Annotated in this window: 56 protein-coding genes (1 of these 56 cut by a window edge); 30 read left to right on the top strand and 26 right to left on the bottom strand. The window is 46.2% G+C overall.

The window, feature by feature from the left end; translation table 11 throughout:
* On the top strand, positions 1–1,307 hold the 3' portion of the coding sequence (locus tag ACQY2W_RS02205; RefSeq protein WP_428048951.1) for a hypothetical protein. Its footprint begins 121 nt before the window's first position; the window shows 1,307 of its 1,428 coding nt (coding positions 122–1,428); its start codon lies off the left edge, out of view; it ends in the stop codon at positions 1,305–1,307.
* Positions 1,308–1,319: 12 nt separating this feature from the next.
* Here the strand turns inward: ACQY2W_RS02205 and ACQY2W_RS02200 are convergent, their stop codons facing one another.
* On the bottom strand, positions 1,320–2,048 hold the full coding sequence (locus tag ACQY2W_RS02200) for an SIR2 family NAD-dependent protein deacylase (protein WP_428048950.1): 729 nt from the start codon (positions 2,046–2,048) through the stop codon (positions 1,320–1,322).
* A 167-nt stretch (positions 2,049–2,215) separates the two neighbouring features.
* Here ACQY2W_RS02200 and ACQY2W_RS02195 point away from each other — a divergent pair, with 167 nt between their 5' ends.
* Positions 2,216–2,725 carry a type IV pilin protein gene (locus tag ACQY2W_RS02195; protein ID WP_428048949.1) on the top strand — a complete coding sequence of 170 codons (510 nt, stop codon included), beginning with the start codon at positions 2,216–2,218 and terminating at the stop codon, positions 2,723–2,725.
* A gap of 57 nt (positions 2,726–2,782) precedes the next feature.
* Here ACQY2W_RS02195 and ACQY2W_RS02190 read toward each other — a convergent pair whose 3' ends face one another.
* From ACQY2W_RS02190 to ACQY2W_RS02180, 3 genes are read right to left on the bottom strand one after another with little or no spacing between them, the layout of a single operon-like run.
* Positions 2,783–4,237: an amino acid permease gene (locus tag ACQY2W_RS02190; protein WP_428048948.1), complete on the bottom strand. Its 1,455-nt coding sequence runs from the start codon at positions 4,235–4,237 to the stop codon at positions 2,783–2,785.
* A gap of 18 nt (positions 4,238–4,255) precedes the next feature.
* The gene (locus ACQY2W_RS02185; RefSeq protein WP_428048947.1) at positions 4,256–4,855 is read right to left on the bottom strand and encodes a pyruvoyl-dependent arginine decarboxylase; all 600 of its coding nucleotides are present in this window, start codon (positions 4,853–4,855) and stop codon (positions 4,256–4,258) included.
* Between the two features lie 18 nt (positions 4,856–4,873).
* Complete coding sequence (locus ACQY2W_RS02180) at positions 4,874–6,121, bottom strand: carbohydrate porin (RefSeq protein ID WP_428048946.1); 1,248 nt, start codon at positions 6,119–6,121, stop codon at positions 4,874–4,876.
* A 156-nt stretch (positions 6,122–6,277) separates the two neighbouring features.
* Here ACQY2W_RS02180 and ACQY2W_RS02175 point away from each other — a divergent pair, with 156 nt between their 5' ends.
* A complete protein-coding gene (locus tag ACQY2W_RS02175; protein WP_428048945.1) occupies positions 6,278–6,916 on the top strand; it encodes a hypothetical protein in 639 nt (212 codons plus the stop codon).
* Positions 6,917–6,918: 2 nt separating this feature from the next.
* Here the strand turns inward: ACQY2W_RS02175 and ACQY2W_RS02170 are convergent, their stop codons facing one another.
* Positions 6,919–7,473, bottom strand: coding sequence for a type IV pilin protein (locus tag ACQY2W_RS02170; protein WP_428048944.1), 555 nt, complete (start codon positions 7,471–7,473; stop codon positions 6,919–6,921).
* Positions 7,474–7,692: 219 nt separating this feature from the next.
* Positions 7,693–8,940, bottom strand: coding sequence for a DNA recombination protein RmuC (gene rmuC / locus ACQY2W_RS02165; protein WP_428048943.1), 1,248 nt, complete (start codon positions 8,938–8,940; stop codon positions 7,693–7,695).
* Positions 8,941–9,049: 109 nt separating this feature from the next.
* Between rmuC and ACQY2W_RS02160 the strand changes: the two genes are divergently transcribed.
* Together ACQY2W_RS02160 and ACQY2W_RS02155 are read left to right on the top strand one after the other, a co-directional pair.
* Positions 9,050–9,373, top strand: coding sequence for a hypothetical protein (locus ACQY2W_RS02160; protein WP_428048942.1), 324 nt, complete (start codon positions 9,050–9,052; stop codon positions 9,371–9,373).
* A 181-nt stretch (positions 9,374–9,554) separates the two neighbouring features.
* Positions 9,555–10,085: a type II secretion system protein gene (locus tag ACQY2W_RS02155; RefSeq protein WP_428048941.1), complete on the top strand. Its 531-nt coding sequence runs from the start codon at positions 9,555–9,557 to the stop codon at positions 10,083–10,085.
* Positions 10,086–10,149: 64 nt separating this feature from the next.
* Here the strand turns inward: ACQY2W_RS02155 and ACQY2W_RS02150 are convergent, their stop codons facing one another.
* The 4 genes from ACQY2W_RS02150 to ACQY2W_RS02135 form a co-directional block, all read right to left on the bottom strand.
* Positions 10,150–10,734 carry a hypothetical protein gene (locus ACQY2W_RS02150; RefSeq protein WP_428048940.1) on the bottom strand — a complete coding sequence of 195 codons (585 nt, stop codon included), beginning with the start codon at positions 10,732–10,734 and terminating at the stop codon, positions 10,150–10,152.
* 9 nt (positions 10,735–10,743) lie between these two features.
* Positions 10,744–11,139, bottom strand: a complete 396-nt coding sequence (locus ACQY2W_RS02145) for an anti-sigma factor family protein (RefSeq protein WP_428048939.1) — start codon at positions 11,137–11,139, stop codon at positions 10,744–10,746.
* Positions 11,136–11,726 (bottom strand): RNA polymerase sigma factor, encoded by a 591-nt coding sequence (locus ACQY2W_RS02140; RefSeq protein WP_428048938.1) that lies wholly within the window; start codon positions 11,724–11,726, stop codon positions 11,136–11,138. The genes ACQY2W_RS02145 and ACQY2W_RS02140 overlap by 4 nt, the downstream gene beginning before the upstream one ends.
* A 97-nt stretch (positions 11,727–11,823) precedes the next feature.
* The gene (locus ACQY2W_RS02135) at positions 11,824–12,363 is read right to left on the bottom strand and encodes a type IV pilin protein (RefSeq protein WP_428048937.1); all 540 of its coding nucleotides are present in this window, start codon (positions 12,361–12,363) and stop codon (positions 11,824–11,826) included.
* A 102-nt stretch (positions 12,364–12,465) separates the two neighbouring features.
* Here ACQY2W_RS02135 and ACQY2W_RS02130 point away from each other — a divergent pair, with 102 nt between their 5' ends.
* Complete coding sequence (locus ACQY2W_RS02130; RefSeq protein WP_428048936.1) at positions 12,466–13,188, top strand: type IV pilin protein; 723 nt, start codon at positions 12,466–12,468, stop codon at positions 13,186–13,188.
* A 66-nt stretch (positions 13,189–13,254) separates the two neighbouring features.
* Here the strand turns inward: ACQY2W_RS02130 and ACQY2W_RS02125 are convergent, their stop codons facing one another.
* From ACQY2W_RS02125 to ACQY2W_RS02110, 4 genes are read right to left on the bottom strand one after another with little or no spacing between them, the layout of a single operon-like run.
* Positions 13,255–14,487, bottom strand: coding sequence for an ABC transporter permease (locus ACQY2W_RS02125; protein ID WP_428048935.1), 1,233 nt, complete (start codon positions 14,485–14,487; stop codon positions 13,255–13,257).
* 2 nt (positions 14,488–14,489) lie between these two features.
* Positions 14,490–15,173: an ABC transporter ATP-binding protein gene (locus ACQY2W_RS02120; protein WP_428048934.1), complete on the bottom strand. Its 684-nt coding sequence runs from the start codon at positions 15,171–15,173 to the stop codon at positions 14,490–14,492.
* Positions 15,174–15,186: 13 nt separating this feature from the next.
* On the bottom strand, positions 15,187–16,443 hold the full coding sequence (locus ACQY2W_RS02115; RefSeq protein ID WP_428048933.1) for an efflux RND transporter periplasmic adaptor subunit: 1,257 nt from the start codon (positions 16,441–16,443) through the stop codon (positions 15,187–15,189).
* 1 nt (position 16,444) lies between these two features.
* Positions 16,445–17,812, bottom strand: coding sequence for a TolC family protein (locus ACQY2W_RS02110; RefSeq protein ID WP_428048932.1), 1,368 nt, complete (start codon positions 17,810–17,812; stop codon positions 16,445–16,447).
* A gap of 166 nt (positions 17,813–17,978) precedes the next feature.
* On the opposite strand from ACQY2W_RS02110, the gene ACQY2W_RS02105 reads away from it, so the two are divergent.
* The 7 genes from ACQY2W_RS02105 to ACQY2W_RS02075 all read left to right on the top strand — a co-directional run bounded on the left by ACQY2W_RS02105 (position 17,979) and on the right by ACQY2W_RS02075 (position 23,841).
* Positions 17,979–19,085 (top strand): hypothetical protein, encoded by a 1,107-nt coding sequence (locus ACQY2W_RS02105; protein WP_428048931.1) that lies wholly within the window; start codon positions 17,979–17,981, stop codon positions 19,083–19,085.
* Positions 19,086–19,249: 164 nt separating this feature from the next.
* A complete protein-coding gene (locus tag ACQY2W_RS02100) occupies positions 19,250–19,804 on the top strand; it encodes a type IV pilin protein (RefSeq protein ID WP_428048930.1) in 555 nt (184 codons plus the stop codon).
* Between the two features lie 27 nt (positions 19,805–19,831).
* The gene (locus tag ACQY2W_RS02095; protein WP_428048929.1) at positions 19,832–20,164 is read left to right on the top strand and encodes a DMT family protein; all 333 of its coding nucleotides are present in this window, start codon (positions 19,832–19,834) and stop codon (positions 20,162–20,164) included.
* A gap of 33 nt (positions 20,165–20,197) precedes the next feature.
* Complete coding sequence (locus ACQY2W_RS02090; RefSeq protein ID WP_428048928.1) at positions 20,198–20,722, top strand: deoxycytidylate deaminase; 525 nt, start codon at positions 20,198–20,200, stop codon at positions 20,720–20,722.
* Positions 20,723–20,740: 18 nt separating this feature from the next.
* Positions 20,741–21,400: a tetratricopeptide repeat protein gene (locus tag ACQY2W_RS02085; RefSeq protein WP_428048927.1), complete on the top strand. Its 660-nt coding sequence runs from the start codon at positions 20,741–20,743 to the stop codon at positions 21,398–21,400.
* Between the two features lie 80 nt (positions 21,401–21,480).
* Positions 21,481–22,734: an OmpP1/FadL family transporter gene (locus ACQY2W_RS02080; protein ID WP_428048926.1), complete on the top strand. Its 1,254-nt coding sequence runs from the start codon at positions 21,481–21,483 to the stop codon at positions 22,732–22,734.
* A gap of 144 nt (positions 22,735–22,878) precedes the next feature.
* Positions 22,879–23,841, top strand: a complete 963-nt coding sequence (locus ACQY2W_RS02075) for an L-lactate dehydrogenase (protein WP_428048925.1) — start codon at positions 22,879–22,881, stop codon at positions 23,839–23,841.
* On the opposite strand, the gene mutY is transcribed toward ACQY2W_RS02075, so the two are convergent.
* Positions 23,838–24,848: an A/G-specific adenine glycosylase gene (gene mutY / locus ACQY2W_RS02070; RefSeq protein WP_428048924.1), complete on the bottom strand. Its 1,011-nt coding sequence runs from the start codon at positions 24,846–24,848 to the stop codon at positions 23,838–23,840. The two genes, ACQY2W_RS02075 and mutY, sit on opposite strands and share 4 nt — an antisense overlap.
* A gap of 198 nt (positions 24,849–25,046) precedes the next feature.
* Between mutY and ACQY2W_RS02065 the strand changes: the two genes are divergently transcribed.
* Together ACQY2W_RS02065 and ACQY2W_RS02060 are read left to right on the top strand one after the other, a co-directional pair.
* Positions 25,047–25,598: a type IV pilin protein gene (locus tag ACQY2W_RS02065; RefSeq protein ID WP_428048923.1), complete on the top strand. Its 552-nt coding sequence runs from the start codon at positions 25,047–25,049 to the stop codon at positions 25,596–25,598.
* 377 nt (positions 25,599–25,975) lie between these two features.
* Positions 25,976–26,623: a hypothetical protein gene (locus tag ACQY2W_RS02060; RefSeq protein ID WP_428048922.1), complete on the top strand. Its 648-nt coding sequence runs from the start codon at positions 25,976–25,978 to the stop codon at positions 26,621–26,623.
* A gap of 1,102 nt (positions 26,624–27,725) precedes the next feature.
* Here the strand turns inward: ACQY2W_RS02060 and ACQY2W_RS02055 are convergent.
* The 6 genes from ACQY2W_RS02055 to ACQY2W_RS02030 form a co-directional block, all read right to left on the bottom strand.
* Complete coding sequence (locus tag ACQY2W_RS02055; protein WP_428048921.1) at positions 27,726–28,250, bottom strand: type IV pilin protein; 525 nt, start codon at positions 28,248–28,250, stop codon at positions 27,726–27,728.
* 305 nt (positions 28,251–28,555) lie between these two features.
* Positions 28,556–29,281 carry a hypothetical protein gene (locus ACQY2W_RS02050; RefSeq protein ID WP_428048920.1) on the bottom strand — a complete coding sequence of 242 codons (726 nt, stop codon included), beginning with the start codon at positions 29,279–29,281 and terminating at the stop codon, positions 28,556–28,558.
* A gap of 123 nt (positions 29,282–29,404) precedes the next feature.
* Complete coding sequence (trxB, locus tag ACQY2W_RS02045) at positions 29,405–30,334, bottom strand: thioredoxin-disulfide reductase (RefSeq protein ID WP_428048919.1); 930 nt, start codon at positions 30,332–30,334, stop codon at positions 29,405–29,407.
* Positions 30,331–30,885, bottom strand: coding sequence for a Maf family protein (locus tag ACQY2W_RS02040; protein WP_428048918.1), 555 nt, complete (start codon positions 30,883–30,885; stop codon positions 30,331–30,333). The genes trxB and ACQY2W_RS02040 overlap by 4 nt, the downstream gene beginning before the upstream one ends.
* A gap of 2 nt (positions 30,886–30,887) precedes the next feature.
* On the bottom strand, positions 30,888–31,106 hold the full coding sequence (locus ACQY2W_RS02035) for a hypothetical protein (RefSeq protein ID WP_428048917.1): 219 nt from the start codon (positions 31,104–31,106) through the stop codon (positions 30,888–30,890).
* 15 nt (positions 31,107–31,121) lie between these two features.
* Entirely contained in the window at positions 31,122–32,378 is a 1,257-nt protein-coding gene (locus ACQY2W_RS02030; RefSeq protein WP_428048916.1) for an MDR family MFS transporter, read from the bottom strand.
* Between the two features lie 98 nt (positions 32,379–32,476).
* Between ACQY2W_RS02030 and ACQY2W_RS02025 the strand changes: the two genes are divergently transcribed.
* Positions 32,477–33,169 (top strand): YggS family pyridoxal phosphate-dependent enzyme, encoded by a 693-nt coding sequence (locus tag ACQY2W_RS02025; protein WP_428048915.1) that lies wholly within the window; start codon positions 32,477–32,479, stop codon positions 33,167–33,169.
* A 10-nt stretch (positions 33,170–33,179) separates the two neighbouring features.
* Positions 33,180–33,446: a DUF167 domain-containing protein gene (locus tag ACQY2W_RS02020; RefSeq protein ID WP_428048914.1), complete on the top strand. Its 267-nt coding sequence runs from the start codon at positions 33,180–33,182 to the stop codon at positions 33,444–33,446.
* An 84-nt stretch (positions 33,447–33,530) separates the two neighbouring features.
* Here ACQY2W_RS02020 and ACQY2W_RS02015 read toward each other — a convergent pair whose 3' ends face one another.
* Both ACQY2W_RS02015 and ACQY2W_RS02010 read right to left on the bottom strand, forming a co-directional pair.
* Positions 33,531–34,160, bottom strand: coding sequence for a type IV pilin protein (locus ACQY2W_RS02015; RefSeq protein ID WP_428048913.1), 630 nt, complete (start codon positions 34,158–34,160; stop codon positions 33,531–33,533).
* Between the two features lie 128 nt (positions 34,161–34,288).
* A complete protein-coding gene (locus ACQY2W_RS02010; RefSeq protein ID WP_428048912.1) occupies positions 34,289–34,912 on the bottom strand; it encodes a type IV pilin protein in 624 nt (207 codons plus the stop codon).
* Between the two features lie 211 nt (positions 34,913–35,123).
* On the opposite strand from ACQY2W_RS02010, the gene ACQY2W_RS02005 reads away from it, so the two are divergent.
* From ACQY2W_RS02005 to ACQY2W_RS01985, 5 genes are read left to right on the top strand one after another with little or no spacing between them, the layout of a single operon-like run.
* On the top strand, positions 35,124–35,834 hold the full coding sequence (locus ACQY2W_RS02005) for a ribonuclease HII (protein WP_428048911.1): 711 nt from the start codon (positions 35,124–35,126) through the stop codon (positions 35,832–35,834).
* Positions 35,831–36,190, top strand: coding sequence for a YraN family protein (locus ACQY2W_RS02000; protein ID WP_428048910.1), 360 nt, complete (start codon positions 35,831–35,833; stop codon positions 36,188–36,190). The genes ACQY2W_RS02005 and ACQY2W_RS02000 overlap by 4 nt, the downstream gene beginning before the upstream one ends.
* A 13-nt stretch (positions 36,191–36,203) precedes the next feature.
* A complete protein-coding gene (locus tag ACQY2W_RS01995) occupies positions 36,204–37,028 on the top strand; it encodes a purine-nucleoside phosphorylase (protein WP_428048909.1) in 825 nt (274 codons plus the stop codon).
* A 44-nt stretch (positions 37,029–37,072) separates the two neighbouring features.
* Complete coding sequence (locus ACQY2W_RS01990; RefSeq protein ID WP_428048908.1) at positions 37,073–38,488, top strand: lipopolysaccharide biosynthesis protein; 1,416 nt, start codon at positions 37,073–37,075, stop codon at positions 38,486–38,488.
* 5 nt (positions 38,489–38,493) lie between these two features.
* Positions 38,494–39,720 carry a hypothetical protein gene (locus ACQY2W_RS01985; RefSeq protein WP_428048907.1) on the top strand — a complete coding sequence of 409 codons (1,227 nt, stop codon included), beginning with the start codon at positions 38,494–38,496 and terminating at the stop codon, positions 39,718–39,720.
* 36 nt (positions 39,721–39,756) lie between these two features.
* Here the strand turns inward: ACQY2W_RS01985 and ACQY2W_RS01980 are convergent, their stop codons facing one another.
* A complete protein-coding gene (locus ACQY2W_RS01980; protein ID WP_428048906.1) occupies positions 39,757–40,386 on the bottom strand; it encodes a hypothetical protein in 630 nt (209 codons plus the stop codon).
* A 32-nt stretch (positions 40,387–40,418) separates the two neighbouring features.
* Here ACQY2W_RS01980 and ACQY2W_RS01975 point away from each other — a divergent pair, with 32 nt between their 5' ends.
* The 7 genes from ACQY2W_RS01975 to ACQY2W_RS01945 all read left to right on the top strand — a co-directional run bounded on the left by ACQY2W_RS01975 (position 40,419) and on the right by ACQY2W_RS01945 (position 47,850).
* Complete coding sequence (locus ACQY2W_RS01975) at positions 40,419–41,453, top strand: MraY family glycosyltransferase (RefSeq protein WP_428048905.1); 1,035 nt, start codon at positions 40,419–40,421, stop codon at positions 41,451–41,453.
* Positions 41,443–42,729: a protoporphyrinogen/coproporphyrinogen oxidase gene (locus tag ACQY2W_RS01970; protein ID WP_428048904.1), complete on the top strand. Its 1,287-nt coding sequence runs from the start codon at positions 41,443–41,445 to the stop codon at positions 42,727–42,729. Before ACQY2W_RS01975 ends, ACQY2W_RS01970 begins: the two co-directional genes overlap by 11 nt.
* Positions 42,726–43,856, top strand: a complete 1,131-nt coding sequence (locus ACQY2W_RS01965) for a nicotinate-nucleotide adenylyltransferase (RefSeq protein WP_428048903.1) — start codon at positions 42,726–42,728, stop codon at positions 43,854–43,856. Before ACQY2W_RS01970 ends, ACQY2W_RS01965 begins: the two co-directional genes overlap by 4 nt.
* Positions 43,826–44,737 (top strand): LytR C-terminal domain-containing protein, encoded by a 912-nt coding sequence (locus tag ACQY2W_RS01960; RefSeq protein ID WP_428048902.1) that lies wholly within the window; start codon positions 43,826–43,828, stop codon positions 44,735–44,737. The genes ACQY2W_RS01965 and ACQY2W_RS01960 overlap by 31 nt, the downstream gene beginning before the upstream one ends.
* A 62-nt stretch (positions 44,738–44,799) precedes the next feature.
* Entirely contained in the window at positions 44,800–45,306 is a 507-nt protein-coding gene (gene rsfS / locus ACQY2W_RS01955; protein WP_428048901.1) for a ribosome silencing factor, read from the top strand.
* A gap of 3 nt (positions 45,307–45,309) precedes the next feature.
* Positions 45,310–46,902, top strand: a complete 1,593-nt coding sequence (gene argS, locus ACQY2W_RS01950) for an arginine--tRNA ligase (RefSeq protein WP_428048900.1) — start codon at positions 45,310–45,312, stop codon at positions 46,900–46,902.
* 12 nt (positions 46,903–46,914) lie between these two features.
* Positions 46,915–47,850 (top strand): phosphatase PAP2 family protein, encoded by a 936-nt coding sequence (locus ACQY2W_RS01945; RefSeq protein ID WP_428048899.1) that lies wholly within the window; start codon positions 46,915–46,917, stop codon positions 47,848–47,850.
* Here ACQY2W_RS01945 and ACQY2W_RS01940 read toward each other — a convergent pair.
* Entirely contained in the window at positions 47,847–49,172 is a 1,326-nt protein-coding gene (locus ACQY2W_RS01940) for a rhamnan synthesis F family protein (RefSeq protein WP_428048898.1), read from the bottom strand. The genes ACQY2W_RS01945 and ACQY2W_RS01940 overlap by 4 nt on opposite strands.
* A 269-nt stretch (positions 49,173–49,441) precedes the next feature.
* On the opposite strand from ACQY2W_RS01940, the gene ACQY2W_RS01935 reads away from it, so the two are divergent.
* Positions 49,442–55,411 carry an MG2 domain-containing protein gene (locus ACQY2W_RS01935; protein ID WP_428048897.1) on the top strand — a complete coding sequence of 1,990 codons (5,970 nt, stop codon included), beginning with the start codon at positions 49,442–49,444 and terminating at the stop codon, positions 55,409–55,411.
* A 59-nt stretch (positions 55,412–55,470) separates the two neighbouring features.
* Here the strand turns inward: ACQY2W_RS01935 and ACQY2W_RS01930 are convergent, their stop codons facing one another.
* Complete coding sequence (locus tag ACQY2W_RS01930) at positions 55,471–55,956, bottom strand: type IV pilin protein (RefSeq protein ID WP_428048896.1); 486 nt, start codon at positions 55,954–55,956, stop codon at positions 55,471–55,473.
* Between the last annotated feature and the right edge of the window lie 118 nt (positions 55,957–56,074).

The raw sequence follows: 56,074 nt of genomic DNA, 5'->3' as shown, positions 1-56,074 counted from the left end.
TATTGGAATTACCAAAAATACAGACCCATACCCATTTCACGCTGTCTAACGGTATAACAACCTCGGTGGTGCCTAATTTATCAAACGTAACAGCAGTCCCTACCGCCGGATTGACCGCCACAACTTTATCAAACCTGCCGGGCGCAGCGGCGGCAAACCCAACCGTTTCCCCGCAAGGGCCCTCTTTCCGCAACCGCCAGATGGAACGCTTTGCGGCACCGATTTCGCCGGAACAATCCGCCCGAATTACCCAAACGCTTATAAGACGCGTCCAAACCTCTAGTGAACTTTTTGAACAAGTGCTCGCTAATTCTCCCACAATTCACCCGCAATTTTCGCCAATTAAGTTACGCAATGGAATAGCTCTTTCTCAAAATTTAACGGAGCCGGCTAAAAATCTCTATCCGCAAGTACCCTATCTGCAAAAACCAGAACAGTTGAGTTTATATTTTTTGGCACGCAACAACCGCGAACAAGCCAAGTGGTATCCTCAACTTGTTACTTGGTACCAAGAAATAGGCCAGCGACTTAATGATTTCAAACAGGATAGAACTCCTATCACTCATACCTCCGATCAAGACCTTCCTTGGATAGCAGCCCAACTTCCAAAAGATCTTTCGTATTTATTATTGGGGGAATGTCATTATCGCATAGATACAAAAGCACAAATCTTGCGGTTTATCCGGTATCTTCACTATTTCGCCCAACCGGAACGCAAAATTATTATACTGACCGAATTTTTACCGGAAGGAATCGTGTGGGAAACTTCTACTCCGTTAACCGGAGATATGATTGCCTACAAACCTTTTTGGGAACACTTCCGACAGCTGGGCATTCCCGTCATTGGACTTGAACCGGATTTTATGTTCAACGATTTTTCCAGCAATATTGCAGAAAAAACAGAACTGGATAAAATTAACCAATTGGACGCTTCACATACGTGGGTAGGTTCACTGGAAGGGGTACGGTTACGTAATGCGCGTTTCCTAAAAACTATTGAACAGGTCCACCAAGACCACCCCGATGCTCTGCTTATCATCTACGCCGGAGGAGCACACGTGGAATATTCACAACCTTATTCTCTGGGAGATGCTCTCGCCGGACCGAAAACCCGCGTCATATCCTTTGTTCCGGGGCTTGAGTGGAAAAATAACAGTTGGAATCTTGAAGGAACGAATTTTGATATTGCCACCTCTCTCCAATTTGTCCGAACTCCTATTATTCAATTTAACGATCCGGAACTCATCAAGTTGTCCGGCGCGGATATCCGGTGGAGAGAACACTCACCGATGAACCTAAGGGACTAACCCCATTTTCTCCTACAACTCTTTTTCCAGTGCGGCAAAAAATTCCGTCGCTTTCTGCGGGAAATAATAATCGGTTATAGAATTGGTAAACGACGACGGTTGCGGGTTTACTTCAATAATTTTCGCACCAAATTCTTTGGCTACCATCGGCATTCCGCACGCGGGCATCACTTGCCCGGCCGTTCCCACCACAAGCATCACGTCGCAATTTTGCGCCATTTCAAGCGAATTTTGGTACGCGGCGGGGGGGATCCCTTCGCCGTAAAACACAAAGTTGGGTTTTAGTACGCCGCCGCAATTGCAACACGGCGGATCTTGCGACAAATCAATATCCGTTAAATTGTATTGCTTGCCGCAACGCACACATGAAAGCGTGTAAATCGTCCCGTGAAATTCCTGCACGTTTTTACTGCCCGCTTTTTGGTGAAGTCCGTCAATATTTTGCGTGATGACGCCTTTGACGTTGCCGCGCTTTTCAAGCTCCGCCACGATTTCGTGCGCTTTGTTGGGCGTAGCGTCGTGCATATCGTTAAAGAAAATCTTCTTCATCTCGCGCCAACTTTCCTGCGGGTTAGTCATAAAGAAATTGATTTCAATATATTTCGGGTCGTACTGATTCCACAGCCCGCCCGCGCCCGTAAACGGCGCGATACCGCTTTCCACACTAATTCCCGCCCCGGTAAAAACAACCCCGTAGGACGCATTTTTGATCAGTTTAACTGTCTCTTGAAAATCGCTCATAGTTATCTCCTTTCTTGCATAGTAACATTTTGACACACGGCAAGCAAATAGTTGTCGCCGTTACTCCGCCCAATAGCGAGCCGTTAAAAAGCGGAGAGGGGGTTGACAGATCAAAAAAAAAAACGATAATAAAGGGACAGTAAAAAAAACAACCAAGGAGCTTTTTCATGAAAAACAAACAAGCATTTACGCTTATTGAACTTTTAGTTGTTGTACTTATTATCGGCATTTTGGCGGCGGTAGCGTTGCCGCAGTATAAAATGGCTGTATATAAAAGTCGGTTTGCTACCTTAAAAAATTTAACAAAAAGCATTGCCGAAGCCGCAGAAGTATATTATATGGCCAACGGAAGTTACACAATGAATTTTGACGAATTAGATGTAGATTTGTCCGGTTGCACCTCACAGGAAAACCGACGCTGTCCGATGCCTAATGTTTCTTGCTATCTTTTACACAATCCTGATGGAAATAAAGGCGTTTACTGCGAAAACACACAAATCAAAATACGCTACCAAAAGATGTTTTCCAACAATCCAGAGGGAGCACGCACCCTGTGCTACGCCATGTATTCGGCTGCCACAGTAACATCATTTTCTTCTCAAATTTGCAGAGCGGAAACAGGCAAAAACTCGCCCGACGTTGTCTCAGAAAATCATTATATTGGTTGGAGATATTAAAAGACAGGCCCGAAGAAAATTCTTCGGGCCTGTTTTTTCTCTACCGTCTAATAACTCTTACACGTGTATATGTCCGCGGCACATCATGCACAATGCGGCAACGGCAAAAATAACCAGTAGCGTTACAACTACTTTTTCGCCGCCGCTAAACACCGGTTTATCCGGGGCTTGTTCACGCCGAGCGCGCATAAACACCGGGATACCCACCGCCAGGAAAATTACCGCCATAAACAGGTATTTTACCCCGGCCGCGTACAAGAGCCACACCGCATACGCCGTGCCCATAATAGACGTAAACAGCGCGGCGGCACGCCCGGTAGAAGTAATTTTGGCATATTCGCCGTCTTCCACCAGTTTCCATAAATAGCCGGTACTCGCCAAATACGCCGGGAGCACCATAACGCCCGTGATAGAAAGCATGGTGTTCCACGCGTTGTTGGAAAAATAGACCATTAAAATTGCCAGTTGCATAATCGCGCTGGTAATCCACAACGAAACGCACGGCGCGCCCGCGTCATTTTGTTTGGCGAAAATTTTAGGGAACGTACCGTTTTCAGCCGCAGCGGCGGGCACTTCGGCGGCAATCATCGTCCACGCCAGCCACGACGAAAGCACCGCAATCAAAAGCCCGCAGTTCATAAACACCGCGCCCCACGGCCCGACGACTTTTGCCAAAACGCCCGCCGTGGACGGGTTGGCTACATTGGCAATTTCCGCTTGCGACAAAAACCCAAACGGAAGCACGGACAGCCCGATATAAATGACTAAACAACCCACAAAACCTAAGAACGTCGCTTTGCTTACCGCCGCTTGGCTTTTGGCGCGGTTGGATAATACCACCGCCCCTTCAATGCCGATAAATGCCCACAGCGTGACGAGCATGGTGCTTTTTAGTTGCGCAGGCAAACTGCCCAGCGATTTGCCGTTTTCCATTAAATGACCCCAAAAGTTGGTGTCAAATTTATCCCAATGGAAAGCCAGTAGCATAATCAAACAAAACGTAAGTAACGGCACCAATTTACCAATCGTACCGATGACGTTTAAAATCGCCGCTTGTTTAACGCCGCGCAATACCACCCAGTTAAAAACCCAGATAAGCACCGAGCCGCACACAATGGACAACAAATTATTTCCGCCCGCGAAATGCGGGGGGAAAAAGTAATTGAGCGCGTCCATGGTAATAACGGCATATCCTACGTTGCCAAAGATTTGGCACAGCCAATACCCCCAACCAATGGTAAAGCCGACGTACGGCCCGAAACCGTCGCGTGCATACATATAAATACCCGACGTCAAATCCGGTTTTACGCGCGAGAGTACGCTAAACGTATTGGCGATAAAATACATCCCCACGCCGGTAATTACCCACGCGAGTAACACCGCTCCCGCGCTGGCCCCGGCCGCCATGTTTTGGGGGAGGGAGAAAACCCCGCCCCCAACCATGGAACTAATCACAATACACGCTAAACCGATTACGCCCAGTTTGGCGGCAGATTGATTTTTTTCTCCCATATTATCCCCCAAAAATGACTATTTCAAATTCACGGGTTCTGCGAATTTGAAGTTTAAGAAACCCATACACGTCAAGCAATACGCAAACGGTTGGGTGATGTTAATATAGTTGTGCCAGATTTGGAAATCGCTGTGTTTTTGTACACCGCGGATTTCCAATTCGTGGTTAAGCGATTTGTTAAGCCACATACGCGCATGACCTTCGGCGATTTCGTCGTTAATGGGCGTATCAAAATACTCCACATATTCGGCCGCCCAACCGCCGATAAGTTTGCCTTGCGCGTCTTTACCCCAACACACGCCCACGCCGGTGGCAATAGCTTTGTGCTCTTCTATGCGCGCGCCGTTGCCGGCAATAATAGTTTCCAACACCGCCCCGTGTTTGAAGTACGGCGTTACTTTGTCAACGGGCACGATATTGCCGTGTAATTCTTTAGGCAACACCGAGGTATAGGGCACAATGTTGAAGTTTTCAATTTTCGCTTGCATGAGTGCCGAGTCGTAGCAGAACGTCTCAAACGGTTGCGGCGGGATGCCGTCCGCGGCCTGTCCGGCACCGCCGGTGATAAAGGCGAGCGTCGGATAGCGAGTACCTAATACGAGTTCATTTTTTTCCATGATTTTTTCTCCTTATTTTTACAGCATAATCGTTGTGCGTAAGCTGACTACCGTGGCCGAATCGTGCGAATTGTCTAAACCGACTTTCGGATAGAATTGCACGTCGGGCGTAATGGTAATCCAATTGCCAATGCCCCAAATCCATTGGAGCTCTAACGCCATTTCGTTATCGCGCATGGTGGGCAAATTGCCGTAAGCACTTTTGCTTAAATCGTTGTAAGCAATACCGGCGATAATCGCGTCTGCGGCGTTACGGTGAAGCGGGTTTAGCATCGCCATACCCAGCGCGTAGGAATATTTGGCCCCGGTAACGCCCTTGTCAGATCCGTTGGCGCGGCCGAACATCGCCCAGTTTTCGCCCATGTTTTGTTGCATATTAAACGACCAACCGTTTACGTCGCCGGGTTGTTTGGAAACCGACGGTTGGTAATAATACAGCACGCTGTATTGGCCTTGGCCCAACTCAAAATTTGGGTTCCACGCGATAGAACCAAACAGCGTATATTTACCGCTAAACGCTTCGTCTAAATGGATGTGTTCGCCGGAAATGTTGGTACCGTCTTGGTATCCGGCGGCTAACGTCCATTTGCCCAGTTGCGCTTGTGCGTACGCACCTAAAGAGGCCGACGGATAGGCACTGGTCGCATTTTGCGAGAGCGCATAGTTCATTAGAGCCGTTTGTTGGTTGTCAATATACTGCGTACCGTCAAAGTTGTAGAGCGGAAATTGACCGAGCGTAATACTCATCCAATCCCAACTTCCCGGCATCGTGTGCGTGTAGGAAAATTGCGAAAAAATTTCCTGATTGGCCGGATAGTCGTTAAACGCCAGCGCGGTATCCACGCGGTTTTGTAACGTAGCCGCCGACGTACCCCAGTAACGCACGAGCGTGTAGTTAATGTTTAACTGGCCGGACCCCATCGCGCGGTCTTTAAACAAGTTCCACGTCAAGTACGGGTAATACACCCCTTGAATAGCCGTGTTTTTGCCGTTAGGCGCGGCGCGTTGGGCGAGGTACGAAATATCCATACCTACTTCTAAACCGATTTTACTTAACTCGTTTTTACCTTGACGGACGAGTTTTTCCATCGGATCCAACACCGGGCCTTGGGCCGTTTTTCGGCGTTCTTGCAAGCGTTGCTCGTGTTTGACAGGTGTGAGCCAAACGGTTTCGCTTACGTCTTCTTCTACATACAGTTGCGCAAACGCTACGGACGGTAAACAAACAACCGCTAAGAGCGCAAAAGCGCGTAAGTTTTTAATCATAATTTCCTCCCAGATAATTTTTACATCTTATCTAAAGTAGCAATCCGGCCGCCCGCGCGAAAGCGGAAAAATAGATTAGAAAAATAATTTCCGACGAAAACCAATCAAAAAACTAACCTTTTTTTGCTCCGGCAAAATTGCTACAATAAAAACGCTATGAGACAGTTATGGGATAATTTTTGGGATATTTTTGACCCGTACCGCAAAGGTCCGCTGTTTTGGAAATACGGGTGGAAAGGGGTTTTATTTATCGGGCTTGTAACGTATTTTACGTACCAATGGTTCGTCGGGCCGCGCCATAATCCGTTTGCGGGCGTGTTGTGGCTGATGACCATTGGCATCCACGAAGCCGGACACCCGATTTTCCGCCTGCTTTTCTTCGGTAATTTTAAAATGACAATATGGGGGGGAACGCTCATGGAATTGGGCGTGCCTTTGTTAGCTTATTTTTCGTTTTTACGGCGGGGAAAAGAAATTCAGGCAGATGTATGTTTGCTGCTTTTGGCAATTGCGTGTTATAGTGTTGGGCATTACGCGGGATGCAGTTTAGACCCGGTTATTTCTTTGTTAAACGCCGGGCCGGAAACGTTGCCCGACTGGGACTATATGCACAAATGGCTCGGCACCGAAGGATACGAGTGGCATTTTAGACATGCGTTTTACGGGCTAAGTGCATTTTTGACGGGGCTGGGCAGTTATTTGTTTATCGCGCATTTTTGGGCATGGAACAACCCCGACGGCCATAACTATAACGACGATGACGACGGACACAATCGTTTTTTTATGAAAGGGTAAAATTAGGGCAATAAATATACACGTACCGATTCGCTTTGCGAATCATACGTAGCCCGCATAATTTTTACACAATAATCGCCCGGCTCTCCCTCAAAAACAATACCTGAAGCGCGTGTTTCCCGGCATTTAATAGCCGCAGACGTTTCTCCGGTCGGAGAAATAACATTCAACATAAACCCGCCCCCTTTGTACGGCCCGTTCAGCCGGACCATAAAAAGCATCGTGCCGGACAAGTCTGATTGAAACAACTGTAAGGACCAATCGCCGTTAGAACGTGTATCTTTCATTAAATTATCAAATTGAACGGCTTGTTCCGTTCCCGTCCAACCCGCGGGGATATCAACAGATAATTCATCAAAACTCTCCGGCGATGTCCCACTGGCTAAGTGATAGGCATTTACCGCTTGCCCCACAGATTTGAGTAATGTTAACGCCTGTGTAGCGCGCGATTTTTCCACTGCTTTTTGATACTGCGGCATGGCTACCGCCGCTAAGATACCAATGATTAACACTACCACTAATAATTCAATAAGCGTAAATGCTTGTTTGTTTTTCATACAACCTCCTTTTTATCATTAAATAAAATGTAGCAAAAAAAAAAACGATGTCAAGCCCCCTTGCCGGGGGCAGGCAAATCAAGAGCCAACTTTCACTTAATTGTAGCAACACTGTTTTTGCATTGTTGCTTTATTATTTACCGACGAGAAAACAAATAAAAACACCCCGCTTTTGGGTAACAAAAGCGGGGGAAAACAAAAAATTTCCAACAAGATAATTTATTCTTTTGGCTCGGTAAGCGCAGGTTTTTCTTTGGCTTTTAAGCCGTTGTAATTATACTCGCCGCGCTTTAAAAGACGCGTGTTGTCTTTGGTAAGCGGCACTTCGTAAATATCCACAATGCGTTGGGCAACGGGCAAGAGTGCGCCTTTGTTGCCGTCAATGTGGCCGCGTGCAATTTTGACGGACTCCGCCGCGTTGGTGATTGCTTGTTCGGCACGCGCGAAATTGACGAGAAAATCGTTAAATTTTTCCATGAGTTTTAAAATATCATCTTTTAAATCTTCCATATACTCATGTTGTTTATCAATATCCCAAAGTTTGGAAACCATTTTCAGCGTGCTCATCAGCGACGTGGCCGACACGAGCGCGATGTTATTTTTCCATGCCTCGCTTAAAATATCCGGGTCGGCCTCTACGGCGGCGAGTAATGCACTTTCGGGGTACACAAACATGAGCGTATAATCGGGCTGAATTTTATCGCCTTGGTCTTGGAACTTTTTGTAATACTTTTTACTGCTTAAATCTTTGATTGTTTTTTTAACATCCTTGACGTGTTCGTTGAGCGCGTCTTTTTTGGCTTTCGGATCCTGTGCGTTGAAGTAGTTAATGTAATGATTAAACAGCGTTTTCGCATCCACCACTATCCAACGATCACCCGGCAAAGCCACTTGCACATCTACGCGTTTTCCCTCGTCGGAAACTTGTTGGTAATAGTCCACGCCTTCTTGCATACCGGCAGCGTCCAAAATGCGTTTTAATGTTTCTTCACCCCAACTGCCGCGTACGATTGATTCGCCTTTAATCGCGTTGGTGAGGTGCACCGCACTTTGGTCAATTTTTTCGGTAGATTTAATCACACCTTCCAATCCTTTTTCCAACCGTGCTTGCGCGGCGGTGTTTTGGCGTTCCATATCGGACACTTTTTTGACAAAGTTTTCCAAATCTTGGCGAAGGGGGGCCAAAATTTCGGCATTTTTCACTTCCAACCCTTTGGTTTTATCGTCTAAGATTTTAGCCGCCAACTCGCTAAATTGCGCTTTGTACGTAGCGGATAATTCTTTAAAATTTTTCTCAATCAGTTCCTTTTCGCGCCGCAAACTGCGGTTTTCTTCTTCTAAGCGGGCCTTTTCCACCGCCAACGCGCCCATATGTGCCGCCAAAATTGTTTTGAGTTGGGCCGCGTGCCACGCATACATCAGCCCCGCGCCAATCGCCATACCGATACATAAAATTAAAATAGTCATAATTGTTTCCTCCCGTTTATTTTATTGTACAAACTTTTTTTAATAGGGAAAAAAGCATAAAATTTTATAGAATAAAAGAGTATTAAGTTATTTTAGTAAGGAGAGTATCATGAAAAAAATCGCATTACTGATCTTGGCACTGGCGACTGTCGGCTGTGCCACTACGGGCACGACGGGCAATACCGCCGCCACCCAAACCGCCGCCCAAACCATTACGTTGGAACAAGCGTTGGAAAAATCGGCTGAAACGCGCCAAAAATTGTTGGAAGCCAAACAACAATATGAACAAGCCAAAACCGCGGCCGAAGTAGCTTCCGGCAAAAAAACAGCCGCACAAGCTGCACAAGAACAAGTGCAAAACCAATTAGACGCGGCCAAAAAGCAACTCAAAAACGAGCGCGATGCTTGGGCTGAATTGTTAAAAAATAATTAGTATTTCAGACGTAACGGCACACCCCCGGTTTTTTACCGGGGGTGTTTTTTTGGCTTTTCTTATCCCGTTTAACAGCCCTCAAACTTGCGTTAATTCCGTCAGACTAAAAATTTTCCTTGACAGATCAAAAAAAAAAAACGATAATAAAGTGTTGCAAATTTTTCAAATAGGAGCAAACAATATGAACAACAAACAAGCATTCACGCTTATAGAGCTTTTGGTAGTCGTGCTTATCATCGGTATTTTGGCCGCCGTGGCCGTGCCGCAGTATCAAGTAGCCGTTGGGAAAGCACGCTTTGCCACGTACCGCACGCTAGCGGATAGTATTGCCAAAGCCATACATACTTATCATTTAGCCAGCGGAGCATGGCCCGATTCGTTAGATGTATTGGATGTGAGTTTACCGTCAGGGATGATAACAACAAGCGATACTACTACCCTTTGCGGATATTCCGATAAAATATACTGTTGCGTAGAACTACCCGTGCAAAATAGTATGTATGGAGTGATACTTTGTGGAGATAAACAATATCGTTTAGCATACACTAATTATTATGCTTACGATACAGGTGAACCATGGGAATTACATACCTGTGTCAGTAACGAACAAAAAATTTGCAAATCTTTTGGAGGGAACGTAAGAAATAGTAATTCAGGTCTTATAACTCCCGAGGGGCGCAAATTAGGATATGTCTCTTATTATGTTCAATAAACAAAAAACGTCTCATAAAACACCCCCGGCGATAAACCGGGGGTGTGTTATTATAGAGTCGTCCTTATTTTTCTTCTACCGGCGGGGGCGGAGGAGGATTAAGACCTACGCGTCCGCCGTCTTTCGGGCCTTTATGGCCTTTGCGGAATTTAAAAAACCCCTTGCCTTTTTTGCCATCCATTTTCGGACCGCGCATCTCGCCTTTGGGGGCAAAAAGCACTTTTAAATCGCCGTCTTTTTCAATAAGGGCAGTGGTTTTTTCGTCCACCCACTTTTTTTGACCGTCGGCCGATTTTTCTTCGTCCAAATGCTTTTTCATTTCTTCCAAACGTTGGGCAAATTTATCTAATTGCTCTTGTTTGAATTTTAATTGCTCGGCGTGGATCTTTTCCACTTCGGCGACAATTTCGGCCTTTTTGGCTTCTTGTTTTTTGCCTTTGAGCTTTTTATATTCCTTGACCAATTTTTCCATTTTTTCTTCGGTGGCTTTCATTTTAGCGCGGTGTTCTTTTTGCGCTTTTAAAAACTCACCTTTCTTTTCCGCCATCGCCGGACGTCCGTCCGCTTTGGCAGGGGCCGCTACTTCGGCGGCAAACGCCGGGGCAAATAATACGCCGGCCAACAACGCTACTACAAGTTTCTTTGTCATAACTGCCTCCTAAAAATAATTTTCCATATCGGTTAATTCTTGCGCAAACGATCCATATTCATCGTCTGCGGAAATATTCATATACGCCACTAATTCGTGTGCGTTAAACGCTTGGTGTGCGGGCAAAAACGTCCACACAAACGCACCACACGCCGCCACGGTAAGGCCCGCCAACTCCCACTTAAACCGCGCCCAAATTGATTTTTTGCGCGTCGTGCGTGCAAAGAGCTTATCCACCGCACGTTGCGGGGCGGCGGGGGGAGTTAAGCCCTCGTCCAACTTCGCCAAAAACTTCAGCTCCGCTTGGCACGCACCGCACGTTTTAAGGTGCGTTTCAAATGCGGTTTTGTCCTCGGCGTTCAATTCCCCTTGCGCGTATAATAAAATTTGTTCACACGGTTTCATAACATTTCCTCTTGCGCGGTTTGTTGCGCGATTAACTGCCTTACTTTTTTGACGGCCCGGTGGCAATCGGCCAGCACCGTGCCTAACGGTCTTTGTACCGTATCGGCAATTTCTTGGAACGACATATATTGCCGTAAATACATCATTTCTTTTTGGCGCGGCGGCAACTGCTCTATGGCTTGCCGCACCGTTTCTTGTAATTCCCGCCAGTTCAGTTCATCTAACACCGGGCGGGAATTATCCGAAAGCGTGTCTTGCAAATACGCATTTCCGTCGTCGTCAGTTTGGTCCAAGGATGTATTATTTTTATGGTCGCGCCAATAGTTTAATACTTTGTTGCGCGCCGCCAAAAATAGCCATGCTTTAAACTTTCCTTGCGCCTGATATGTTTTAGCGTGTTTAAATAGCGAAATAAACACTTCCTGAAACACATCTTCGGCCACGCTTTCGTCTTTCACAAGCGAGAGAATATATTGATAAAGCGAATTTTTATACCGCATCACCAGTTCTTCAAACGCTTGGTTATTACCGTCACAAAACGAAGCGACCAAGCTATCATCGTTTTGTATATCTTTTATGGAGTCCATAGTTATATAACACCGAACTTTAAAATTTTATTGCACACTAAATTATAAAAAAAACCCGCCCCCTGGAAAAGAGGGCGGGCGCGGTGAAACATCCTGCCTAATTTAATTTGTAATACTTGACCCCGTTTCCGTTTTGCAAAAACGCGGCTTGTTCTATCTTGGGGCAAAAATCGCCGTCTGTGCCAAAACCATTTGTTTCAACACAGAGCATTTCGTTGTTCCACGAGGGGTAATTAAACCCTTTGCATTTATACGGGCCGTCCGTCCACATCCCCATAATACCCACGTTGGATAGATCCGCGCTTACTAACGCAATTTGAAAATCTTTTCCGCGGCGTACCGAATCATTACCGGAAATAACGAGTCCGCAAATTCCTTCATTTCCTTGAGTGCCCATATCCGGGGCAGACAGCGGCAAGTCTATATCCAATTCAGCAAAATTAGCCGCATATTCGCCGTTAGCCAAATAATAAGCCGTCTGTGCTTGATAAACACTTGACACGGCCGTTTTTAATTGTGCGTTGCGCGATTTCCATACCGCTTTCTGATACTGTGGCAACGCTACCGCCGCCAAAATACCGATGATTAAAACTACCACCAACAATTCAATAAGCGTAAATGCTTGCTTGTTTTTCATACGACCTCCAAGCCCCCTTTGTCAAACCCAGATAAAAAAACACTTGACAAATCAAAAAAAAAACGATAATAAAGGGACGGAAAAAATATATAAGGAGATTTTATGAAAAACAATAAAATAAGTTTGTCATCCCGTGAGGTTGTTACACGGGATCTTCCGCTGGAACAATCTGTCACCGTTATTAAACAAGAAAAAGAAACCTTATTTCATAATAAAATACGAAGATGCCGGATTACAGATTTCCGGCATGACAGACACTTATTTAATAACGTCAACGGCTTTACCCTCATTGAACTTTTAGTGGTCGTTCTTATCATTGGCATTTTGGCGGCGGTGGCTGTGCCGCAATATCAAAAAGCAGTATGGAAAAGCCGTGCTAGCAATATGCTCACTCTCACACGCAGTTTAGCCACAGCCCAACAGACATATTTTATGGCCAACGGGGAATATGCTACTACATTGGATGAATTGGACGTAGACTTTGATAGTTTAGAAAGCGCAACAACCCCCACATCACCACTCGATTCTGGGCTACTAGCATCTAACAATGCTCTACGAAAAACAGATTCCTTTGAATTGCGCATTAATCGCGGAAACGGTTTTCATAATTCTCTTTCGATTTTATCTACCGGGCCATACAGAGGAGCCGGTTTTGTATTTAACCATATCTATACTTTTGACCCATCCACAACAGGCCGTATACTCTGTCATGAAACAAATGCCACTATTGCCCATCCAGGTGATTTTTGCGTAAAAGTGATTGGTTGTCCTAAACAAAAATTATACGAAGGCTATACCACTTCGTATTATGAAATGCCTTACTAACATATAAAATCGTCCGCGATAAATATCGCGGACGAAACTTTAATTTATATTCATCTTGCTACTCTTTTACTCATACCGTAGTGCGTCAATGGGAGTAAGTTTGGACGCTTTATACGCCGGATAAAACCCGAAGAACACACCCGTAGCGGCGGAAAACCCGGCAGACACCAACACGGCCCATACGCTTAAACTGGTTTGCAAGGACATATATTTGGATACAAGAAGTGTAAACACTACGCCTAGCAAAATACCCACCAGGCCGCCCATGCAAGAAAGCGTAACGGCCTCGCCTAAAAACTGCATGCGGATATTCCAACTCGTCGCACCGATCGCCATACGGATACCGATTTCGCGCGTGCGTTCCGTCACAGAAACAAGCATAATGTTCATAACCCCAATACCGCCTACGATCAGCGAAATTACGCCGATAACACCCAAAAATAAACTAATCGTACTGGCCGTGCTTTTAGCTTGCTCCACAAACGAGGCCATATCGTCTAATTGGAAATCGTCTTTGCCTAAGGGGTGGATGCGGTGCGTGTTGCGCACCGTGTTGGCGATATCCACTTTCATATTTTCAATTTGGTCAAAGTCGTCTACTTTGATCACAACGCGGTCTAACGCGCGGCGGTTTGTATTACCGCCAAAACCACCCGAACTCATTTTTACTTTACCCGTAGTGTAGGGAATAAGCGCGCCTTCGTCTATGTTAAAACCAAAGCCGGTAGAGCCCGTTTTTTTGGTAATACCCACGACGGTAAACGGAATGTTATCCAGTACAACGGTTTTGTTAAGCGGGTCCACATCGCCGAAAATCGTTTTGGCAGACGTCGCCCCTAAAATCATCACTTGCGCGTAATTATCAATTTCGCGTTCAGTCATTTCGCGCCCGCTTTCTACTACCCAATCATACGCACCGAAAATGTCCGTATCCGTTGCCAGAACGCTCAACGATAAGCTCGTATTTTTGTATTTGACTTCAAAGTTTTTTTGAATATACGGCGCCACGGCAGACACGCCCTCCACTTCGCGTATGGCGCGTACGTCGTCCATGGTTACGTCCTTGGGGGAAGAAATACTTTCATCCAAGTCCCACGGTTGGCGCAAAAATAAAATGTTTGTACCCATATTAGAAAAGCGGTCGGTAATGCTTTTTTTGGTAGCCGCGCCGACGGCAAGCACCGTAATCACCGCCGCCACGCCGATAATAATACCTAAGCTGGTCAGTGCGGCACGCATTTTGTTGGCGAAAATAGATTTTAAAGAAATTTTAAAAATCGCAACAAAAGAATCCCACATAATTATTTCACCTCGTCGCTGATTTTTTGACCGTCTTTAAATTTAATAAGGCGCGAGGCATACTCGGCAATGTCCGGCTCGTGCGTGATGAGAATAACGGTTTTGCCCATTTCTTTATTAAGCCGCGTGAAAAGCTCCATCACTTCAATACTCATTTTAGTATCTAAGTTGCCCGTCGGCTCATCGGCAAAAATGATCGGCGCGTCGCACACTAAACTGCGCGCAATCGCTACGCGCTGTTGCTGCCCGCCGGAAAGTTGGTTGGGCAAGTGAAACGCGCGCTCGGCAAGTCCCACGGCTTTTAACGCGGCCAATGCTTTTTCGCGCCGCTCGCGCGCCGGGGTATGGTTGTAAATCATCGGGAGTTCCACATTTTCCACCGCCGTCGTACGTTTAATTAAGTTAAAGCCCTGAAACACAAAACCGATTTTGCGGTTTCTCACGCCGGCCAGTTTGGATAAATCGGTCGCCGTTACGTCAATACCGTCCAAAGTGTACGTACCGCTCGTCGGCTTATCCAAGCACCCCAAAATATTCATAAACGTAGATTTGCCCGAGCCCGACGGCCCCATGACCGCCACAAATTCGCCCTGCTCAATAGATACGCTTACGCCGTTAAGCGCGCGTACTTCTACGTCGCCCAGCTTATAAATTTTGTATAAATCTCGCGTATCAATGAGTGCCATAAACGGCTCCTTATTAACGGCGGCGATTGCCGCCACCCATCCGAGGCGGTGCGCCAAAACCACCGGCGGCGGTGGCTTTCAAATTATTTTCGCCGACGATAATTTTATCACCCTCTTTTATATCGCCCGATACAAGTTCCGTATTTTTGGCAGAAATAATACCAATCGTTACGTCCACCCGTTTAGGCGCTTGGCCGCGTTGGGCTTTCCATACGCCCGTGTTAGCATACGTTTGTTTGTTGGTAGAGGGGGAAAAGCGCAACGCCTCGTTCGGCACGAGGAGCACGTCCTCTTTATGTTGCGTAAAAATCGTCATAGTGGCCGTCATGCCGGGTTTTAAACGCAGGTCCTCATTATTGACATCCACAATGACCGTATAGGATGTACTGTTACTGGCGGACGAAGAATTATCCACATAATTGGTACGCACTTGACGCACCGTGCCATTGAATTTTTCGCCGATGTAACCGTCCAATGTAAATTCGGCTTTTTGACCGGCTTGTATTTTAACAATATCGGCTTCGGACACTTTGGCCTCAATTTGCATTTTGGTTAAATCTTGCGCCACCACAAAAAGCTCCGGGGTGGAAAACCCGGCGGTAATCGTTTGGCCTTCGCTGACTTTGCGCGTGAGTACCACGCCGTCAATGGGGGAAACAATTTTAGTGTTGGACAGATTTTTCTCAGCCGTATCTACGTTAGATTGGGCGCGGATCACATTGGCTTGGGCCGCATTTAACGCACTTTTCGCGTTAGCGTAGGACAGCTCGTGCTCCTCCAAATTCACTTTAGACACGTAGTTTTTATCAAATAACGCTTGGTAGCGTTCATAATTTTTCTTGGCCAAGCGGTAGGAAACCTCCGCCGATTCCAACCCCTCTTTGGCCGAGGACAGACTCGCCCGCGCTTCGGCCAGTTGGGCTAAAATTTGTGTTTGGTCAATAACGGCCATTAAGTCGCCTTTTTTAACTTCGCTGTTATAATCTACGTAGATTTTTAAAATCTCGCCGGAAACAAGCGCACCCACTTGCGTGGTATTAACCGGGTTAATCGGCCCGGACGCTTCTACCATGTCGGCAATATCGCCTTTTTTGACGGTAGCCAACCGGAATTGCGGCACGGGGCGGCTCTTAATAAAACAACCCTTTAAAAGCCACGCCGCTAGTAACAGCACAATTAGAGCGACTATCTTTTTCCATTTTTCCATCGCCCAAAATTTATGCCAGATTTTGATGCAAAACTCTTTTAGTTTGAGTAATTTTTCTTTCATATCAGTTGGTCCCCATCGCTTGTTTTAAATCGGCTACGGCCGCCGCAAAGTCGTAACGCGCCGTAAGCAAACTCAGTTCCGCATCGGTGTAAGCGACCTCCGCGTCTTTAAGTTCAATAATATCCCCAATGCCCTCGTTGTAGCGGCCTTGGGCTAAATCTAAATTTTCTTTAGCTTTTTCTACATTTAGCTTAGCAAGCGGGATACTTTCGCTTGCTTCTTGCATACTGATGTAAGCACTTTGCACTTCTAAGAAAACATCGTTAAGCAAACTGCGGTTATTATTGTTGATTTTTTCCAAGTTCAGCCGCGCTTGCTTGACGCCGTTATACGTTTTAAAGGCACTAAAAATGGGTATATCTATGGACAACATAAGTTTGCTTTCTTCGTTATCCAAGCGTAAATCTTCGTCGTATTTATTAAACCCGGCAGAAAACGTAAACGTCGGCAAATAGCCGGCTTTAGCTTGGTTTATTTTCATCTGTCCGATTTTGGCATTTGTCTGCGCCGATAAAATATCCGGGCGGTTTTCGTAGGCCGTTTTGACGGCTTCGCTAAACGGGATATCTATTTGTTCCACATCGTCCACTTGCACAATTTGGAGCTGTTTGGGCGTGGTAATACCCAACGCATTAGCCAAATTGGCAGAGGTAGTTTTTACTAAATTCTGCGCACGGATGAGGCGTAATTTTTCGTTATTTAAATTGACTTCTGCCGTCGTAACATCCACTTTCGGGCGAAGGCCTTGTTTATAAAATTCCGCCGCACGGTCGTATTGTTCCTGGTATAAATCGCGCGATTTTTGGCGGATATCCACGGCCCGTTGCGCTGATGCCAATGCGTAATACGCTTTCTTTACGGTACGCGCAATTAAATTAACCTGGTTGGCCACATTCAGCTCGGCTTGTTCCACTTGCATATTACTGATTTTTACCGCACGCACTTTATCGGTAAACCCGGAAATAGTGAGTTGCGCTTGTGCTTGCGCGTTGTGAGTACCGTAATCGTGCGTAGAACGACCGGGGGAATCGTACGTATAATACCCTTGCGAGGCATTTGCATTTACCGTCGGTAAAAACTCGCCGCGTGCCAAGTTTAACTGCACGTGCGCTTCCTGCACGGCCAGCTGTGCGCTGACGGCTTTGGGGCTGCGGGCCAGAGCTATACGGATGCAATCTTCCACCGTAAGCGGGCCGGCAAGAAGTTGGTCTATTTCTTCCCGGGAGGCCGGCGTTAAACGCAGCGGGTCTTTTTCTTGCACTGTGGCGTTTTGCGGGTACAGCCCGGCCGAACGCAACAAATCATCCGCCGCATGCACGGCAAGCGGGCAAACCAAAAAAACAATATAGAGTAACCAAAATTTCTTCATAGTATCATTATATAAATTTCAAGATTTATGCTGTTTATTTTTTGCACTACTTTATAAAACACCCGAAAACCCGGTTTTATTGCACCGTATCAAAAGTCCTATACCCGCGCTAGGCCTTTTGACTCTTGCGAGCAGAAACAGAAATCTCTTACCCTATGTTATATATATGTATAAAAAAGCGGTTTTTCTGATTTGCGCGTTTCTTTTACCCGTCACAACGCTACATGCCCAAAAGGCAGGCCGTTGGCTACGCGGGATATCTACGCGTCATCAAAAAGCGATTACCCACGTTCTGCAACAGCGGGCGGATATCTCGTATAAACAAGCGCTTTCCAAATTTAACCGGGTGGAGTCCCGTCTACTTCCCAGGGGATATCCGGTACAAGGTAATTTTATAAATTGGGAAGATGTGCCCTTTCAAGCCCAAGACATGTACCCAACTGTTCCCTTTTTGACCAATAATGAACAAGCCAACCTGTACCTTCAAAGAAGAATAAACCGCGAAATTATTAAAGGTATTACTTCGTATAGCAAACTGTATGACCAAACATCCGCTCATCTGAAAGATTTAGAACGGGCCCAATTAAAAGTTACCCATGACCCGGAGGAAGATGTAAATTGGTTAATGAAGCAAATTCCGCAAAATACGTCCTATTTACTGCTAGGTGAACACCACGGCATGCGACAAGTTCTTCCAACGGTTAGCACCTTAGTTAGAATGCTTCAACGACAACAACCCGAACGTAAAATTTTCTTGTTTACAGAATTTATATATCATAGGAATCATCTTGTGGTCAATGACTTTTACAAAAATATGCTTGCGGACCTGGAATCAGACAAAAACTTAAATATACCCGTCATTGGGCTGGAAACAGAACTGGCAGACTCCGATATGAATGTGGTAGGCACAAACGGAATATTTATCAATAGCACAGATTTTTGGGCCACCCGTGAAGGGTTACGCATACGTAACAATTATTGGCTCAACATCCTTAAAAAATACCAGGCAGTATACCCCGATGCCTTATTTATTGTGTACGGAGGTATAGGGCATCTGGGTTACACCTATCCGTATTCTATAAGCAACCTTTTCCCGGAGCAAAAAACTTTTGTTATTTCTTTCACGCCGGAAATGTACACGACCGATTTTGACCAACTTACAAAAAAGAAATTTTACCTTGAACGCATTTTGCAATTTAATGACTCCAAACTTTCCCGTTTGGCCGGATTTGACGTGCAATTAAGAATGCCGGATATTTCACCAAAACCCTAACCTCTTGCCTTTATCATCCCGGGGGCTCTCCCGGGTATTTTTTTGTTATCTGTTTTAGCCCCACCTAATATATATAAATTTCGTCGGAGCATAAAATTTCCTTGACAAATCAAAAAAAAAAACGATAATAAAGGGACAGAAAAAAACAATAAAGGAGATTTCGCATGAAAAATCAGCAAGCATTTACACTTATAGAACTCTTAGTCGTCGTTCTCATTATCGGCATTTTGTCGGCGGCAGCTGTGCCGCAATACCAAAAAACCGTGGAAAAAAGCAGAGCCACCCAAGCACTGACTTTACTAAAAACGGTAGGCCAAGCGGCACTTACCTATCAGTTAGCCAACGGAGAATATCCGTCCGGTTTTGACGAACTCGCCGTTGAAATTCCTTGGACAGGTACGCAAAGATGGTATAACCTTACGTTAGATACCCGTTCAAATGAAGATTGGTCATTGCAGTTGTACAAAACTGCTGATGGGGGAGCATTACTCCTCTATGCCGGGCGTTTAAGCGGTAAATACAAAGGGGGAGGTTTTGTGTTTGTAGTCTCCCCGGGAAACGGGAACAAATACAAAGATGAAGCGGAAAAAATATCATGCGCGGAACGAGTTAGTGCAGGAGTTTTATATGAAGGAGAAGCGGGAAGTTATTGCAAATTGTTTGGTGCCACCCAACGCACGGCGTTTGGAAACACTTTCCGCTCATACAAAATGCCCTAATGCCCGCACAAATTATATAATATAGGTATGCTTAAACCGATCCTGTTGTTGTGCATCGCCAACCTATTTATGACGGTGGCCTGGTACGGTCACCTGAAATTTAAAAGCGCGTCGTTGTGGGTGGTAATCGTAGCCAGTTGGGCGATTGCCTTTGTAGAATATTGCTTTCAAGTGCCCGCCAACCGTCTGGGCCACGAATATTTTACCGTTACGCAACTAAAAGTCATGCAAGAAGTCATCACGCTACTCGTCTTTGCCGGGTTTTCCGCTATCTATTTTAAAGAAAGTTTTAAATGGAATCACTTCGTCGGGTTTTTATGTTTGGTGGCGGCGGTATTTTTTGTTTTCAAAAAATGGTAGCCGTATAGCCCGCGTATAAACTATAATAAGAGTATGAAGAATAAACACAGATTATTTATAAAAATGGCGGAACTGGTGGAACAACAATCTACCTGTTCGCGCTTGCAAGTAGGGGCGGTGCTTGTGAAAGAAAACCGCGTCATCAGCATTGGTTTTAACGGCACGGCGTCGGGCCAGCAACATTGTGAAGATTATTTTAAAGAACTTTACGAAAAAGAATATAAAAGCGAATTTCCCACACTAGCCGACTTTATGGCCAGCCGCACGTTTTACGATTTGCACGGTAAATTTTCCATTGATAACGAACTGCACGCCGAACAAAACGCTATTTCCTTTGCCGCTAAAAACGGTATTGCCACGCAAGGGGGAACGATTTACGTAACGTGGTCGCCTTGTGTGCATTGCGCTAAAGTGATTGTCAGCGCGGGCATTAAAAAAGTGTTCTTCAAAAACTTGTATGACCGCAGCCAAGAGGGCATTTATTTTTTGCGGAAAAACAACATTGAGTGCCGCCAACTGACCGAGGAAGATTTGGACGAGTGTGTGCACACGCGCTAAATTTACTATAATATATATATGAACAAACAAACTACCGCCCCGGCGGAGAATAAAGATTTTTTGACGGACCTTTTAGCCAACGCAGTCCGTTTTTGTAAGCAAAACCGCAAGCAAGTGCTTGTCACGTTAGTAGTTATCGTTCTACTTATTACGGGAATTTCCTGCTACGTCAACCATTGTAAAAAAGTAACCGAAGATTCGTGGGCCGCTTATTACAACGCCCAGATTGCGTTTCTAAGCGAAGGACAAGAGGCCGCTTTTACGCAACTGGATAATTTAGCCAACGATTTTAAGGGCACTCCGGCAGCCGCATACGCGCAATTATTAAAAGCAAACATCTTATTTGCACAAGAAAATTTTGCTCAGGCCGCCACTATATATAAGGAACTGGCTGATAATTCCAACGAAACAGTCCGCACAGAAGCGGCCTTGTCGCAAGCGGCCGCGTTGCAAGGAGCCAAAGATTACAGCGGCTCTATTACCGTAGCCAAAAATTTCATTGAAAAAAATTCCAAAAGCTTTGCTTTGCCGCAAGCATATTTGACCTTAGCCATGAGCCAAGAGCTCGCCGGGGATAAACCCGCCGCCTTGGAAAGCTACAAATACCTCTTGGAAAATCACACCAAAACTTACTTTGGCACACTCGCTAAAGATAAAATCTCACAACTTCAGAAGTAAAAATCAATAAAACGCCCTTTTTGTCTGCTCGTATAGAGATGAAAGGGGTGTTTTCTCATTAAAAATAATAAGGAAAACATATGAAAAAACTAGTAGTTATGATGTGCTCTCTCTTGCTAACCGAGATGTCTTTCGGTGCAGGATTTGCCCTGTATGAATACAGTGGCCGCTCTACCGCTATGGGTGGAGCCGTAATGGCTAACGATGCCGAACCGGCCTCTTTGGCGACGAACCCGTCCCTCATTACCGAATTGGAAGGTACGCAAATTCAAGCAGGTATCACCGCTGTACAAGCGCATGCGAAAACGACAATAACCAACCCGTTAACGCATCAACAAGAATCACGTACGCTTAAAAAAGATACATGGTTATTGCCTAATTTTTACATTACCCATAAATGGAGCGATGATGTTTCGTTTGGGTTAGGTGGTTTTTCCCGCTATGGTTTAGGTGGTACCTACAAAAACCGTGAAACGTGGATTGGTAGCATGTTGGCCTATAAAGTTAAGTTAGAAACTTTCTCTTTTACTCCGACGATTGCCGTAAAAGCCAATGATCAACTTTCCGTAGCCATGGGGTTAGAAGCCATGACGATTGACTTTACCCAAAACTCTCAAGTTATGACTCCGGCCAACAGTTATGAAATTCACGGTACCGGTATTAGTTGGGGGGGTAACTTTTCTTTAACATATCGCCCTGAATGGGCCGAAAAATGGGCTATCGGTGCTATGTACCGCTCCAAAGTCAAACAAAATTTAGACGGTTACATTCACACCGCTAGCGGAAACACCATTTATAATCCGTTGAATCCCACCCAAGAGATCGTCCGACATTCTTCCGCATCCGGTTCTATTAATTTACCGGACAGTATTTCCACGGGAGTTTCGTTCCGTGCCACGGATAACTGGGTATTGGAAGCCGGTATCGTAGGTACGTTTTGGAGTGCATACGACCAAATCGTTATTGAATATACGGAAGGGGATGAAGCCGCTCCGACTATTCATAATAAAAAACGCTACAAAGATACGTTCCGTTTGAATTTCGGTACGGAATATAAACTCAACCAGAATTGGGCCGTGCGCGCGGGATACGTATTTGATAAATCACCAATTAACAAACACTCCATGGACACACTCGTTCCTGTAGATGACCGTCATATCGTCAGTGCCGGGTTTGGTTATAAAACTGATACTTGGAGTGCCGACTTTGCCTACGCCCACATCTTTGGAAAAGATTTAACGGGTACGGCAAGCGAACAGTATTATCGTACACCCATGAAATACTCCGAAGGCCGCAGCGACATGGTTGCCTTAACCTTCGGGTATAAGTTTTAGTACTTGCCGTAATTTGTAGTACAAAAAACCCGCCCACACAGGCGGGTTTTTTTTCGTATAATAACGATACACTACTCGCCCCGCTCGTCATCCCGGAGATTTGTAATCCGGGATATAGCGGGGCAACAATAAGGGGAAAAATCTATGACAAATTGTGACGTAAACGACCGCAAAGTAGCCGTTATCGGCTGTGGGTTTGTAGGCGCGGCAAGCGCGTTTGCGCTGATGCAGAGCGGACTTTTTAGCGAAATGGTGTTATTAGACAGCGACAAAAATAAAGCCGAAGGCGAAGCCATGGATATTTCCCACGGCGAGGCGTACGCCCGCCCCATGAAAATTTACGCCGGAACGTACGACGATATCACAGACGCCGCTATCATTATTATCACGGCAGGTGCCAACCAAAAACCGGGCGAAACTCGCTTGGACCTTGTTCAAAAAAACGTCGGTATTTTTAAGCAAATCATCCCGGAAATTACAAAACGCAATTACAAAGGCATTTTACTCGTCGTAGCCAACCCCGTGGATATTCTAACTTATACCGCATTAAAACTAAGCGGACTGCCCGAAAGCCGCGTGATCGGCTCCGGCACCGTGTTAGACACGGCCCGCCTGCGTGAAATTTTAGGCAACCGCTTAGGTGTAGACAGCCGCAGTGTACACGCGTTTATCGTCGGGGAACATGGCGACAGCGAAATTGCCGTTTGGAGCACCGCCAACGTGGCGGGCGTGCCGATACATAAATTTTGCAGTTTGCGCGGCGTACACAACCACGACGAACACATGCGGAAAATTGCCGAAGAAGTCAAACAAAGCGCGTACGAAATTATTACACGCAAAAAAGCCACATACTACGGAATTGCCATGGCGGTTAAGCGCATTTGCGAAGCCATTGTGCGCGACGAAAAATCGGTGCTCCCCGTATCCAATTTAATGCACGGCGCATACGGAATTAGTGATATCACACTCAGCATGCCCGCCGTGGTGGGTAAAAACGGAGTGGAACTGCAAATGCCGATTTCTTTAGACGGGCATGAGGCATTAGCTCTTAAATCTTCCGCCGATATGCTTAAAAAAATCGCCAAAGACGCCGGCGTGGAAGATTAAATTTTTTCCAACAGTTTTTGCACGAGCCGCGGCACGGCGTAGTTTTCCAACGAAGATTTTTTGATACGTAAAAATTCCGCGGGCACTTTAGCGGCGGGGGGGAGTTTTACCTTATATAATTGCGCCCAAATAATGCGGTGCGATAAAATGTGTTTAACGGAACTGCCGACGGGCGTTAATGTCGCACGGCCGCACCACGCGGGCTTTTTGGTTAGCACGCCGCCCTTGCTTGTTTCCACGAGGGGGAGTTCATACAAATTTTGCCAAATATCGCCCGCGCCGCGTTTGTGCAGCCACGTATAGCCGCCCTGTTCTACGTATATATAATGGAAAAACCGCTCGCTCACTTTTGTTTTTTGCGCTTTAACGGGCAATTTGTCTGCGCAATTTTTCCGTCGGGCCACGCACGCCTTACTAAGTGGGCATAATAAGCATTGAGGCGCTTGCGGCGTGCACACCATGGCCCCAAAGTCCATGATCGCTTGATTAAAATCGCCGGGCAATTTTTTATCCAATAATTGTTGCGCCAATGCGGTAAATTCTTTTTTCCCCTCGGTAGTATCAATGGGAGTGTTAATTCCGAACACGCGCGAAAGTACCCGGTACACATTTCCGTCTACAACGGCATAAGGCATATTGTACGCCATGGAACATATCGCCGCGGCGGTATAATCGCCCACGCCTTTTAAGGCGCGCACGCCGTCGTAGGTGGTGGGGAATTTTCCGTTCATGCTTTTGGCGGCGGCGTGCAAATTGCGCGCGCGCGAATAGTAGCCCAGCCCTTGCCAAAGTTTTAATACTTCGTCCTCATCCGCCGCGGCGAGTGCTGCGGGGGTGGGAAACCTTTTGGCAAATTTCTCGTAGTAGGCAAGCCCTTGCGAAATACGCGTCTGTTGGAAGATAATTTCAGACAACCAAATTAAATATGCATTGTGCGTATCCCTAAACGGTAAACTGCGTTTATTGGCTTTGTACCACGCGAGCAAGGTGGGGGAAAAACTTTTCATATTTCTATTTTACTACTTTTCCCGTCGCGGCACTCGCAGACTTGCATACAAACCCGTTTTGCGGAAGATAACACCTAACACAAACAGAGTTCCTAGGCCTCTTTGCCCGTGCGGCGAGCACCCCGGCAAGGGAGTTGACAAATCAAAAAAAAAAACGATAATAAAGGGGCAGTAAAAATACTTTAAGGAGCAAACAATATGAAAAACAAACAAGCATTTACGTTAATAGAACTACTCGTCGTCGTACTCATTATCGGCATATTGGCCGCCGTGGCATTGCCGCAGTATCAAAAAGCGGTAGAAAAAAGTAAAGCCGCCCAAGCGTTTGCCATGATTCGCACCGTAGCCGCCGCGCAAGAGGCCTACCACATGGCTAACGGGGAATATGCTACTACATTTGATGAACTCGCCGTAGATATCCCGTGGACGGGTTCCCAAATCTGGATTGCCGGCTCTAGCCGGGGATGTGATGTTGCTTCTAATAATGATTGGAGTTTACAACTATATTATGAAGCAAAGGGATACGGAATATCCGTTGGTCGTATTTCCGGCCCGTATGCGGGGGCGGGATTTATATATATGTTGGGACATGTATATTCGGATAAGACATCTACTCCTCTTAATAAACTACTTTGTCTTGAAAATCACTACACCGGAGGCGGAAACGGGTTTACGTTTAATAAACCAGCTGGGGATTACTGTAAAAAAATCTTTGGAGCAAGCGGCACGTATTTTGCGCCACTGCCTTAATTCTTGCTCCGCAAAATCGCACCTGATTTTGCATTTTCGCTTTTTCCGCATTTTGGGGTAGCTGAGCTACCCCAACTTTTTATTTTCAAAATCTGCCCAAAATTTTGTGCGCGCCACGCGGCAAAAAATCTAAGTCAAATTGTTATATTAGATTTTTTTGCCCTATTCTATACCCCTGTTTTTGACAAACCGACATAAGTTTTTTTGCGTCCCCTGCCAAGCTTACCGTCTGAGAAAGCAGCTTATCCCCAGTTTTTGACATAAAAAGACATATAATAGCATATATTGACATAAGACAGAAAAAATTTTATTATATGTCTTATCCGCGTGGATAACGTGTGTGGAAAACTCATTTTGCAAAAAAGGAAGCGTTTTTTATGAACGACATGGGAAAGAATCAAAAAATCCGGTTTAAGTTCGCCAACGGCGAAGAATTTGAGGCCGAGGGCTCATTAGATTTTGTAGAAAAACAACGCGATTATTTTTTGGCCCTCGTTAAAAAGAAACCGCTAACCTCTTCCGCGCGCCCTGTGGCCGACCCATCAGCGCGGACGATCCCGCAAGAGGATACGTCCGTATCCGGCACGCTTACCCCGCGTATGTACGCCACCGCTCCGGGCTCGTACGCGTCCGAAACGAAAAAAATAGCCCAGAGGGCTGCCGCTACCGACGATAAACCTGTCTTTTCTTCCACACGCGTATGGGAACAACTGCTTACCCAAGAGGGGGATAACCTGTATTTACGACGGAAATTTCACTTATCCGCTGATGATGCCGCGCTGATTTTACTGGCGGGGGGAAAGGAGCTATTGCAAAAAGACGGGTGTAGCGCGCTGTGGCTTTCCCGCGCGCTGGCCAAATCGGGCTTTGAAACGGGGCGGCTAGACCGCTTACTGGCTCCGGCCCAAAAGCTTAGCTTTTTGCTCTGCCAAGGAGCCAAACGCAGCCGCTTATATATGCTTACCCCGGCAGGGCTGGCTCACGCCTTTGTACTGGCCGAAAAGAAAGCCCAAGGGCTGTTATAAACCCGGCCCGGGCCACGCGCCCTTATTTTCTTCTACAATGTGGGGGGAGAAAAAACCGATTTATACCCGGCTTATTCCCCTTTTTAGCATCTGCGCCGGGGGACTTTTTCAGCACTTTTGAACCCCTTATTGACGCCCTTTTTAGTACCACCGGATAATATTTTCCCCGCCTTTTTTGGCTTTTTTTGATACCCCCTTTTAGCCAATTTTTAGCCCCCTCAAACTTGGCGTGGGGGAAACCCCTTTAAAATTCAAATCTAAGTTGTCAAATTAGATTTTTTAACTTTTTCCCCATTTTTAATAACCCTAAGAACAGCCAAATCAAATTCCACAGCTTAACTGGGCTAAGTGGGGGAAAAATAGGGTTATTTGACAGGTTTATTTTACTAACGATAATTTTTATTATGTTAATTATTTAAGGGAAAAACGAAGAATAAAACAAGCTATATTCATTATTTGATTTTTTCGTTTTATACATAATATTTAAAACTTTTTTCTATTAAACTTATACAATTTATAGATTTTGTTTTTTAGCAGTAAAGTGAACTGAGCAAGCCGCGCAAAATTACAAAAAAATTTAAAATTACGGTTTTAAAAACAGCTCTATTTTTACATATTAAAAAATGCAAAATTTAACTTAATTTTGCATTTTTTGGCCAATCGCTTAAAACGCCCCAGAACGATTTGGGGGTACCTAGGATATGGGGTAAAATAAAATAGGCGATTTTAAAAGTCCTTAAAATTTAAGTATTTTCGTCAATTTGGCTACTCCCCCCATTTTCCAATAAAAACAGGGGGTAACCGGACCTAATTTAAGATCATAGGCCCCAAACAGAAAAGTAAAAACCAAAGCCGGTATAAAATAAGGGATATGTAACAACAAGCACACAAACCGGACGAACGCAAAGAAAGACATGCACGTTAGCGAACTAAAAAGATTTTCGGGAAAACACACAGGTTAGCGGCAAAGGGCTTCCCAGCACATAAAATAGGAATTACGACCCATAAGAAAAGGGGGAAATTAGGTATTAAAAAAGGGGGAAGAACTATAAAATTTTTTGTTTCTCCCCCCACCCGTTGTGATCGTTAGCTACGCTATCTATCAAAATTTATAGACGAAACACGCCCCCCACCCCGTACAGTCGTTCTCTTTGGTAAAATACTGGGCCCCCACCGATTCGCACAATTTACCGTATTTATCATTCTTACTCGCCGAAAAAGAAAAGCAAACTTGATAGCCATGCGTACCATGAAACCGCGGCCCATGCGGGAAATAGATAGCATACGCGTTATTTAATCGTTGGGTATCTGCACACGCCACACGTTCATTATATTTATCTAACGTACACTTTCCCCACGGATAGGTACAGGTGGTTTTGCTCGCGCTAAGCGTACAGCCCGATAGTTCCACCGCCAAGGCCTCAAAGTCTTGCGTATATTCCCCATTTGCCATATAGTAGGTTTCTTCGGCCTGAGCCAGCGCATCGGTCAAAGCCATCAGCGAAGAATAGCGGCTTTTCATTACCGATTTTTCGTACTGCGGCAACGCCACCGCCGCTAAAATACCGATGATTAACACAACGACTAAAAGCTCAATGAGCGTAAATGCTTTGTTGTTGTTCTTCATACAACCTCCTTTGTTTCATCAAATAAAATGTAGCAAAAAAAAAAACGATGTCAAGTTTTATTTTTTTCTCTCGCTATATCCCGCATAGAAACTCTGCGGGATGACGAGCGAGAGAAAAATATATACAGAAAAGTCCCTCTCCGCTTTTCTGGCCTCAGAAAAGCTAGCAAAAGAAGGCCGCCTAGGGGGCGGCCAGCACGGGTACAAAAAAGCCCCCTTCATAAAAGGGGGCTCTAAATACTTATCTAAAAATTGCGCTTTTCAACTCTTTATTCGCAATCGGCTTGTCCTTTTCTGTTTGCTTATTATTTCTGTTCCTCCGGGACAATTTCTGCCGCTTTCGCCGCTTGGCGTTCCGCTTCAAAGATACTCTTGCTAAGCGAGATAAACTGGCGGTTTTTCATATCTAACAACAGCACATCTGTTCCTTCCGGCAAAATCGGTGCTTTGACACGAATGATAAAAAAACCCGATTTTTTTTGCATACCGCCGTACCACGCATCTTCCAAAGCAACCGAGGCGGTTTGCCATCTAAACGGCGCACGGTCCGCAAGAGAAACTACATTTTGCAAGGAAGTTTCAAAACTGCCGGCAAATTGCGCCTGCAAGCCGTAGGCAGTTTTTAACATATCTGTTAATTCCCGCGTCCACGAAAGATCGGTGCTTTCTTTAAATGCCGCATACGATTTGGAGAAGTTCATTTCAAAACCGGGGAACTGGCTGGCAAGCACGCGCGAGGCAACCAATCTTTCCGAAACTTTGGGAGCGAATTGGGAAATCCGGTCCCCCAACGCCACTTGACGGGTATACGCAGTACCGCCGATTTGGGGCAACGTCGGTTGTATCATCATACGGCCTAATTCCAAATTGGCTACGGACAAGGGGGCAAACCCCTGACCGGGCACGCCGGGTAAAAGATTTCCGGAAGTCTTAGGGCGAAATAGTTTAAGTTTCGGCCACCCTCCGGCGTAAGACAAGTTAGCAAGCCCTAATACACAACATACCAGGCCTACCGTTTTTTTAATATTCATGTTCTACTCCTTTTTTAAATAAGTATCTAGCTTACTTTTCTATTATTACAAAAGAAATGTAACCGGACAAGGGCCAAAAGGCCCACTTGTATCGTGGGCCTTATTTGCTCAAAAAGTTTTAATTTAGCGGTGTTTATTGATAAAAGCCGCCGCCTCAATACCGGCTTTGGCACCGGATCCGGCGGCAATGATCGCTTGGCGGTAATGTTTATCGGCACAATCTCCGGCGGCGAAGATACCCTCAATGGTGGTATGGGTACGCTCGTCGGCCAGTACAAGCCCGGTATCGGACAGGGCCACCAATGAGTCTTTTAAAAACGCCGTTTGCGGCTCAGCCCCGATAGCGACAAATACGCCGCTAACAGCTAGATCTTTCGTTTCCCCCGTCTGCACGTTTTTCACGCGAAGCCCGGTCACAAATTCGTCCCCTAAAATTTTCTCCGGCACTACATTTAATACAAATTCAATTTTGGGGTTTTTACGCGCTTGTTCTACGGTAACTTGGTCGGCGCGGAAACCCTCGCGGCGGTGAACTAAATACACTTTCGGGCAAAATTGGGCGAGAAAAAGCGCATCTTCAAACGCCGTATTTCCGCCCCCCACCACGCACACCTCTTTGCCGCGCATAAAAAATCCGTCGCACGTTGCGCAGGCCGATACCCCTTTGCCGCGCAGTTTTTCTTCTTCGGGCAAATTGAGCCAACGCGCTTTGGCTCCCGTAGCGATAATAACGCTAGTCGCCTGATATGTTTTTCCCCCCGCACACGTCACGGTAAAAGGCGGGTGTTCGCCTTCAATTTTTGTTACTTCGTCAGAAGTAAATTCTACGCCCAAGCGTTTGCATTGTTTGTGCATAGCGTCCATCATTTCAAAACCGCCGACGGGGTTTACAAAACCGGCGTAATTTTCAATTTCACTGGTTTGTAATAATTGTCCGCCCGGCACACTTCCCCCGGCAATCACGGTTTTAACACCCGCGCGCACGGCGTAAATAGCCGCACTGCATCCCGCAGGCCCGGCACCGATAATGAGTAAATCAATTTGTGTTGTCATGCTAAAAACTCCTTAAATAATTTGTTAAAAAATTCTACCGGAAAACCCACCACGTTGGTTTTACTGCCTACGATTTTTTCTATAAACGGATCTTCGTTATCTTGCACGGCATACGCGCCGGCTTTGTCCATGTGTTTACCCGCCAAATGCAAGAGCTCCCCGTCGGACAATTTGCGTGCTTTGCACTTGGACACATCGTGCCCAAACACCATTTTCTGCTCGCTTAAACACAGCACGCACACGCCCGTATAAACGCTTTGCCACGCACCGTTTAACTTACGCAAAATGCGTAACGCATCCTCCTTATCTTTGGGCTTGCCGATAATTTCACCTTTACAATAAACAAGCGTATCTGCGCCGATGACCACCGCATTTGGGTATTTGCGGGCCACGTCAAACGCTTTTTGCAACGCCAATTCTTTTACGCGTGCGGCCGGGCGTTTTTTGGTGCTTTTTTCTTTACATTGGGAAGGGATCACGTCAAACTTAACGCCCAATTGTTTAAGCAGTTCAATACGCCGCGGTGACTTAGAGGCAAGCACAATATACATACTTATTTTTTTACAAAGCGCGAAACAATCAAATAGCCAATCACAAGCCCGATGATACCGCAAATCGTTACATGCACGGCTAGCGGGTGAATGCCCACGCCATACACGCGCGTAAGGGCTCCGGCCATTTCAGCCGGCAACAAGGCGGCTAATTTTTCTAAGCCCAGCCCTAACACGCCGCCTAACACAAACGTCAATACACAAAAAATAAGTCCTCTCATTATATTCCTCCTAAGTTAATGTAAAGTTATTGTATCTTTTTTTATAGGGATAGGGGCAGTCTGTTTTCCGTCTTCATCATCTGTAAGTTGGTAACGCATCCGCCAAAACCCGATCCCGGCCAGTACCGCTACCGATGCCACAATCAACCACGGGCCGGGCAGATAATGCGGGGCCACCCAATCGCCAAGCAACCCGGCCACAAAAAAACCAAGTGCAGATCCCATGTTGTAAAACACCATGAGAAGCCCCAAATACCGCCCGCGTGTTTCGCGTGAAGCGATATTAGACACCATGGTTTGCTCGCCGGGGGAAACGATCAGTTCCCCCACGCCTGCCAAAAATACGCCCACGGCAATCAGCGCAAACGAACTGAAAAACCCGACCGATCCAAACCCCACTGCATACGCTATACATCCCCAAAACATCGCCGTAGAAAGCCGGTGTTTGGACATCCATTTAGACGCCGCCTGTTGGAGTAAAATAACAACCAGCCCGTTAATCGTAAAAAACCACCCGATAAAATATTCCGGCATCTGTAAGTATTGTTTACAATGGATAGAAAGTCCCACCACCAGTTGCGAGTTGACCGCCGTAATCATTACCACATATAAACAAATGCGCGCCAAACGGGTATCGGTTAGCGAGCTTAGCATGGTAGCGAAACTGGGTTTACGCGCGCGGCGGCGCGCGCCTTTTTTAGATGTACGGTCTTTAATCAGCCGGCCTAAATATAAGATAGTCGTGGCGTACAAAAGCGCGGTAAAATAAAAAGCCACGCTGTATGAGTAACGCACCAAAAAGCCCCCCACCGCCGGCCCTAATGCCCAGCCGATATTGAGCCCAATGCGGATCATCCCAAACGCTTCCACCCGCTCTTTAGGCGTGGTGTGATCGGTAACCCATGCGTTAGCCGCCGGACGGAAGAACGCCCCTAAAAACGTAGTGAAGAAATAACACGTCAGCATCCACCCGGCTTGTGCGTTTAGTTCAATGCAAAGCGCGAGCGAAAACATCGCAATAATTTGGGAGAATAGCCCCCACATCATCACATTTTTGCGTCCGAACGCATCGGCGAGTTCGCCCGATATCGCGCTGGACACACAGCGAGACAGCCCCGCTAGTGCCACCACCAGTCCCGCCATCGCAGGGGCCAGGTGTTGTTGGCTGATTAAGTAAATAGTAAAAAACGGTAACGACAGCCCATAGCCAAATAGCAAAATCCCGTTTGCTACCGCCACGAGCCACATACCTTTTCGGGTAACAGCTTGCATAATTATATTTTATGAAATTTAGCACCGCTCCGATACAGTTTGCTAAAAAAAAATGAAGTATTAAAGTAAATTTTGGTATAATATGTCAAGAGCTTTTTATGAACAGGGAAGAACAACTCCTTCAAAATTTTAAAGAAGTACAGGACTCCCTGTCGGGCGCGTGTAAGCGGGCCGGACGAGAACCGCAAGAAATAACGCTCCTGGGTGTTACGAAATACGCCGCCGATGAGGATGTGCTGTTTTTGCTCAAACGAGGGCTACTTAAACACGTGGGCGAATCGCGTTTGCAGCAAGCGTTATCCCGTTGGACACGGCCCGAATTTGCCGCATTTGATACCGTCAAGCATTTAATCGGTCATTTGCAGCATAATAAAGCGGCCAAAGCCGCTGCGTTTTTTGATTTTATTGACTCGTTGGACGATTTATCCACCGCCGAGATTTTGGACAAACATGTACCCGTTGAAAAGGCATTACGGGTGTTGGTGCAAGTAAAATTAACAACGCGCGAAACGCAATCGGGTTTGCCGCTTGAAAAAGCACGCGAATTGGTCAGGCAAGTGCGGAGTTTTACAAATTTAAAAGTTTGCGGATACATGGCTATTGCCCCGCAAGGCGCAACACCGCAAGAGTTAAAAGCATTGTTCGCGCCGCTAAAAGAAGCGTTTGACGAAGATTTCCCCCTCGGACAAGAGCGTTACTTGTCACTGGGAATGAGTGAAGATTTTGAAATTGCAATAGAGGCGGGTTCTACCCTGCCCCGAATCGGCAGTAAATTATTTGCCGAGAGATAAGGAGCGCCGTATGATTATTAAAGTCCGTTTAATCCCCACCGCGGGACGTAACGAAGTAATTAGCCGCATCGGTAGCGTACTACGGGTGAAAATTAAAAACAAAAAAGTAGACGACGAGCCGGCTAACGCGATGATGAAAACTTTTTTGGCTGATTTCTTTAACGTAAAAGAAGAAAGCATTATTATTGTCAAAGGCAACAAAGGCAAAGAAAAAACGGTAGAAGTGCGCGATAAAAGCGAAGAAGAACTACGCCAAATTATGGACTCTATTCCGTAGATTTAAGCCGTCTAACGTACACATAATAACACCCCCGTTTTCGCCTCCACGGCGAGCATCGGGGGTGTTTTATGATGTCCTTTCTTACGGCAAATCATAATACCGATAAGAAGTAGGGGCACTATCAAAGGTGGCTTTTTCCACCTGGGCACAAAATTTATTATCACTATCACTCCCTACAAGTTCAATACAACGCATTTTTTCTAACTGTGGATTAAAGGTAAATCCTCCACATTTATAAGATCCACTCGTCCATAATGCAAATATCTGAAAACCGGCCGTAATAAGTATTTGAAAATCTTTCCCATTACGTTTGACATCCGTTCCACCGCTGGCCGTGGAATTTGGACAAGGCATATTTGTTGCCGGTTGAAGCGGCATATCAATATCTAACTCATCAAAGTTCTTTGCATATTCCCCATTGGCTAAATAGTAGCGCTGTTGGGCTTGCCCCACCGTAGCAACTAACGTTTTTAATTGCACATTGCGCGATTTCCAAACTGCTTTTTGGTACTGCGGCAACGCCACCGCCGCTAAAATGCCGATAATGAGCACGACCACTAATAATTCAATGAGCGTAAAACCCATAAAATTAAGCTTGTCATCCCCGAGTGTTTCTGTCGGGGATCTTCTCTTTGTGTTCCCCAAGAGGTTGAGATTCCCGACAACATGCCTCGGGAATGACATTTTTATATTTTTACTTTCTTTTTCCATAAAACGCCTCCTTTGTTTCATTTAATAAAATGTAGCAAAAAAAAAAAACGATGTCAAGTTTTATTTTTTACGACACAAAAATTGCAATAAAAAACCCCGCCACGCAAGCGGGGGTTTTAATTGCCAAGTTAGTACGATGCAAAGAGTTGCCTAAAACTTTTACAGAAATTTCTGCCCCGCTCAGTATATCCGGCACAAGACCCAAAACCCGCCATCGTTTGTGCGGCTGCAAATTGCAATTCTTTATTTTCCATACACTCCGCGTGGGTGCTGTTCTTTCCCGGGCAATAATAAAAAATAATGCCACCGCCTGTATTATCAATATGAAAATCTTTTCCGCATGACCATAATTGCCCCACAGACCCACCACCGGTTTCCCAACAAGACGAAGGCATTTCTACATCCAATAAATTAACATCATACGTGTATTGGCCCGTCGCCAAATAATGGGTATGCTTAGCGGTAATTAGTGTTTTTAAAAGAGTCATATAAGGTTGCACCCGCGATTTTAATACCGCTTGTTGGTATTGCGGCAACGCCACCGCCGCGAGTATGCCGATGATAAGAACAACAACAAGCAGTTCAATAAGAGTAAATGCTTTGATGTTAAAAATAAATTTGTCATTCCGTACTTGATACGGAATCTCACCGCTCTCTAAAACAGCAACAAGGTGAGATCCTGAATCAAGTTCAGGATGACGTTTATTTTTATTTTCTCTTAAACTACCTTTAAAATATCTTTCTTTTTGCATAAAAAATTCCTCCATTTGATTTTTGTTTAATAAAATTAAATCAAAAAAAAAAACAAAGTCAATAGACAATTTTTTTACGACGGAAAAACGTTTCAACTAATATAAAGGGCCCAGATGCCGCCTAGGTCTTTTGGCCCTTTTTTCCTACGCGCAAGGCCACTAAACTATGAATGTCAAACGAAACAAATTCTACGGCTCAAAAGGACTAAATATGCTTCTGGCAAACGGGTTATCTTTAAGCGGCACGCCGTCCAATTATTGGTATAATAACAATATGCAGACACTACCCTTGTTTGATTTTGACAAAACCCAAGCACGTAACTTGGAAGCTACTTCTTTAATCGGCATTGACGAAGCCGGGCGCGGCCCTTTGGCAGGGCCCGTAGTCGCCTGTGCGTGTTATATACCCGATGAACTCGGCCCATCTTTTGCCGACGTAAACGACAGCAAAAAACTAACCGCCGCCAAACGAAACGAACTGTTTGAACGACTTACCCATAGCGAAGTTTTATACGGCGTCGGTTTTGCTACCGCGGCCGAAATTGACCAACTCAACATTTTACAAGCTACCTTTTTAGCCATGCGTCGCGCCGCCCAAAAATTTGTAAAAATTCCGCAAGCCGTCGCGTTAATTGACGGCCCATATACTGCGGCCGGCTTAGAGATGCGCCAACAAGCCGTAGTGGACGGAGATGCCAAATCGCTTGTCATTGCGGCGGCCAGTATTATTGCCAAAGTTACGCGAGACCGCTACATGGCAGAACTGGATAAAATTTATCCCGGTTATAATTTTGCCGGACACAAAGGGTACGGTACCCCCAAACACATGCAAGCACTCAAAGCGTTAGGACCGTGCAAAGAACACCGCACCTCTTTTGCGCCCGTGCGAAACATTTTACACGCACCCGCACTACCTTTATGAACACCCGCCAAACCGGAAACGAAGGCGAAGAACAAGCCGCCCGATTTTTACGTAGCCAAGGTTATCAAATTTTGGCGCGCAATTTCAGGGCCGCCGGGGGCGAGTTGGATATTGTCGCCCGGCATAAAGACACCCTTGTTTTTGTAGAAGTAAAGACGCGCGCCTCTGCGGCTTTTGGTGGCCCGGCGGCCGCCGTTACCCGCACCAAACAACAACGCATTACACGCGCCGCGATGCAATATCTCAAAGCAAAGTCGCCAAAATTTGATAGTATAAGATTTGACGTAATATGCATTCTGCCGGACACGATTGAACACATCCCAAATGCGTTCATTCCCGCCAGAACTACTTTATAATTGGGAGGAAACTATGCCGCAACTAGCACAAATTAAAAAAGCCGTCAGCTTTATTAACAAAAAAACAAAAAATTTTAAACCGCAAATCGGTCTTATTGCCGGATCGGGTTTAGGTTGGGCCATTCCCCCGTTAGAAAAAAAAGTAATTGTACCGTACACCACGATTCCCGGTTTTTTGCAAAGCACCGTGCCGGGTCATGCGGGCAATTTAATTTTTGGCGAATATAAAGGTACAAAAATTGTCGTCATGCAAGGGCGTTTCCACTTTTACGAAGGGTACCAAATGAAAGAGTTTGCTATTTCCGTGCGCACGCTCAAAATGTTAGGCGTAGAAAAATTGCTCGTCTCCGGCGCGGTGGGCTCCATGGATAAACAACTCCCCCCCGGCTCGTTATGCGTACTCAAAGACCACATCAATTTCATGTGCAACAACCCGCTGATCGGTAACAGCCGCGAGCCGGAATTTGGGCCGATGTTTTTTGATTTATCCGAAGCGTACGACAAAACCATGCGCAAAGTCACATTAGCCGCGTGTAAAAAAATTGGCCTAAAAGCCAAAGAAGGCGTGTATATCGCCGTCACGGGTCCCAACTTTGAAACCCCCAGCGAAATTCAAATGTTTAAAAAATGGGGTGCTAGCGTAGTCGGCATGTCCGTCGTGCCGGAAGTATTAGTGGCGCGCCAATGCGGTATTAAAGTGTTGGGGCTGGCTGTGGTAACCAACATGGGTTGCGGCATTGAGAAAAAACCGCTCTCGCACGAACAGACGATCCGCGAATCTAAAAAAGCAGAAATCAACTTCAAAAAACTGATGGAAATTTTGTTTGTAAAACTATAAGAAAACAGCCCGCGCGTGTTGAACTGCGCGCGGGCTTTTTACGTATGGCAAAAGATATTAAACGACTTGGCAAAGAAACTTTAGTGTACGGCACTTCTACGGTGCTGGCGCGACTGCTCAACTTTTGTTTAGTTCCGTTTTACACGTATTATTTAGTGCCGGGCGAGTACGGTATTATCGCCACGATTTTTGCGGCTATTGCGTTATTTAACGTGGTCTTTTTATTTGGGATGGACCAAAGTTATTTGCGCTTTGCTAGTGACGCTACCGACAAAAATAAAGTCTTTCGCCAATGTTTCTACGGGGTCCTACTCAACGGCCTTGTGCTGGGCGGGTTACTCTGGCTGTTTAACGGAGCCGCCGCGCGTATTATCGGCATCCCGGCGGAAGAGGGCTATTTGCTGAAATTAGCCGCCGCCATTTTGTTTTTAGACGTGCTTAACATGATCCCGTTTACCAAACTGCGCTTAGAGCGGCGTGCATGGTATTTTGCGGGCGTGCGCACGGCTTCTATCGTCGTAAACGTGCTTGGAAACATCTATTTTATCGCCGTACTTCACAAAGGGATCGCGTCTATTTTGTGGGCAAACATTTTTGCTTCTTTAGCATCACTTTTGTTGCTTTCCCCCGTGGTGTACAGCGAACTCAAACAAAATTTTTCGTTCCGCTTTGACGGTAAGTTAGAGCGCGAATTACTCACGTTTGCGTGGCCGTTTGTACCGTCGGGGCTAGCCAGCTTATTTGTCAGCGTGATTGACAAACCGATTTTGGTGCATTTGGCAGGGCCGGCGCAAGTGGGTATTTATCAGGCCAACTTTAAAATCGGCGTGTTTATGATGCTGATTGTTTCCATGTTTGATCAAGCATGGCGGCCGTTTTTCCTCGCCCACGCCAAAGACGATGATGCCAAAGATACGTTCGCGCGCGTGTTCTCGTTTTTCGTGGCGATTGCCGGGTGGGTATTACTGGGTTTAATCTTCTTAATGCCCGATATTATCCAAAGTAATTTGTTTGGCTCTTTCCACCTAATTGCGCCTGCGTATTGGAGCGGACTTCCTGTAATTCCGCTCGTGTTAAGCGGATATTTTTGCTACGGACTTTACGTCAATTTTATGATTGGCCCGGTGCTTACCAAAAAAACGCGCGTGCTGTTGTGGATTACCTTGCTTGGGGCACTCGTCAGCATTAGCACCAATTTGACATTAGTGCCGCACCTGGGCATTTTGGGAGCTGGTTGGGCGGTGGCACTTAGTTACGGGGCCATGGCATTGGCGCTGTTTTGCTTTACGCGCCGCGTCTATCCGATTCCGTACGAGTATAAAAAACTGGCCGCGCTTGTGGTGCTTGGCACGGCAACCGTCGTATTGTGCAAAGCGTTTGGCGACGGGCTGGCGGTAAAAATAATTTTGTTAAGTATCTATCCGGCTATAATGGCACTTATCTTAAAAAGGGAAAATTAAATATAATGAATTTAATGCGAGTTTATTTTTCAATTTTTTTCTTGTTGTTATGTATCCCTTTTGCACACGCACAAGGGCAAGTAGCTGCGCTGCAAAAAGCAGTTACCCGGCAAGCATTTAATGCCCGGCAACTCAGCCAACTTTCGCAAATTTCCAACCAACTGTTACAAACCAAACTCCGCGCTTTCTTCCGGCCGGCCCCGGACACTCCCTCACCGATACAGTTTAACTTTTCTTCGCTAACAAATGCGGCGGGAGTTTTTCGCATACAGCGTCATGAAGATTCGGCTTTTCCGGCTTCGGCCTTTGCCGTAGAAGTAGACGGACACCTCTTCGGCGTTACAGCCGGGCACGTCATGTATAACTCCGCCCGGTTAGAGGACCGGCAACGGTTGGAACGCTTGCGCGCCGCAGGACAAGAGGTCCCCCCCTTTACCCACTTGCCATTTGCCCGTTTTGCCAAAGAGAACGGCGAATTTTTAACTTTACCGATTGCTAACTTTCGGCTCAGCAACATTTTTGGCACGGATGTAGCCGTCTTTGAAATTCCGTCTCAGGCCCGTCCGTATGTGCAACCCTTACCGATGAGTGCCACCCTGCCGCAAGTAGGACAAAGTGCCAGTATATCCGGTTTTGCGGCCGATCAGCCGTTGCATTTTGCCAAAGAAGAAGTATTATTTTCCAGCATATACCGTCTTATTTTACGCAATTCTAACGAGAGGGCCACTACCGGCATGTGCGGTTCCCCCGTTACGGCAAACGGTCAAGTAGTCGGTATATATGTGGGCTTTGTGCAAGAAGATAAAATACAAAACACCTCTTTATTCTCTCTTACCCAACCCGTTAAAAAAGAAAACGAAACACTGCCGGATATCCATTGGGTAGCCCCTATTTCTCTGATTATGCCGCTTGTGGATGAAATGTTAGGCACCACCCACCGTGAGCAAAATCTTATTTTAAAAGCCGCCGCACACCCGGTAGCGGTATTACGCCCGGAGGAACGGATTTTATCGGTAAGTTTAATACGCAATGCCGAAAAAATCGGCTCGGTCAGCGCGCAGGAACTAACCGACCCGGAACATTTAGAAGAATTTTTTGAATTACAACCCAACGATATTTTGCGCATTCACATAGAATCTGACGCAAACGGCCTTGCTGCCAAAAAAATATTTTTCTACGATGTCAACGTTTCTACCGGCCAAGTGATTCGTTCAGAGACTTCGGCTAAATAATTTTTCAAAAGATCCTTTTAACACGAAACAAGTTAATTATTTCAAACTAATTAGGGTAAGCAAAACTTCTATATTACCGTCCTTGTAGATCAGCTCATGCGGTACTTGCATACTACCGCTGTCATTAGCCGGGGCATACTCGCTGTAAAACAAATCGGCGGTGTTTAGCGTGGTAATTGTTTGAGCCGCATACGGGTATGTTTGCGAGGGCTTATACATCAGCCGCACCGACGCTTTTTTATTTTTATATGTTACGGTAAGTGTATTGGTTTCTGTCCGGTAGCGTCGGTATACACCCACGTCTGCCAACAACAAATTTAAAAACTGGTTGATTCGTCCGCGCACAAAAGACGTGTCAGCATCTTTGAATAAATAGCGGTACGCGATCCCCGCCGGAGTAACGGTGGCTTGCATCACGCGGTATGCACCCGCCGTCATCACGGACACTTCAAATTCTTCATCGCCGATTTTTTGGGCCACCAATACGCCCTCTAAGCCCATATCGTTCATCGTGCCTACTACTTTAAAGGCGGCGCGCGTAGCACCTCCCACAAAAAAATCTACTTTCTTCGTCGCGTGCACTTGAGGCGGCACTTGTTTAATTTGCCCCCCCGCACACGCACCTAAAAATACGGCCACACAAAAAATTGAAATTTGTTTGAACATATCGCTCTCCTTATTATGATATTATAGATATTATGGGTAGATTTGTCCTTTATCTCTTTACGTTTTGTGCGTCGTTTGCGTGTACGCGTGCCGCTCTGCCGCTACTGGCGCGCACGTGCGCTTTGCGCTTAGTAGACAAACCCGGCGGACTTAAAACCCACGCACACGATGTGCCCGTTTTAGGCGGTTGCGGTATTTTTGCGGGGCTGTGTGCTACATTGATACTGATTCGGATATGCACGCAATTTCCGACGGGGACTTTGCACAGTTTGCGCGGTATTATTTTGGGCGGTGCGCTGATTTTTGTGATGGGCCTGTGTGATGATTTACGCAAACCGCAAGGGCTTAGCGTCTGGACAAAACTGCTCTTGCAAATGGCCGCTACGGCTTGTTTAATTTACTACGGTATTGTGATACGCGTTTTTCCTTCGCCGTGGCTTGCTTATCCGCTTACGTTTTTGTGGGTAGTCGGGCTTACCAACGCATTTAATTTATTAGATATTGTGGACGGGCTTTGTACCTCACAAGCGATTGTATGCACGTTGGGGCTTGCGCTGATCGCACTGCCGTCTGAATTTATTTATGTCAATTTTGCAGCTCTCTCTTTATTAGGCGCGTGCGTGGCATTTTTACCGTTTAATTTTTCCCGCACACACAAACTTTTTCTGGGTGACAGCGGGTCTAATCTACTCGGTTTTTTGATTGCCGCACTGTGCTTGGGAACAGGATACAGCCACCTGTCTAACTGGGGCTTTTTAGCTCCGCTTCTCATCGTATTTGTACCAATAGCCGATATTTCTTTTGTAACGCTTGCGCGCCTCATGCAAGGCAAAAACCCGTTAAAAGGCAGTAACGACCACGCCGCCTTGCGCTTACGGGCACGCGGTTGGACGGATAAACGGCTTGTATGTACCTTTGCGTTGGGAGCGTTAATTGGCAACCTACTGGCATTTATCGTTACGTTTTGTCCGCCTGCGTGCACAGCAATTATTTTGCTGGGCGTTATATTGGCGGCCCTTGTACTAGGTTACCGACTTTTCCGTACCGGGGGCCCGCATGCACGTTAACTGTTTAATTTTAGGAGGCGGACTCACCGGGCTGAGCACCGCCTATCACTTGCAACAGGCCGGACATAGCGATTATCTTGTATTGGAAAAAGAAAACGAGCCCGGCGGTCTTTGCCGCAGTATTTACAAAGACGGTTTTACGTTTGATTACAGCGGACACTTACTGCATTTACACACGTTGCAAGGCAAAAAACTCGTCCGGCAACTGTTGGGCACGAATTTGCACCGTTTGCCACGCAACGCGTGGATATATACAAAAAACTCCCGCGTGCCGTTTCCGTTTCAAGCACACCTGTACGCTTTGCCGACAGACGTGCGGCGCGCGTGTGTGGAAGGATTATTGGCCGCCAAACGCACAGCAAAAACACCTCCCCGTAATTTTGAAGAATTTTGTTTGCGTGCGTTTGGCAAAGGTATCTACCAAGCGTTTATGCGTCCGTACAATACTAAACTTTGGGGACGCGCGCCGCGCGAGCTGACTTGCGAGTGGTGCGGTCCGTTTGTTCCCGTACCGTCTGCTGCGCAAATCAAACAAAGTGCTGTTAAAAAGCCGTCCAAACCGTTTGGTTACAACGCGTCATTTTATTACCCCAAGCAGGGCGGTTGTGGCGCGTTGGCGTACGCGCTTGCGGCGCGTGTAAAAAATTTGCAACTAAGCACCCCGGTTACGCACATTGATTTAAAAAACAAAACCGTACGGGCCGGAAACAAAAGTTTTTCATACGATTATTTAGTCAACACGTTGCCGCTTACGGCATTTGTAAATTTACTTCAAGACAAAGCCGGGCTTTCCCGCTTTTCACGCCAATTAGCGTGCCAACCGGTAACCGTGTATCACGTAGCGTTTAAAGGCAAAGCGCCGTCTTTTCATTGGATATATACTCCGGATAAACAAGACCCGTTCTACCGCGTAGGAGTGCAAAGTAGTTTCGCCGTGTCTAATGCGCGAAAAGGGTGTTATTCGCTCTACGTAGAACTGCCCGGCCGGGTACGTCCGTCGCGTACGCGTGCGCAACAAATTCGCCGGGCACTTGTTCAAAAAGGTATAATATCTGGTAGCGACGAAAAATTAGTTGAGTTTTGGCAGACGTTCCCCTGTGCATATGTCGTTTACGATAAACACCGCACACCTGCCGTACAACGCATATTAAACGATTTACAATCGCACGGTTGCTTTTGTGCGGGCCGGTACGGCTTGTGGGAATATTCGTTTATAGAACGCTCGCTCTTGCAAGGCAAAGAGCTTGCCAAACAATTAGCCAGTGAGGTGTTATGAAGGTACTTGTTTTTGGGGGTAGTTTTGATCCCGTCCATAAAGGCCACGTGGCGCTACTGCGCCGGGCCATTAAAAAAATTTCGCCCGATGTAACCCACATCGTCCCGGCGTATCACTCGCCGTTTAAGGCCAAGTCGCCCACGCCGTTTCGCTTGCGCATGAAAATGCTTAAGTTGGCGTTTGCCGGCCTGAGCAAGCACCTCATTTTTGACGATTATGAACTGCGCCAAGGCGGTAAAACATATACTTACCAACTGGTACACTACCTGCAGAAACGCTACGATAACCCGGAAATTTATTTGCTGGTCGGTACCGATTGTCTGAACGATGTACATAACTGGAAAAACCCGCAAGTCATTTTTGACAACACCACCGTTGTCGCCGGAAAACGCAAGGGCTATAACGAAAACCCAGCTAATTTTAAACATATTTTCTTGCCCGGGTTTTTCCCTAAATTATCTTCCAGCCGCGTGCGCGCGCACATTTTATCGTGTGGGAATATCCCCGATACCGTCCCGCCGCAAATTGCCCAAACGATTTATAAACACCAACTCTACGGTTTGGATATTCACGAGTGGCTCAAAGCACATTTAAAACCCAACCGCTATTTGCACTCGTGTAAAGTGGCCGAAATGGCAGCCGCACTAAGCGATATTTACGACGTCAATGTGGAAACGGCCGTGCGTGCGGGCATTTTGCATGACGCGGGCAAAGGTTTCTCCGGCGAAGAACTGATCCGCTTTTGCCGGACCCACAAAATTAAAGTACCGTTTTTTGAGGATATCTGCCGTCAAGAGCCCAGTTTACTGCACAGTTTTGTATCGGCGTGGTTGGCCAAACATACCTTCGGTGTCAAAGATCCGCAAGTCATCCGGGCCGTAGCGGAACATACACTGGGCAGTTTAAGCATGAGCACGCTGTCTAAAATCTTATTTGTGGCGGATATTTCGTCCAAGGACCGCAAGTATAAAGACGCTTTTCTCATCCGCAATTTAGCCATGCAAGATTTGGACAAAGCCCTTTGGTATGCCGCCAACCGAAAACTGCTTTTTACGATTGATTCGCAAAAATGGCTCTGCCCGTTAGGAATTGATTTATGGAATCACCTGGTCAAGCAAGGAAAATAATTGAACGAATTTTACTCGCAATATTAGTGGGCGCGTTGGGGTGGAGTGCGTACATACAAAACCGCTCTCACATCGTACAATACACAGCCGCGCACGATAAGACCCCGTTGGAAATTACCTTGCTCACCAGTCCGGCGATGTTTGTTACATATACGCCTTCCACCCGTAAAGCCGAAGTGCGCGTTTTATCCGAAAAAAAACATTTCAAAGATCCTAAAGAACGAATCCAAAAAGCATTGGAAGCCGACCGCATTTCCCCCCAGTTACCGCTTAAATACTTTGAACCGGTCCAAACGGATCGCGCTGCCTTTTGGGAAGATTTCAAACGCGTGCTTTCCAAATGGCGCTACAATCCGTTACTCACCGTGTATGCGGCCGGAGCTTATTTATCGGCATTGCACGATCGGCGGACCAATTTGTCGGTAGCGGAATTTGCCTTTTTAGCCATGGAGCTTACCCAACTGGAAACCAACGATTTTATCGTACGGTTGCCGCAAAAATCTTCCAAAAAGAAAAAGGTTTCACTCCCGCTTAGTGAGGACATTTCCTCCCCGGACCGCGCTCCCTTGGCCCTGCAAGACCGCCCAATTATCGTAGAGGTATTAAACGCATCCGGCCGCAAGGGGCTTGCGTTGGAGCTTACCCAGTACTTGCGCGAGCAAAACACCAAAGAACTCTTGCGCGTAGACGTATTGCAATACGACAATTACCCCTCTATCCAAGAAACTTCATGGATAGAAAATTACTCCGGCCAACCCGTTGCCTTAAAACAACTGGGTAATGCCATCGGCATTACGGGCGAAATTCGCGCGGGGTCGTCCCCCAATGTCATTTGCGATACGCGCATTATTTTGGGTAAAGACTTTAAAATGCCGCTTTAACCTACGCAAACTCCCGTCAAAAAATGCTAGACTAAAAGGAGCACCATTTAAGAGGAACAATTATGAACACAAAAGAACTGGTTTGTTTGGCCGCCCGGTTGGCCGATGATAAAAAAGCCGAAAATATCAAAGTGATTGACTTGTGCGGTCTTTCGTCTTTGTGTGAATTTATTTTGATTGTTACGGCTACGTCTAAACCTCACTTAGACGCCGTGGAAGAAGAAATCAGCAAAAAACTTAAAGAACAAGGCGTTTATAAATTAAACCGCGACGGCCGCGAAAGCAATCTCTGGCGCGTAAGCGATTACGGCAGTTTTTTAGCCCATATCATGACGCAAGAAGCACGTGATTTTTATGCCTTGGATAAAATCTTCAGCTTCGGCAAAGAAGTGGACTTTACTAAACCCGTCAAAAAAACGGTCAAAAAAACAACGGCTAAAAAAACTGCCGCCAAAAAGAAAACTACCCCAAAAGCAACGGTTAAAAAAGCTACACCGAAGAAGAAAACCACTACTAAAAAGACTGCTACCAAAAAAACGGTAGCTAAAAAAACTACGAAGAAGAAATAAACTATGTTAGAAAAACTTAAACAGGATATTCATTTAAAACTTTCCCGTGCAGACTATTTCAAAGGATTTGAACTCCCGGAAGTAGATTTTGCCGTTGCCCCCGCCCATACCGGGGCCGACATTTCGCTTAATTGGGCGTTATCGGTTGCCAAAAAAATGCACAAAAACCCGCTGGAAATTGCCAAAGAAGCCAGTGCGTTACTCTGTGAGCTGACAGCTATTAAACAAGCCGTGGCCGTTCCCCCCGGGTTTATTAACGTGACGTTGGAAGATGCGTTTGTGATTAAAATTGCTTCCGACCGCCGCATCAAAGACCCGCGCCATGAAAATTCCCGCCAAAACATTTTGATTGAATTTGTTTCCGCCAACCCGACGGGCCCCTTACACGTAGCCAGCGGACGCGGAGCCAGCTTGGGCGACAGCTTAGTGAAAATTCACCGCGCACTGGGCTATTCGTGCGACAGCGAGTATTACGTTAACGATGCCGGTAACCAAGCCGAACTGTTAGCCGTATCGCTAAAGGCCCGCAAAGAAGGCAAAGAGCCGCCGGAAAACGGATATCACGGCTCGTATTTAGTGGAACTGGCTAAACGCATCCCCGCCGATTTACCCGAAAAAGAATATGGACGTTGGGCCATGGAAGAGCTCATCAAGACCCAACAACGAGATATGAAAGATTTTCACGTAGATTTCACGCGTTGGTTCCGCGAGTCGGACTTGCACCAATCTAACGCGGTGCAATCTGCCTTGCAAGATTTAACCAAACAAGGATACACGTATAAAAAAGAAGATGCGGTATGGTTTGGCTCCACAAAAGACCAAGAAGCACAAGATGACAAAGACCGCGTACTCGTGCGCAAAGACGGACGTCCGACGTATTTTATGGCTGATATTGCTTACCATAAAAATAAATACGACCGCGGATATACCACGCTCGTAGATATTTTAGGAGCAGACCACCACGGTTATGTGCCGCGTATGAAAGCCGCCGTACATGCGCTGGGACATGACGAAAAATCGTTTGTGCCGATTATTCACCAACTGGTGCACCTTACCGAACACGGCGAACAAGTCAAAATGTCCAAACGCGCCGGTCATTTTATTACTTTGCGCGAACTTATGGACGACGTAGGAACCGATGCGTGCCGTTTCTTCTTCGCCAGCCGCACGCCCAATGCCCACATGATTTTTGATATGGACCTGGCTAAAAAACAAACCAACGAAAACCCCGTGTTTTACGTGCAATACGTACATGCGCGCATCCACTCCATTTTCAAAGCCGCGCAAGAGCAAGGTTTTACCCGCTACGACGGAATTACAACGCCGCTAGCCCCGCAAGAGCGCGCTTTGCTGCTTAAACTGATTTGGTTTAAACAAGTCCTGCGCAACTGCGTAGCCGACTTAAGCCCACATCATTTGACGACGTACCTAATTGAACTGGCGGGCTTATTTCATGCGTTCTACGACACGTGCCGCGTGGTAGACAAACAACACCCGGACTTGACCCTCTCGCGCTTATTTATTTGCGGACGGGTAGCCGAACGCATCAAAAAAGGGTTGGAATTTATCGGCGTAAGCGCGCCGGAACAAATGTAGCGGGATAAACAAGTGGACATCAGTTATTTATTATTTTTGCAAAACTTCCGCAATGGTATCCACGACGCATGGACGCCGTTTTTGGAAGGCGTTTCTCTTTTTGCAATAACCTATTTACTTTTGTTACCCGTGTTTATGTACTGGTGTTTAAGTAAACGCAACGGACTATATATAATCTGCGCTACTTACTTGTCACTAGCACTTAATGCCGTAGTGAAGTTATCCGTGTGTGCTTACCGCCCGTGGATACGCGATGCGCGCATTATCCCTGCCAATAACGCTACCAAGACGGCCACCGGATATTCTTTCCCCAGCGGGCATGTGATGGGTGCCACCCCCATTTATGGTGGATTGGCTGTTTGTTTTTGGAATAAGAAAACAACCCGTTGGCTTTCCGTCCTATGTGTACTGGCTGTTTTAGTCACAGGTTTTTCCCGTAATTATTTGGGGGTTCATACGCCACAAGACGTCGGCGTGGGTTTCATTTTGGGTGTATTGGCTTTGGTAGCCACCGCGTGGGTAATGCACCACCCCGAGTATGAAAATAAATGTTTGTTGGGCGGCCTTGTATTTTGTGCGTTGGCTCTGCTCTACATTACCTTTAAACCTTATCCGATGGACTACGTGGATGGAAAACTGATAGTAGATCCTACCAAGATGATAAACGACGGTTACCACCACATCGGAGAATTTGCCGCCTATTGTGTAGCGCGCTACATTGAAAAACGGTGGATAAACTTTAAAGAAACCGGATTTAATATCAAAGGTATTTTCTTGGCATTTATCGGAATGATACCATTATGTTTCATGATTACCCACCTGCGTGCGCCCTTTATTGTGTGGTTGGGCGAATATTGGGGCCGATTTTGCACACAAAGCTGCATTGTTATTTACATCGTAGCCCTCTATCCCCTGGTCATTAAGTGGTGCACCCGCCAAAAAAATTAGTTGCTACAAAACATATTAAAATATTTCTTCCACTGTTTTTTAATAAAAAGTCTTATCTTTTTTTCCAAACGCAGATTAGAAGCATTGGTAATACATAGGGCAGGTATTACATAGTCCGGCCCGTATTTTTTTAATAACCAGCAACATCTGTGTTGGCCGTCACACAACACGTAATCCTCCGCGCGTACAACAGGCATATATGTTTCGTCATAACCTGTTTGTAAAGAAAGAATTAAGGCCCCAAACCGTTGGGAGGACATAGAAAAACCAGATAATCTTTTGTTCTCTATACAATAATCATTGTATTGTTGCATATGCCCCTCTAAATACTGATATGCGTGAGTATGTTGCAACTCTAAAATTTTTCCGTTCCACTCCCGCCTGATTTTTCCTAAAGAAAGCTTTTTAATTTCATAAAGTATTAGTCGCCCTTCTAAGTTTTTATAAAAAAATTCATAATCTACGTGAACGCGTTTATCTTCCAACAAACGCAAGGCAGTATATTTTTGGCAATATTTTAGCTTGCACCCATAACGCGGGTGCGCTGTCTTTTGTCCAAAGAACTGATATCCCAAAGGTTCAATAAAAGCACACAATAACCGCTCTAGCGCATGCGCCGAGGAAAACTGTCCTCTTTCCGTTGGCACAAAATCGTCCGCGACAATCGGCCATTTTTTTACTTGTTGCAATAACGAAGCTTTCATAGCAAAACAAGTCCCCGCCACAAAATGATACCGAGGATTTATATCAATGTGCCATCGTTTAGCATACGTTTTGGTAAATGCTTGTTTATGTTTAGGGTCACAGACAATTAAATTCTCTGCCGCCACGATCCCCACTTGCGGATTAGTATAAAGGTGTTGGATAGCGGTATGCACGGAAAAACCACCTAAAATACCGTTAAAAAGATTATAAAACCAATCCTTCTTTTTAAAGATTTGATTATAAATAAAAATAAACTTACGTTTCGTTCCTTTGGTGTGCAACTTATAGACAATATCGTATTTGGATAAATCTATTGTTGAAAGAACTCCCCAAAAAGGGGCAACATCCCATCCTTTATTTTCACAAGGGAAAAAACAGGTGTTCAACTTAAATTTCTTAATGTTAGCTAGCACTTTCACATTTGTCTGTTCAGGTATATATGTAACCATCAAGTCATACGTATATGGGCTCAAATTTCGTAAATATTTTTTGATAGTTGGCCAAGCATGCTCATAATACAAGTGCAAAATGACCAAAATTTTACACGAGCGATTTTGTTGGATTTGTTTTCTAAAAATCCAACGCCCCACAAGATGTTCAACATAATTATCGGACATAATAAATACTCCCAAATAAACTCTTTTACAACCCGGCGGCAAGCAGCTAATCCCAGTTACTTGCCACCGGGGACTATTCGGATACACCCCATGAGAGAGCGGTCTTATCCGATTAGGCCAAATGTATCGGCCGCACAAAGTCGGCCTAATTAAAAACTATCAAAAAAAAAAACGATGTCAAGTAAAATTTTCAGTAGGCGGTTTTTTGCCTATTTCTTCCGTCAAACGGGGATGGCTTTTTTGCTACAATTTGAATAAGGAGAGTTGTTATGAAAAAAATCATTTCTTTTGCGTTATTGTTATTTTTCCCGTTTGGACTAAACGCCCAAACGCTGTCGGCCGCCGATAAGGCCTACCAAGAAAGTGACTTCGCAACCGCCAAAACTCAATACGAAAAAATTATACCTTCTGCTACCGGAACGGACCTTTATCACGCCCAGTTACGCGCCGCCGCGTGCAGTTACAGTTTAGGCGAATTTTTAAATGCCGCTGTCTCTTTATACGACTATCCGCTACCCCAAGACCCGCTTTGGAAAGCCCGTTTTTTGCTCTACCGCATCCACATGGCCCAACAAGTTTCCGGCGTGTACCGTCCGATTTTAAACGCTACCCAAATTGAGTCAACCGACGATACCTCCGATAAAAACCAGTGGACCCGCAAAGAATGGCAGGCACAAATAGACCGCGATTTTCGCCAACTATGGGCCTTGCGGGATACCCTGCTCGTCAGCCCCATTGAGCAGGAAAATCTGATTTTGCAACTCACTAATACCGATACCCAAAAAATTCCTACCTTATTTGATTTTACCGTTTCCCAATGGCGCCAATATTTACAACAAAACAGCACGCTTGCTGTGACTCCGCTAGATCCGGCGCACCCGTCTTATTTAGGAGGTCACGCACGGCTCAAAGAAGGCGAACATAAACCTACCGCGTTACTGATTTCGCAATTACTGGCCGCCGCCGCTAACGCCGAAGGAAACAACCGCCACAATGCCCGCCTGTTTTGGGCGGTGGACCAATTGCTCCAACCGTTAAATAGTACGGCTTTTGTGTTGGAAAACGAAGAAAAAGCCCGCCAATTTGCGGCGGACCAATTACAACTTTTATCCGGCAAAACAACGCCTAAGACCTCGTGGTGGAACCGGCTTAAAAATTATGCCACCCATACTTCCAATATAAGTTACGGGCGAAGTTACGCAGCGTTGGAACTGGCCCGTTTGCGCTACGACCAAAAACAATTTCCGCAATCGCTGGAAATTTGTGAATATGCCAAACAGCAATTAACCCCGTCGTACTACACCCAACAATGCGCCGAACTGGCAGAACGCATTACCCGCGTGGAACTTTCCATCCAAAGCGACAAACCGTTTAACCGCCAAAAACCGGTATTACCTTTTTCGGGCCAAAATTTACACCGCGTATATGCACGGGTATATCCGACTACGTTTGAAGAGCTGACCCAATTATACCGGGCCCACTACAACCGCCGCACCGTCAATTCATGGGGGCAAGTTACCCATTTAGATTCGCAAGACATCCCCACCTTTTTAAGCCGCACCCCGCGGTATGAAAAATCGGTTCAGGTTACTTACGAAGAAGTCGGCAAAGCGCAACAAGGCGAGTTGACGTTGCCGGTATTAGACGAAGGATTTTACGTCGTATTATTATCCGTGCAGCCGGATTTTGATGTTAAGAAAGATTCCGTTTACGGTTGGGTTGTCAACGCTACCGATTTAGCTGTCTTTGCCACCGCCGCTTTGCAGGCGGACCCGGCCGACTACGTAGCCCAACGCACCGCTCCGGCCAAAACTTTACGTGCGCCGCTTTTCCATATCTACGCCGTAGATTTAAAAACCGGACTGCCGCAATCCGCCACTTCTTTACAACTAATTACCGATTGGAACGGCGCACGTGAGAATGCCACCACCTCGCAAGACGGCACATTTGACGTTGTGCGTTCGGTGACGGTATCGCCCAAAGAAAACGTGCAAAATACGGGGTACTCCTTAGATGTATTAGCCACCCAAGGCCCGTCCACCGCTTTTGCGGCTAATCGGTTGTATTTCCATTTTTACAACAACGCCCCCGTCCAACTCTTTGCCCAAACCGACCGGCCTATTTACCGCCCCGGGCAAAAAGTGCTTTTATCCGCACAAGCATTAGAACGCTTACCGCGCGGTCTAAAAACATTGGGAGATAAAACCGTTAAATTTCAAATAACCGACCCGAACGGTAAATCGGTCTTTTCGGCCAGTCCGCGCGCTAATGCACTGGGCACGGCACAAGCCGAATTTACCGTGCCGGAAAATAATTTACTGGGTACTTATTCCATCAATGTTTCCTTAAATACCGACGGGAGAACGTATCACGCCTATCACGCTTTTCGTGTAGAAGAATATAAACGCCCCGACTACGAACTTATTTTAGATGAACCAAAACACCCCTTGGAATATGGCAAAAAAGCGGCACTTTCCGGCACAGCCCGGTACTATATGGGCACGCCGTTAGAAAAAGCCAAAGTAACCTACACGCTCAAGCGCAAAAATTATTTGCCGCCGTTTTACTGGTGGTGGGTACGGCCTTTTAATAACGAAGAAAAAATTATTTCACAAGGCCAAACCTCTACCGACTCTAACGGCCGCTTTACCGTTGAATTTACCCCCACCCGCCAAAATGAAGATGAAGAATTTGCCCGTTACGAACTAGAGGCCAACGTCTTTGATGAAAGCGGACGCACGATTTCTTCGTCGCGCACGTATAAAATAAGCGCGCACCCGCATTTATTGCGTGTGCAATTTACGCAAGGTTTCTACGATGCAAGTAAAACAGCGGAACTTGCCGAAATTGATTTAACCGACGTGGAAGGGAAAAGTGTTACGGGCAAACTTAACCTGCAAATCGCCCGTTTGGAAGACCGCCAACCCACCTCCGGCGACCTCCGTTGTTATAATTGCACCGCTAACACGCTGGACGAATCTTATAAAGACTTCGCCCAAACCACTATTGTACAAACGCAAACGCTTTCCTTTCAAAAACCGGGCGCGCAAACGGTGCAACTGCCCGCCTTGCCCGAAGGCGTATACCGCTTAACACTTAGTAGCGAAAAAGCCGCCAAACAAAGCATGGTCTTTGTGGTAGCGGAAGAAAAATCATCCTTAAAATTACCGGATGTAGCGCTGCCCCAACACGCCACCTATTATCCCGGCGATAAGATGCGCATGCTGATAGGTGCCGGCAATTTGGCAGGGACCAAACGCGTGGAAATTTACCAAGAAAACCAATTCTTAACTTACCGTACTTTATTGCAAGGCGGCGCGGAAATTTTCACGTTGCCTGTTACGCAAAATCACCGGGGCGGCTTGGCGTTACGTTGGTTTGGCGCAAGCGATTATGTGTTTCACAATGCTACTGCGTCCGTGCAAGTACCGTTTGATAACAAACAATTAGACGTGCGCGTCAACACGCCGGATACCGTTTTACCCGGTCAAAAAATAAATTGGACGTTGCGCGTCAAAGATGCTACCGACTCAGCTGTCAACGGACTAGTCAATGTAACTGTTTACGATAAATCGTTAGATTACTATGCCCCCAACAAACCGTCTTTAGAGTTTAACCAACTCTACACCCAACACACAAACACAGCCGATCTTGCCGCCAGTCGCCAAGGCCCGGCCACTACGGCGTATTACAAACCGTCTGATCATAAATTCTCTTCGGACAAATTCTCTTTATTGCCGCTACCTACGCTTAATTTACAAATGATGACCCGCGGCTTTGGGCGCAAAAGTTTATCTTTCGGCGCGGCTCCCATGATGGCCATGGCTAAAGCCGATACAGCTGTCATGCGTAACGCGGCCATGCAAGATATGGCTATGGAAGAAAAAGCTACTTTTGACGGTGCTTTTGACACAGCCGAGGCGGTTAAAGGAGCGAAGGAAACGACATCTCCCGATACGTCTATGATCCGTACCGATTTTTCGGAAACGGCGTATTTCAACCCCTCACTTGCGCTTAGCGGAGGCAAAGCGGTTCTTCAATTTACGTTGCCGCAAACGCTGACTACGTGGAATTTGTTTGGCTTTGCGCTCACACCAAACGGGTTATTCGGTGCGTTTAACGGCTCGGTACTCTCGCGCAAAGATTTAATGTTACGCTTGCAGTTACCGCGCTTTTACCGCGAACAAGACCACGGTGTTATTCAAGCGGCCCTAACCAACCAATCGGCTAAAAAAATGACGGCCCGGGTAACGCTGTCGGTCACGCAAAACGACCAAAACGTACTGGCTGATTTTGGCATTACCGAAGCGGAAAAAACCGTTGTATTGCCGCCTAACACAACCCAGTTTGTCAACTGGGAAATTACCGCTCCTTCCCGCCCGGACTTGTACCAAATAACGGCGATCGTCCGCGCAGGAACGCAAAGTGACGGCGAACAAAAAACACTCCCCGTGTTGCCCGGCAAAATGCGGCTACTGGCAAGTGTACACACCGCCCTAAAAAACGGGCTGAACACGTTGGAGCTAAGTGAATTAAAAACCGTTCCCGCCACAGACGTGGAACTAACCGCCTTAACACTCAACCCGAGTTTGGCGTTATCGGTTATTAACTCTATGCCCAATTTGCTTTCGTCGCCGTATAAAGACTTGGTATCCTCGCTAAACCGTTACGTGCCTTTAACGGTAGTACACCAATTTTATACGACGTATCCGCAATTAAAAGAAGCCGTTAAAAAGTTGCCAAAACGCACCGGGCGCACGGCATCTTGGAACGAAAACGACCCGTTACGTTTGCAACTATTAGAGCAAACGCCGTGGTTGCGTCAAGCGCAAGGACGCGTGGCCAAACAAACCGATATTATTAACTTGTTTGACGATAAAATAGTAGCCGCGCAACTGGAGAAAGAACTTAAAAACATTACCAAGTTGCAAAACACAAGCGGTGCGTTTACGTGGTTTGCAGGAGGGCCCGACGATAATTACCTCACGCTTTATGCGTTGCAATCCTTTGGCGAAGCATTAGCGTATCAAGCCAAAATTGCAGAGGCACCCGCCAAAAAAGCGTTGCGCTATATCGTGCCGCAAATTGAAAAACAGCTCAAGCAAGATGAAAACGGATCGGCGCGAACGGTTGCGTTTGCGTTATATGCGGCGTACACCTTGTCTGCTTTCCCGCAGACGTGGCCGGAAATGAGCACCGCCAAACCCTACATCAAGCGTTGGATAGATTACGCCGACACGCAAAAAGCGTTTATGACGCCGCTTGGGCAAATTTATGCCGCGGCCGTCTATCACCGTTTGGGCGACGACGTCAAAGCCAATGCGTATTTGGACCTCGTGCTTTCGCGCCTCAAACAAGATCCGTTGACGGGTGCGTATTTTGCGCCGGAAGCGCAAAGTTGGCTTTGGTACAACGATACGCTTTCCACGCAAACGGTTACGTTGCGAACGCTATTAGAAATGCGCCCGCAATCAGACAAAATTGCGCCGATGCTCCAATGGCTGTTGTTCAACCGTCAGGTCAATGATTGGACTAATACCAAAGCCGCTACACAAGCCGTGTTTACCGTGCTAAACGTAATGCAAGCGCAAGGGGCTTTATCGCAACCGTCTAATTATCAACTCAACTGGGCAGGCGAAACAAAAGCGATAAAATTTGAGCCGTTAGATTGGACGGAAGATTTGCAATTTGTCCGCACGGGCGCGCAGGTAACGCCGGAAACGTACCGGGCTGAAATTACGAAAGAAAGCCCCCAAACGGACTTTGCGTCGCTTAATGCGGTGTACCGCGCGCATGATGTAAATACTTCGCCCAAGGGTGTGATTAACGTCAGTCGGGCGTATTTCTTACGTGTCAAGGACGGTAACGAAACGAAACTGCGTCCGCTAACTAACACCGATATCGTACGTGTAGGCGATGAAATAGAAGTACACCTCACGCTGGATACGGACAGCGCATTTGAATATGTAATGTTGGACGACCCCAAACCCGCCGGGTTTGAGAGCGATGAACTGCTTAGCGGTTGGACATATCAAAACATCAGCTTCTACCGCGAAGTAAAAGACAGTGCCACGCACTTCTTTATCAATTGGCTCCCGCGCGGCACGGTTACACTGCGCTACACGTTACGCCCGACGGTAAGTGGGCAACTGCACGCGCTCCCGGCGCAAGTACAGTCTATGTACGCGCCCGAATATGGCGCACACAGCGCAAGCCGCAGTTTTAACGTAGAAAAATAAAAAGAAGTAAATTTGAAAACCCCCGGTAAATACACCGGGGGTTTTATATGTCGGTATTTTTAATAGTTCCAAACGGTCCAATTTGCAGTTGAATATTCTGCTGTATGTCCTGTTTCACTGATACATATCCGGCTTTGCACAGAAGATAAATTATGTGCACCGCCCGCCACACACTGGCGAACGCCTTGATAAGAAGCATTCGTAGCATGATCATAATATATTTGATATTCCATATTGATGTCATTATTGTGGCAATAGACCAAATGTCTTTCTATGGTGCAATACCCCCAAGCATAATTTTGGGTGTCTGTTTCGGAATCTCCCACCGCAATAGACAGTTCGGAAAATGTGGGAGCATAACCACCATTAGCCAAATAATACACTTCTTGAGCTTGTGCAATACTGTTTGTTAAATTTTTCATCGTCGCATAGCGGCTTTTCCAAACTGCTTTTTGATATTGCGGAACAGCCACCGCCGCTAAAATGCCGATGATTAAAACTACTACTAATAATTCAATCAACGTAAATGCTTGCTTGTTTTTCATACAACCTCCTTTATATCATCAAATAAAATGTAGCAAAAAAAAAAACGATGTCAAGTTTTATTTTTTCTCTCGCTATATCCCGCATAGAAACTCTGCGGGATGACGAGCGAGAGAAAAA

This window comes from Candidatus Avelusimicrobium caledoniensis, from assembly GCF_902756455.1.
In the GTDB taxonomy this organism is placed as follows: Bacteria; Elusimicrobiota; Elusimicrobia; order Elusimicrobiales; family Elusimicrobiaceae; genus Avelusimicrobium; species Avelusimicrobium caledoniense.
The sequence above is the reverse complement of the archived record's forward strand: the minus strand, read 5'-3'. Positions and strand labels throughout refer to the sequence as shown.

What these genes read in the sequence shown, in the direction of transcription:
- ACQY2W_RS02010 (WP_428048912.1), bottom strand. Translation starts at nt 34,912, where the DNA reads ATGCAAAAAGAAAGATATTTTAAAGGTAGTTTAAGAGAAAATAAAAAT.
- ACQY2W_RS01970 (WP_428048904.1), top strand. Translation starts at nt 41,443, where the DNA reads ATGCACGTTAACTGTTTAATTTTAGGAGGCGGACTCACCGGGCTGAGC.
- ACQY2W_RS02200 (WP_428048950.1), bottom strand. Translation starts at nt 2,048, where the DNA reads ATGAGCGATTTTCAAGAGACAGTTAAACTGATCAAAAATGCGTCCTAC.
- ACQY2W_RS02000 (WP_428048910.1), top strand. Translation starts at nt 35,831, where the DNA reads ATGAACACCCGCCAAACCGGAAACGAAGGCGAAGAACAAGCCGCCCGA.
- ACQY2W_RS02110 (WP_428048932.1), bottom strand. Translation starts at nt 17,812, where the DNA reads ATGAAGAAATTTTGGTTACTCTATATTGTTTTTTTGGTTTGCCCGCTT.
- ACQY2W_RS02075 (WP_428048925.1), top strand. Translation starts at nt 22,879, where the DNA reads ATGACAAATTGTGACGTAAACGACCGCAAAGTAGCCGTTATCGGCTGT.
- ACQY2W_RS02105 (WP_428048931.1), top strand. Translation starts at nt 17,979, where the DNA reads ATGTATAAAAAAGCGGTTTTTCTGATTTGCGCGTTTCTTTTACCCGTC.
- ACQY2W_RS02140 (WP_428048938.1), bottom strand. Translation starts at nt 11,726, where the DNA reads ATGGACTCCATAAAAGATATACAAAACGATGATAGCTTGGTCGCTTCG.
- ACQY2W_RS02180 (WP_428048946.1), bottom strand. Translation starts at nt 6,121, where the DNA reads ATGATTAAAAACTTACGCGCTTTTGCGCTCTTAGCGGTTGTTTGTTTA.
- ACQY2W_RS02115 (WP_428048933.1), bottom strand. Translation starts at nt 16,443, where the DNA reads ATGAAAGAAAAATTACTCAAACTAAAAGAGTTTTGCATCAAAATCTGG.
- trxB (WP_428048919.1), bottom strand. Translation starts at nt 30,334, where the DNA reads ATGACAACACAAATTGATTTACTCATTATCGGTGCCGGGCCTGCGGGA.
- ACQY2W_RS02135 (WP_428048937.1), bottom strand. Translation starts at nt 12,363, where the DNA reads ATGAAAAACAAGCAAGCATTTACGCTTATTGAATTGTTGGTGGTAGTT.
- ACQY2W_RS02130 (WP_428048936.1), top strand. Translation starts at nt 12,466, where the DNA reads ATGAAAAACAATAAAATAAGTTTGTCATCCCGTGAGGTTGTTACACGG.
- ACQY2W_RS02125 (WP_428048935.1), bottom strand. Translation starts at nt 14,487, where the DNA reads ATGTGGGATTCTTTTGTTGCGATTTTTAAAATTTCTTTAAAATCTATT.
- ACQY2W_RS01935 (WP_428048897.1), top strand. Translation starts at nt 49,442, where the DNA reads ATGAAAAAAATCATTTCTTTTGCGTTATTGTTATTTTTCCCGTTTGGA.
- ACQY2W_RS02090 (WP_428048928.1), top strand. Translation starts at nt 20,198, where the DNA reads ATGAAGAATAAACACAGATTATTTATAAAAATGGCGGAACTGGTGGAA.
- ACQY2W_RS02005 (WP_428048911.1), top strand. Translation starts at nt 35,124, where the DNA reads ATGCTTCTGGCAAACGGGTTATCTTTAAGCGGCACGCCGTCCAATTAT.
- ACQY2W_RS01940 (WP_428048898.1), bottom strand. Translation starts at nt 49,172, where the DNA reads ATGTCCGATAATTATGTTGAACATCTTGTGGGGCGTTGGATTTTTAGA.
- ACQY2W_RS02195 (WP_428048949.1), top strand. Translation starts at nt 2,216, where the DNA reads ATGAAAAACAAACAAGCATTTACGCTTATTGAACTTTTAGTTGTTGTA.
- ACQY2W_RS01980 (WP_428048906.1), bottom strand. Translation starts at nt 40,386, where the DNA reads ATGTTCAAACAAATTTCAATTTTTTGTGTGGCCGTATTTTTAGGTGCG.
- ACQY2W_RS02040 (WP_428048918.1), bottom strand. Translation starts at nt 30,885, where the DNA reads ATGTATATTGTGCTTGCCTCTAAGTCACCGCGGCGTATTGAACTGCTT.
- ACQY2W_RS02120 (WP_428048934.1), bottom strand. Translation starts at nt 15,173, where the DNA reads ATGGCACTCATTGATACGCGAGATTTATACAAAATTTATAAGCTGGGC.
- ACQY2W_RS02100 (WP_428048930.1), top strand. Translation starts at nt 19,250, where the DNA reads ATGAAAAATCAGCAAGCATTTACACTTATAGAACTCTTAGTCGTCGTT.
- ACQY2W_RS02085 (WP_428048927.1), top strand. Translation starts at nt 20,741, where the DNA reads ATGAACAAACAAACTACCGCCCCGGCGGAGAATAAAGATTTTTTGACG.
- rmuC (WP_428048943.1), bottom strand. Translation starts at nt 8,940, where the DNA reads ATGACTATTTTAATTTTATGTATCGGTATGGCGATTGGCGCGGGGCTG.
- ACQY2W_RS02015 (WP_428048913.1), bottom strand. Translation starts at nt 34,160, where the DNA reads ATGGAAAAAGAAAGTAAAAATATAAAAATGTCATTCCCGAGGCATGTT.
- ACQY2W_RS02095 (WP_428048929.1), top strand. Translation starts at nt 19,832, where the DNA reads ATGCTTAAACCGATCCTGTTGTTGTGCATCGCCAACCTATTTATGACG.
- ACQY2W_RS01995 (WP_428048909.1), top strand. Translation starts at nt 36,204, where the DNA reads ATGCCGCAACTAGCACAAATTAAAAAAGCCGTCAGCTTTATTAACAAA.
- mutY (WP_428048924.1), bottom strand. Translation starts at nt 24,848, where the DNA reads ATGAAAAGTTTTTCCCCCACCTTGCTCGCGTGGTACAAAGCCAATAAA.
- ACQY2W_RS02065 (WP_428048923.1), top strand. Translation starts at nt 25,047, where the DNA reads ATGAAAAACAAACAAGCATTTACGTTAATAGAACTACTCGTCGTCGTA.
- ACQY2W_RS02050 (WP_428048920.1), bottom strand. Translation starts at nt 29,281, where the DNA reads ATGAATATTAAAAAAACGGTAGGCCTGGTATGTTGTGTATTAGGGCTT.
- ACQY2W_RS02175 (WP_428048945.1), top strand. Translation starts at nt 6,278, where the DNA reads ATGAGACAGTTATGGGATAATTTTTGGGATATTTTTGACCCGTACCGC.
- ACQY2W_RS02185 (WP_428048947.1), bottom strand. Translation starts at nt 4,855, where the DNA reads ATGGAAAAAAATGAACTCGTATTAGGTACTCGCTATCCGACGCTCGCC.
- rsfS (WP_428048901.1), top strand. Translation starts at nt 44,800, where the DNA reads ATGAACACAAAAGAACTGGTTTGTTTGGCCGCCCGGTTGGCCGATGAT.
- ACQY2W_RS02190 (WP_428048948.1), bottom strand. Translation starts at nt 4,237, where the DNA reads ATGGGAGAAAAAAATCAATCTGCCGCCAAACTGGGCGTAATCGGTTTA.
- ACQY2W_RS01960 (WP_428048902.1), top strand. Translation starts at nt 43,826, where the DNA reads ATGGAATCACCTGGTCAAGCAAGGAAAATAATTGAACGAATTTTACTC.
- ACQY2W_RS01975 (WP_428048905.1), top strand. Translation starts at nt 40,419, where the DNA reads ATGGGTAGATTTGTCCTTTATCTCTTTACGTTTTGTGCGTCGTTTGCG.
- ACQY2W_RS02160 (WP_428048942.1), top strand. Translation starts at nt 9,050, where the DNA reads ATGAAAAAAATCGCATTACTGATCTTGGCACTGGCGACTGTCGGCTGT.
- ACQY2W_RS02055 (WP_428048921.1), bottom strand. Translation starts at nt 28,250, where the DNA reads ATGAAGAACAACAACAAAGCATTTACGCTCATTGAGCTTTTAGTCGTT.
- ACQY2W_RS02080 (WP_428048926.1), top strand. Translation starts at nt 21,481, where the DNA reads ATGAAAAAACTAGTAGTTATGATGTGCTCTCTCTTGCTAACCGAGATG.
- ACQY2W_RS02025 (WP_428048915.1), top strand. Translation starts at nt 32,477, where the DNA reads ATGAACAGGGAAGAACAACTCCTTCAAAATTTTAAAGAAGTACAGGAC.
- ACQY2W_RS02170 (WP_428048944.1), bottom strand. Translation starts at nt 7,473, where the DNA reads ATGAAAAACAAACAAGCATTTACGCTTATTGAATTATTAGTGGTAGTG.
- ACQY2W_RS02150 (WP_428048940.1), bottom strand. Translation starts at nt 10,734, where the DNA reads ATGACAAAGAAACTTGTAGTAGCGTTGTTGGCCGGCGTATTATTTGCC.
- ACQY2W_RS01965 (WP_428048903.1), top strand. Translation starts at nt 42,726, where the DNA reads ATGAAGGTACTTGTTTTTGGGGGTAGTTTTGATCCCGTCCATAAAGGC.
- ACQY2W_RS02060 (WP_428048922.1), top strand. Translation starts at nt 25,976, where the DNA reads ATGAACGACATGGGAAAGAATCAAAAAATCCGGTTTAAGTTCGCCAAC.
- ACQY2W_RS02035 (WP_428048917.1), bottom strand. Translation starts at nt 31,106, where the DNA reads ATGAGAGGACTTATTTTTTGTGTATTGACGTTTGTGTTAGGCGGCGTG.
- ACQY2W_RS01985 (WP_428048907.1), top strand. Translation starts at nt 38,494, where the DNA reads ATGAATTTAATGCGAGTTTATTTTTCAATTTTTTTCTTGTTGTTATGT.
- ACQY2W_RS01990 (WP_428048908.1), top strand. Translation starts at nt 37,073, where the DNA reads ATGGCAAAAGATATTAAACGACTTGGCAAAGAAACTTTAGTGTACGGC.
- ACQY2W_RS02020 (WP_428048914.1), top strand. Translation starts at nt 33,180, where the DNA reads ATGATTATTAAAGTCCGTTTAATCCCCACCGCGGGACGTAACGAAGTA.
- ACQY2W_RS02155 (WP_428048941.1), top strand. Translation starts at nt 9,555, where the DNA reads ATGAACAACAAACAAGCATTCACGCTTATAGAGCTTTTGGTAGTCGTG.
- argS (WP_428048900.1), top strand. Translation starts at nt 45,310, where the DNA reads ATGTTAGAAAAACTTAAACAGGATATTCATTTAAAACTTTCCCGTGCA.
- ACQY2W_RS02145 (WP_428048939.1), bottom strand. Translation starts at nt 11,139, where the DNA reads ATGAAACCGTGTGAACAAATTTTATTATACGCGCAAGGGGAATTGAAC.
- ACQY2W_RS02030 (WP_428048916.1), bottom strand. Translation starts at nt 32,378, where the DNA reads ATGCAAGCTGTTACCCGAAAAGGTATGTGGCTCGTGGCGGTAGCAAAC.
- ACQY2W_RS01930 (WP_428048896.1), bottom strand. Translation starts at nt 55,956, where the DNA reads ATGAAAAACAAGCAAGCATTTACGTTGATTGAATTATTAGTAGTAGTT.